At 56.0% G+C, this 57,671-nt stretch carries 43 protein-coding genes and 1 tRNA gene (1 of these 44 running past the window's edge); 36 read left to right on the forward strand and 8 right to left on the reverse strand.

The window, feature by feature from the left end:
* The first annotated feature begins 78 nt into the window (after positions 1 to 78).
* Together COA55_RS06965 and COA55_RS06970 are read left to right on the forward strand one after the other, a co-directional pair.
* Entirely contained in the window at positions 79 to 1,320 is a 1,242-nt protein-coding gene (locus COA55_RS06965) for a hypothetical protein (RefSeq protein ID WP_290501145.1), read from the forward strand.
* Complete coding sequence (locus COA55_RS06970; protein WP_290501146.1) at positions 1,317 to 2,309, forward strand: tyrosine-type recombinase/integrase; 993 nt, start codon at positions 1,317 to 1,319, stop codon at positions 2,307 to 2,309. Before COA55_RS06965 ends, COA55_RS06970 begins: the two co-directional genes overlap by 4 nt.
* A 36-nt stretch (positions 2,310 to 2,345) precedes the next feature.
* Here the strand turns inward: COA55_RS06970 and COA55_RS06975 are convergent.
* From COA55_RS06975 to COA55_RS06990, 4 genes are all read right to left on the reverse strand, one after another.
* Positions 2,346 to 2,433 (reverse strand) — tRNA-Ser (locus tag COA55_RS06975).
* Positions 2,434 to 2,524: 91 nt separating this feature from the next.
* A complete protein-coding gene (locus tag COA55_RS06980) occupies positions 2,525 to 2,971 on the reverse strand; it encodes an MAPEG family protein (protein WP_290501147.1) in 447 nt (148 codons plus the stop codon).
* Positions 2,968 to 3,420, reverse strand: a complete 453-nt coding sequence (locus tag COA55_RS06985) for a YiiD C-terminal domain-containing protein (RefSeq protein ID WP_290501148.1) — start codon at positions 3,418 to 3,420, stop codon at positions 2,968 to 2,970. Before COA55_RS06985 ends, COA55_RS06980 begins: the two co-directional genes overlap by 4 nt.
* Positions 3,417 to 3,974, reverse strand: coding sequence for a nitroreductase (locus COA55_RS06990; RefSeq protein ID WP_063519972.1), 558 nt, complete (start codon positions 3,972 to 3,974; stop codon positions 3,417 to 3,419). Before COA55_RS06990 ends, COA55_RS06985 begins: the two co-directional genes overlap by 4 nt.
* Positions 3,975 to 4,156: 182 nt before the next feature.
* On the opposite strand from COA55_RS06990, the gene COA55_RS06995 reads away from it, so the two are divergent.
* Positions 4,157 to 5,692 carry an adenylate/guanylate cyclase domain-containing protein gene (locus COA55_RS06995; RefSeq protein ID WP_290501149.1) on the forward strand — a complete coding sequence of 512 codons (1,536 nt, stop codon included), beginning with the start codon at positions 4,157 to 4,159 and terminating at the stop codon, positions 5,690 to 5,692.
* 140 nt (positions 5,693 to 5,832) lie between these two features.
* Here the strand turns inward: COA55_RS06995 and COA55_RS07000 are convergent, their stop codons facing one another.
* Positions 5,833 to 7,479 carry a hypothetical protein gene (locus COA55_RS07000; protein ID WP_290501150.1) on the reverse strand — a complete coding sequence of 549 codons (1,647 nt, stop codon included), beginning with the start codon at positions 7,477 to 7,479 and terminating at the stop codon, positions 5,833 to 5,835.
* A gap of 373 nt (positions 7,480 to 7,852) precedes the next feature.
* Positions 7,853 to 9,448, reverse strand: a complete 1,596-nt coding sequence (locus tag COA55_RS07005; RefSeq protein ID WP_290501151.1) for a choline dehydrogenase — start codon at positions 9,446 to 9,448, stop codon at positions 7,853 to 7,855.
* A 127-nt stretch (positions 9,449 to 9,575) separates the two neighbouring features.
* On the opposite strand from COA55_RS07005, the gene COA55_RS07010 reads away from it, so the two are divergent.
* From COA55_RS07010 to pelG, 10 genes are all read left to right on the forward strand, one after another.
* Positions 9,576 to 10,154, forward strand: coding sequence for a DUF3047 domain-containing protein (locus COA55_RS07010; RefSeq protein WP_290501204.1), 579 nt, complete (start codon positions 9,576 to 9,578; stop codon positions 10,152 to 10,154).
* 572 nt (positions 10,155 to 10,726) lie between these two features.
* Positions 10,727 to 11,287, forward strand: coding sequence for an HNH endonuclease (locus COA55_RS07015; RefSeq protein ID WP_063519808.1), 561 nt, complete (start codon positions 10,727 to 10,729; stop codon positions 11,285 to 11,287).
* A 259-nt stretch (positions 11,288 to 11,546) separates the two neighbouring features.
* Complete coding sequence (locus COA55_RS07020; protein WP_290501152.1) at positions 11,547 to 14,213, forward strand: endo alpha-1,4 polygalactosaminidase; 2,667 nt, start codon at positions 11,547 to 11,549, stop codon at positions 14,211 to 14,213.
* Entirely contained in the window at positions 14,185 to 15,054 is an 870-nt protein-coding gene (locus tag COA55_RS07025) for a hypothetical protein (RefSeq protein ID WP_290501205.1), read from the forward strand. The genes COA55_RS07020 and COA55_RS07025 overlap by 29 nt, the downstream gene beginning before the upstream one ends.
* Positions 15,051 to 17,846: a tetratricopeptide repeat protein gene (locus COA55_RS07030; protein ID WP_290501153.1), complete on the forward strand. Its 2,796-nt coding sequence runs from the start codon at positions 15,051 to 15,053 to the stop codon at positions 17,844 to 17,846. Before COA55_RS07025 ends, COA55_RS07030 begins: the two co-directional genes overlap by 4 nt.
* A gap of 11 nt (positions 17,847 to 17,857) precedes the next feature.
* Positions 17,858 to 18,382, forward strand: a complete 525-nt coding sequence (locus tag COA55_RS07035) for a hypothetical protein (protein WP_063521421.1) — start codon at positions 17,858 to 17,860, stop codon at positions 18,380 to 18,382.
* Positions 18,382 to 19,716: a PelD GGDEF domain-containing protein gene (locus tag COA55_RS07040; RefSeq protein WP_063521422.1), complete on the forward strand. Its 1,335-nt coding sequence runs from the start codon at positions 18,382 to 18,384 to the stop codon at positions 19,714 to 19,716. The genes COA55_RS07035 and COA55_RS07040 overlap by 1 nt, the downstream gene beginning before the upstream one ends.
* Complete coding sequence (locus COA55_RS07045; protein WP_063521423.1) at positions 19,709 to 20,719, forward strand: hypothetical protein; 1,011 nt, start codon at positions 19,709 to 19,711, stop codon at positions 20,717 to 20,719. Before COA55_RS07040 ends, COA55_RS07045 begins: the two co-directional genes overlap by 8 nt.
* Positions 20,697 to 22,265 carry a GT4 family glycosyltransferase PelF gene (pelF, locus tag COA55_RS07050; RefSeq protein WP_290501154.1) on the forward strand — a complete coding sequence of 523 codons (1,569 nt, stop codon included), beginning with the start codon at positions 20,697 to 20,699 and terminating at the stop codon, positions 22,263 to 22,265. Before COA55_RS07045 ends, pelF begins: the two co-directional genes overlap by 23 nt.
* The gene (pelG, locus tag COA55_RS07055) at positions 22,265 to 23,635 is read left to right on the forward strand and encodes an exopolysaccharide Pel transporter PelG (RefSeq protein WP_290501155.1); all 1,371 of its coding nucleotides are present in this window, start codon (positions 22,265 to 22,267) and stop codon (positions 23,633 to 23,635) included. Before pelF ends, pelG begins: the two co-directional genes overlap by 1 nt.
* A 402-nt stretch (positions 23,636 to 24,037) precedes the next feature.
* Here pelG and COA55_RS07060 read toward each other — a convergent pair whose 3' ends face one another.
* Positions 24,038 to 25,120 (reverse strand): DUF3080 family protein, encoded by a 1,083-nt coding sequence (locus tag COA55_RS07060; protein WP_290501156.1) that lies wholly within the window; start codon positions 25,118 to 25,120, stop codon positions 24,038 to 24,040.
* Between the two features lie 189 nt (positions 25,121 to 25,309).
* On the opposite strand from COA55_RS07060, the gene COA55_RS07065 reads away from it, so the two are divergent.
* The 6 genes from COA55_RS07065 (at position 25,310) to COA55_RS07090 (ending at position 37,631) form a co-directional block, all read left to right on the forward strand.
* Positions 25,310 to 30,844 carry an MG2 domain-containing protein gene (locus COA55_RS07065; RefSeq protein WP_290501206.1) on the forward strand — a complete coding sequence of 1,845 codons (5,535 nt, stop codon included), beginning with the start codon at positions 25,310 to 25,312 and terminating at the stop codon, positions 30,842 to 30,844.
* Positions 30,845 to 31,145: 301 nt separating this feature from the next.
* Positions 31,146 to 31,640 carry a transposase gene (locus COA55_RS07070; protein ID WP_290501157.1) on the forward strand — a complete coding sequence of 165 codons (495 nt, stop codon included), beginning with the start codon at positions 31,146 to 31,148 and terminating at the stop codon, positions 31,638 to 31,640.
* A gap of 192 nt (positions 31,641 to 31,832) precedes the next feature.
* On the forward strand, positions 31,833 to 34,154 hold the full coding sequence (gene pbpC / locus COA55_RS07075) for a penicillin-binding protein 1C (protein ID WP_290501158.1): 2,322 nt from the start codon (positions 31,833 to 31,835) through the stop codon (positions 34,152 to 34,154).
* A gap of 134 nt (positions 34,155 to 34,288) precedes the next feature.
* On the forward strand, positions 34,289 to 36,517 hold the full coding sequence (locus tag COA55_RS07080) for a molybdopterin-dependent oxidoreductase (protein ID WP_290501159.1): 2,229 nt from the start codon (positions 34,289 to 34,291) through the stop codon (positions 36,515 to 36,517).
* Positions 36,518 to 36,603: 86 nt separating this feature from the next.
* Positions 36,604 to 37,395, forward strand: a complete 792-nt coding sequence (locus tag COA55_RS07085) for a BamA/TamA family outer membrane protein (RefSeq protein ID WP_290501160.1) — start codon at positions 36,604 to 36,606, stop codon at positions 37,393 to 37,395.
* Positions 37,377 to 37,631 carry a hypothetical protein gene (locus COA55_RS07090; RefSeq protein WP_290501161.1) on the forward strand — a complete coding sequence of 85 codons (255 nt, stop codon included), beginning with the start codon at positions 37,377 to 37,379 and terminating at the stop codon, positions 37,629 to 37,631. Before COA55_RS07085 ends, COA55_RS07090 begins: the two co-directional genes overlap by 19 nt.
* A gap of 86 nt (positions 37,632 to 37,717) precedes the next feature.
* On the opposite strand, the gene COA55_RS07095 is transcribed toward COA55_RS07090, so the two are convergent.
* Entirely contained in the window at positions 37,718 to 38,236 is a 519-nt protein-coding gene (locus tag COA55_RS07095) for a lipocalin family protein (protein ID WP_290501162.1), read from the reverse strand.
* A 300-nt stretch (positions 38,237 to 38,536) separates the two neighbouring features.
* On the opposite strand from COA55_RS07095, the gene COA55_RS07100 reads away from it, so the two are divergent.
* The 17 genes from COA55_RS07100 to COA55_RS07180 form a co-directional block, all read left to right on the forward strand.
* Complete coding sequence (locus COA55_RS07100; RefSeq protein ID WP_290501163.1) at positions 38,537 to 39,172, forward strand: SDR family oxidoreductase; 636 nt, start codon at positions 38,537 to 38,539, stop codon at positions 39,170 to 39,172.
* 377 nt (positions 39,173 to 39,549) lie between these two features.
* Entirely contained in the window at positions 39,550 to 41,079 is a 1,530-nt protein-coding gene (locus tag COA55_RS07105) for a capsule assembly Wzi family protein (protein ID WP_290501164.1), read from the forward strand.
* 20 nt (positions 41,080 to 41,099) lie between these two features.
* A complete protein-coding gene (locus tag COA55_RS07110; RefSeq protein ID WP_290501165.1) occupies positions 41,100 to 42,233 on the forward strand; it encodes a polysaccharide export protein in 1,134 nt (377 codons plus the stop codon).
* Positions 42,233 to 42,661 carry a low molecular weight protein-tyrosine-phosphatase gene (locus tag COA55_RS07115; RefSeq protein WP_290501166.1) on the forward strand — a complete coding sequence of 143 codons (429 nt, stop codon included), beginning with the start codon at positions 42,233 to 42,235 and terminating at the stop codon, positions 42,659 to 42,661. The genes COA55_RS07110 and COA55_RS07115 overlap by 1 nt, the downstream gene beginning before the upstream one ends.
* A gap of 426 nt (positions 42,662 to 43,087) precedes the next feature.
* Positions 43,088 to 45,253: a polysaccharide biosynthesis tyrosine autokinase gene (locus COA55_RS07120; RefSeq protein WP_290501167.1), complete on the forward strand. Its 2,166-nt coding sequence runs from the start codon at positions 43,088 to 43,090 to the stop codon at positions 45,251 to 45,253.
* A gap of 53 nt (positions 45,254 to 45,306) precedes the next feature.
* Positions 45,307 to 46,620 carry a UDP-N-acetyl-D-glucosamine 6-dehydrogenase gene (wbpA, locus tag COA55_RS07125; protein WP_290501168.1) on the forward strand — a complete coding sequence of 438 codons (1,314 nt, stop codon included), beginning with the start codon at positions 45,307 to 45,309 and terminating at the stop codon, positions 46,618 to 46,620.
* Positions 46,621 to 46,645: 25 nt separating this feature from the next.
* Positions 46,646 to 47,593 carry a Gfo/Idh/MocA family oxidoreductase gene (locus tag COA55_RS07130; protein WP_290501169.1) on the forward strand — a complete coding sequence of 316 codons (948 nt, stop codon included), beginning with the start codon at positions 46,646 to 46,648 and terminating at the stop codon, positions 47,591 to 47,593.
* 14 nt (positions 47,594 to 47,607) lie between these two features.
* A complete protein-coding gene (locus tag COA55_RS07135; protein WP_290501170.1) occupies positions 47,608 to 48,189 on the forward strand; it encodes an acyltransferase in 582 nt (193 codons plus the stop codon).
* Positions 48,189 to 49,274 (forward strand): DegT/DnrJ/EryC1/StrS aminotransferase family protein, encoded by a 1,086-nt coding sequence (locus COA55_RS07140; protein ID WP_290501171.1) that lies wholly within the window; start codon positions 48,189 to 48,191, stop codon positions 49,272 to 49,274. Before COA55_RS07135 ends, COA55_RS07140 begins: the two co-directional genes overlap by 1 nt.
* A gap of 63 nt (positions 49,275 to 49,337) precedes the next feature.
* The gene (locus tag COA55_RS07145; protein ID WP_290501172.1) at positions 49,338 to 50,702 is read left to right on the forward strand and encodes an oligosaccharide flippase family protein; all 1,365 of its coding nucleotides are present in this window, start codon (positions 49,338 to 49,340) and stop codon (positions 50,700 to 50,702) included.
* Positions 50,703 to 50,751: 49 nt separating this feature from the next.
* Positions 50,752 to 52,074 carry a hypothetical protein gene (locus COA55_RS07150; protein ID WP_290501173.1) on the forward strand — a complete coding sequence of 441 codons (1,323 nt, stop codon included), beginning with the start codon at positions 50,752 to 50,754 and terminating at the stop codon, positions 52,072 to 52,074.
* A 27-nt stretch (positions 52,075 to 52,101) separates the two neighbouring features.
* Positions 52,102 to 53,220, forward strand: coding sequence for a glycosyltransferase (locus COA55_RS07155; protein WP_290501174.1), 1,119 nt, complete (start codon positions 52,102 to 52,104; stop codon positions 53,218 to 53,220).
* Entirely contained in the window at positions 53,210 to 54,328 is a 1,119-nt protein-coding gene (locus tag COA55_RS07160; protein ID WP_290501175.1) for a glycosyltransferase family 4 protein, read from the forward strand. Before COA55_RS07155 ends, COA55_RS07160 begins: the two co-directional genes overlap by 11 nt.
* A gap of 203 nt (positions 54,329 to 54,531) precedes the next feature.
* Positions 54,532 to 55,755 (forward strand): glycosyltransferase family 4 protein, encoded by a 1,224-nt coding sequence (locus tag COA55_RS07165; protein WP_290501176.1) that lies wholly within the window; start codon positions 54,532 to 54,534, stop codon positions 55,753 to 55,755.
* Between the two features lie 11 nt (positions 55,756 to 55,766).
* Positions 55,767 to 56,618 (forward strand): sulfotransferase, encoded by an 852-nt coding sequence (locus COA55_RS07170; RefSeq protein ID WP_290501177.1) that lies wholly within the window; start codon positions 55,767 to 55,769, stop codon positions 56,616 to 56,618.
* Positions 56,605 to 57,222 carry a sugar transferase gene (locus COA55_RS07175; RefSeq protein WP_290501178.1) on the forward strand — a complete coding sequence of 206 codons (618 nt, stop codon included), beginning with the start codon at positions 56,605 to 56,607 and terminating at the stop codon, positions 57,220 to 57,222. The genes COA55_RS07170 and COA55_RS07175 overlap by 14 nt, the downstream gene beginning before the upstream one ends.
* A 38-nt stretch (positions 57,223 to 57,260) precedes the next feature.
* A protein-coding gene (locus COA55_RS07180) for a DegT/DnrJ/EryC1/StrS aminotransferase family protein (RefSeq protein ID WP_290501179.1) crosses the window boundary here: on the forward strand, positions 57,261 to 57,671 show its beginning. 780 nt of this gene lie beyond the right edge of the window; the window shows 411 of its 1,191 coding nt (coding positions 1–411); it begins with the start codon at positions 57,261 to 57,263; its stop codon lies beyond the right edge, outside the window.

Below are 57,671 nucleotides of genomic sequence, written 5' to 3' on the forward strand. Positions count from 1 at the left end.
CCTAATGAAGCCTGTAGCACGTCTTATAAAAATATAACGAGAAACACGTTAAACCACATAACGACATAGGTACTGATAATGGCTAAAGCTCCTAATCACATGGTTTCCCTTGGGCCGGATATGCTCGAAGCGCCGGACGGTCGTATCTTCGTTGACGCAGGAACCTGCGAGGTAACAGACCTCACAGACTTTAAAATGGTGCATTTCGGTACTGACACCGTGCGCCAGCTTTACAGGGGCAGCATCAAGCCGGGCGTGCTTGATCTCTTTGAAAGCCGTGACATGGTCGAGTTTGCTGGTTATGACTGGATGCCGGGTAGAACCGGGCGCAGCTCCGGTTATCAGTTCCGCCTACAGAATGCAGACCTCGGCCTTATCCTGCTGATCAAGTCTTTTCACGTCGACCAAGATAACGAAGGGCCACACCTTAAAATTGAGGTCTCCCCCCACTGCATCAAGGCCCACACCCCTGCACAGTTACAGCAACTGCTGGATATTCTCGCCAGTGACGTGCTTTCTGATTCCGTAGCTTCTGGAACCGCTATTCACATCGCACTGGATTTTCAGGGTTGGGAACCCCCAGCGGATTTTGAAGCACGCCTGCACTGCCGCTCAAAGCGGGTCGCTTCTGTCCAGGGCATTCAGTCCCTTGATTGGGACTCTGAATCCGCTACCTACGGCCGTGGTCAATCTTGGCGTTTTGGTGCAGCCAATGGCCTGCAAATGGCCCTCTATAACAAGTCTCAGGAGGCCAAAGCCCATGACAAGCTGGATATGTGGCAGCACAATTGGGAGCAATCCGGCCAGTACGATCCAGAAAAGCCTGTCTGGCGTCTTGAGATGCGCTTCCACCATTCAGTGGTTCGCCAGTTTTCAGAAGGCACCGTTGACACTGAAACCGGTGAAGCCTTCGACTTCGATAGCTATTACGGCCTCGTAGACCATCGTGACGGCCTCTGGCGCTATGCCCTGCGCCAGTTCAAGTTCCTAGCCAGACCGGGCTGGTTCGATCCCGTATGGACCGTTCTAAGCCGTCAAAAGCTCTGTGACGATGAATACCAGGTCGACTACAAGCGGTATCACAAAACAGCGGCGGGATTCTCCGGTAAAAACGTTGAATTGCTCCTGGGCAACTTCATCAGCTGCGCCGCTAGAATGCGCCTGACCTTTGAACAAACGTGGCGTGCGCTCCATGCTCTCCCGGTTTATGACTTGATCCGTGACCACTATCTAAACAAAGGCAAAAGCAGCACTGAGATACAGGCCCACGTCCTAAAGCTCTTGAAGGAAAGGGTGGTCAGATACGGCAAAGCCGTATGATCAAACAGCTACCTGACGGGCGTTGGCTTGCGGATGTGGAACCGGTCAAAGGCTCTCGCTACCGTAAGCGTTTCGCAACCAAGGGCGAAGCCCGTCTATTTGAAGCACAAAAGCGTGCCGATCATTCAGATGGTGCAAAGCGCCCCAAGCGCGATAAACGGACCGTTACCGATCTAGCCGATCGCTGGCATCAACTCCACGGCCACACGTTAACCGATGGTGTCAGGCGTCTTGAGATAGTGAAGCTCCACGCCCAGGAACTGGGCAACCCGATCGCAAGCCAATTCACAGCCAAGTCATACCTGTTAACCCGTGGCCGACTCCTCAGCGACGGCATGGCAGGCAAGACACTCAATAACCGCCTTGGCTACCTGAAGGCCGTCTTCAATGCCCTGATTTCCTTCGATGACATTGCCTATAAAAACCCGCTCTCAAAGGTCAAGCCGCTGCGCCTTCAAGAGAATCCAGTCACTTTCCTTACAGCCGATCAGATAGAACGATTGCTTACGGCCGTACAGTCCACCAGCTCCCCTGAGGATCTGGATTGTGTTGTGAGGATCTGCCTTGCAACAGGTGCCCGATGGTCTGAGGCCCTAAGCCTGACAAAAGAGAGGGTGAAGGGTGGGGCGGTCGAGTTCGTCAATACGAAGAGCAAGCGAGTCAGGGCGGTGCCTGTTTCACCCGACCTCGAAAAGCGTGCCCAGGACCATTTGAAAACCAACGGCTACTTCTCCAACTGCATTCGCGGTTTTCACCATGCACTCACATCTGCTGAAATTGATTTACCAAAGGGACAGGCAACACACGTATTGCGCCACACCTTCGCGGCACACTTCGTCATGAATGGTGGGAACATACTCGTACTACAGAAGATTCTGGGTCACAGCACTATCAACATGACCATGCGCTATGCACACCTTGCGCCGGATCATCTGCGCGAAGCGGTGGCATTAAACCCGCTTTCGTCACTTTCTCGACACCAGAAATAAAAAAAGCCCGTAAAGGGCTGATTTTATTGAAGTATTTGGCGGTGAGGGAGGGATTCGAACCCTCGATACCTTGCGGTATACACACTTTCCAGGCGTGCTCCTTCGGCCACTCGGACACCTCACCAGATTGTCGTCAACAGCGCACTGGGCAACTCTTGAGGGCGCGTAGAGTACCGGAGGGGGCGGCGTGAGGCAAGCCTCATGCCGCCGGTTGTTCAGGGTTTGAACAGTGACAGCAATGTGCAGGCCTGGTCTACAGCCAGCCAGCTCACTAACGCCACTTGTACCAGAAAGAAACCGAAGCGAATCTGCACCAGCCAGTGGTTCACGCCGGCCAGATGGATAATGCTCTGGGCCACACGGGCGGCAACGATCCAGGGGAGCAGGCAGGCACTCAGTTCGGTGTTGCCGAGCCACAAAGCGGTGGCGCCGACGACAATCAGGATGCCGAGTAACTCCAGCGTGTTCAGATAGGCCCGATGCAGACGATTGAGGGGGCAGGCCGGGTTGTAGTGATATGGGGGAAAGCCGTCGGCTTTACTTTTGCCGCTCAACACGGCCAGGGAACGGGCGCTGATCAGCAGGATGAGCAAAAACAATGCCCAGCCCGCATAGGCCAGCAAATAGAAGTGAGTGGTAATGATGGTGCTGTCAGCTGTCATGGGGTCCGATCCTTCGCAAGATAAAGACCCTGATACTCGCAGACCTGCGCGCCGTTGGCACTGGTACCCTGCGCCAAAACCGTCAGCGTGGCTTTTCCCCGGCGCGTCAGGCGCTGCTGGAAGCGGCTGATGTCGTCGGTACTGGCGGTGGCGGTAATGTGGATATCGCTGTCCAGGGGCAGCTGATACTCAAGCCCGGTCTTGACGGCAACCACGTCCGCATCCACGCCTGCCTGGCGGGCCAGCAGGGTCGTCAGGCTCCAGCCGGCGAGTGTCAGCAGGGCCGACTGGCTGCCAGCAAAAAAGGTGCCTTTGTCGTTGTGGTTGACGGCCAATGGCGCGGTGAGTGTCAGCGCCTGGCCATCAAATGTTTCAAGCTGAAAGGCCAGATGCCGGGTCAGCGGAATGGCATTGCGGACCTGTTCTGCCAGAGCAGCCAGATCCATCATGGCAATTCGCGGAGGAAGTCAGCGGGGGCGTCGTTAGGCAGGGATTTCAGACTGCCCACGGGTTTACCCAGGTAAAGGTAGGCGACAACCTGATCCTTGGCCGCAAAGCCGAGCTTTTCCTTGGCCAGGGTAGAGTTTGCCATGGCCCCGGTGCGCCACATGGCACCGATGCCCTGTTCGTAAGCCGCGAGCATCATGTTCTGAACGGATGCGCCCACAGCGAGTACCTGCTCCCAGACCGGAATCTTGTGGCCCTCGGTCACTTCGGCCACGGCAATGATAATGGTGGGGGCACGCAGGGCCTTGCTGCGGGCAATCTCCTGAGCACGGTTGTCGGCGTCCGGTTGTGCTTCCAGCAGGTGGGCCACCATGATGTCGCCCAGACGTTCGCGCTGGCGGCCTTGCAGCACGATAAAGCGCCACGGGCGCAGCAGACCATGATCCGGGGCACGAATGGCTGCACGCAGCAACATGTCCAGTTGCTCATCGCTGGGGCCGGGAGCTTCCAGGCGCGGGGCGGATACACGGGTGGTCAGGGCGGTGAGGGTGTCCATTCAGGGCTCCTATTACAACGGCGCCATGGTAGCCCGAATCGCAGATGAGTCCCAGTTGCAGAGTGCGCCCGTTTTCCGGTGGCAGGGAATCGCCTACCTTTAGTCATCCCAGTCTTTTTTCTTAGAGACTAAACCGCTAAGCTTCGCAGAAATCGCGTGAAGCGGATCACATGACGACCTCCATGACGAAAAAGAAAGCTCGCCGCCCCCAGTTGGGTCCCATGGAGCGGGCGCGCCGTCAGGCAAACTACATACGGCTATTGGCCTTTCTGGTGGCCGCCATGATTCTGATGGCGGGCCTGAAGCTGAGCCTGTTCCCCGAGTTATACATGCTGGGGGTGGCGGGGCTGCTGATTTATCCCATGTCGGCCCAGGGGCTGCTGTTCCTGTTTGAAAAGCAGGACCGGCCCACCAAGCCAGTGCACAAATTACTGATGCAGGCTGACGCCATGGTGATTGGCCTGGTGTGTGCGTTGCTGCACTTTTCACTGGTGCCGGCCATGGTGCTGCTGATTATCGTGCACGCCAATTCTGTCAGCAGTGGCGGGCTGAAACCCTGGTTGCTGAATGTGTTGATGACCGGGGTTGGTGCTTTGCTGATGGGCTGGATGCTGGGCTTTCAGGTGCTGTCGCCGGAACAGACGCCGGTGTTGCTGTCGGTGATTTCCATGCTGGGGTTAGGGATCTATGTGGGTGCCTCCTCCGCGTTTGCCCACCTGCAGGCTCGTTACCTCAAGCAGGCACAGGAGTTGGTGCGGCGCCAGCAGAAGCAGGCGGTGGATATGTCCCGCAAGCTGGCCAAGTATTTGCCGCCCCAGGTATGGGGGTCGATTTTTTCCGGCAAACGTGACGCCAAGCTGGAAACCCGACGCAAGCGCCTGACCGTGTTCTTTTCCGACATCAAGGGATTCAGTGCCATCTCCGAAGAGCTGCCGCTGACCACGCTTACCAAAATGCTCAACACCTACCTGAGCGAGATGACGCGCATTGCCCTGCGTCACGGTGGCACCATCGATAAATTCATTGGTGATGCGGTGATGATCTTTTTTGGTGATCCGAAAAGCGAAGGCGCCCAGGAAGATGCCTACCGTTGTGTATTGATGGCCATTGAGATGCAGGAACAAATGAAGCTGCTGCGCCAGCGCTGGCAGCGCGAAGGCATCGACCACAAGCTGGAAATCCGTATTGGCATCAATACCGGTTACGCCACGGTGGGCAACTTTGGTACCGATTCGCGCATGGATTACACCATTCTGGGCACGGATGTGAACCTGGCCAGCCGTCTGGAATCCGCCTGCCGGCCAGGCGGCGTGCTGATCTCGGAGGCGACCCAGGCGCTGGTGAATAACCGGATTCAGTGCCGCAGCATGGGTGACATTCAGGTCAAGGGATTTAACCGGCCGATCCCCGTGTTCGAGGCGTTGGGTGCCAAACGGGATGCGGGGGCAAAGAACCGTTATGTGTCTGCGCAAACCGATGGCTTTGGCATCCACATCGATCTGGAGCGCATCCGTAATTTCGACAAGAACACCATCTTGCGCACCCTGGCCCGCTCCGCCACGGACCTGAAGCAGGACAAAACGGTGGCCGTGGACTACGAAGCGGAAGGCTTCAGTCTGCACGTGCAGAGCGACATCATGAGAAAACGCGACCGTGAAAAAGTCATTGAGATGATGGGGCGCGCTGCGAAAAAAGTGCAGGTCGAGGTGCGGGTCTGAGCGACAAGCTCAGACAGGGGAACCGGAAAAGCTCCCCCGGTTTTCCTTTTCAACTTTTCACTTTGAATTTTCAACTGATGTATCGCGGGCAGTCCCGCAGGTCGGCTTAGGCGTAGCCGTAAGCCGACATCAGAGGCTCCCTAATTCAACGGAAACGCCGTCCAGTTGTCGGCCCATGTCTGCGCGCTGCCCGGGCGCATGGCACCGAGATAATCCGCTGCTTCATCCCAGAACTCGCCCTGCGGAATCGCCGTGGCGCCATTGCGGGCAGGAGAGCGTGAGGTGGGGGCAAAGTCCGGATGGGAGGTGCTGGTCGCATCGCGGGTCAGCAGCGGGTCGGTGCCAAACTGGGCGCCCACGGAACGGCTCTGGAAATAACGACGCTCGTCGAAACCGTTATCGTCATCATTGTCCATGTTTTCTGCGTCGAAGAACGTCAGGCCACGGCTGCCCACTTTATGCACCATCATACTGTTGAAGGTGAGCTCGCCTTCCTGAATACGGCGCACGGTCTCGCCGCCTTTCAGGTCGATGGTTTCCCCGGAGAAACCGTCAATAATCATGTTGTTGAAATGCCCGCCGGTGCCCACCTTTAGGGTCATCGCCCGGTGGTATTTTTCATGGCTGCGCGGGCTGATCAAGGTCACGTTATACATGACCGGCGCGGAAATGGGTGTGGCATCCGGATTCGCCTTGAGATTATCGCCTTCAAACGCATTGTCGCCCACATTGGCATGTTGCTGTGCTACCAGAAACTGTACCCGGCCACGCCAGCCCATATCCCAGTCCAGCGAGTCGTCCGCAGCACCGGTAATAATGATGTGCTTGAGGTCCACTGTGCCACCGAACACTTCGATACCGTCGTCCAGTGCGCGATGGACCTGCACATTACGAATAATGGTGCTGCTGCCACAGCCGCCCAGGGTCAGGCCATTCAATTCGTTATTGGCGTAGACCTCGAAGCCGGCGAACTCCACGCGGGTGTATTCCATCACACCGCAGGAGCCGTCCGCATCGCTGCCGCCAAAGGCTCCCCGGGTATCGCCGTCGGGAATGCCTTCAATATGTGCGTTGGCCACGTTAACCGGTGCGCTGCCGAGCATGACCACACCGCCCCAGTCGCCGGCAGTACGGGTGCCTTCCGGCTGGGTGCTGGTAAAGACGATGGGTGCGTTTTCCTGGCCACGGGAGAACAGGGTGGCGTCCCGGGTAATTACCAGGGCGGAGCCGGGTTTGCCTTCAATGCGTGTGCCCGGTTCGATGGTCAGACTGCCGCCCGCTTCCACATAGACAATGCCATCGAGCACCCAGGTGGTGCCGGCATGCCAGGTGTTTTGTCCGAACAGGGAGCCCTTGATGGTTTGCTGCCCGGCGATCAACTGGCGCACCGGGTCATAGGCAAAATAGCCCGCCATGCACAGCACAACGACGGCCAGGGCAACCCAGGCATAGAGGCCTGAAGGTTTACCGCTGGAGGGGTGTCTGCTGCCCAGGGTTTCCGCGATATCCGGGTTGGTGAGTGGGGTCGGCAGGCTGGCGGTAGGGCGTTTGTGCAGCAATACGCCGTCCCGGTTGGCCTCCTGAAGCTTCAGCCCCAGCGCCCGGATTTTTCGGTTGTCACTTTGAATGGCGCGGGTAATGATTTCCGCTCGGTAGACCGGGTCGTTCAGCAGCGTGTTGAAATGAACAAATCGCAGACTGCTGTCATTTTCCTGATCAAAATTCTGTTTAAGCTGCCACAGCAATTCGACCAATTGTGCACGCGGTGATGAAACTGCATCGATCATACATCCCCCCAAACGGATATCACGCAATCACCAGAAGGGGGGCAGTGTGTAAAAAAAATATGACAGTAGGGTGAAACAAGCGAGGAGTTGCGCGCGACAACGTGATAGACAGTAAAGGCTGGAAACGTGCTCCAGATTTCGGGTTTTCCACGAAGCCGCTGTAGGCGTTCCTCTTGAGGGACGAACCCTAAGACCGGTCAGGCGTCCGGGTTCGACAGGTCAGAAAGAAAGTGCATCGGATGCCTCTGTTGCCTCGCTGCGCTCGGTTCGTTCCCTGGAAGGGAACGCCTGCCCATTCTTCGCGGGCGGGGCGGTTGCCGTGTGGCGTCCCGCCCCCCCCTGTCCTCAAACAGCGTTGCCGCTTGCCGCTGTGTTACGCGCCGAGAATCGCGTCAGCCGCTTTTTCGGCAATCATCACGGTCGGGGCATTGGTGTTACCACCAATCAGCGTCGGCATGATGGAAGCATCTACCACGCGCAGGCCTTCCAGGCCGTGTACGCGCAGGTCCGCGTCCACCACCGCCATGTCATCACTGCCCATTTTGCAGGTGCCCACGGGGTGATAGATGTTGTCGCACTTCTGGCGCAGGAACTCGCGGATCTCTTCATCACTCTGCGTGTCCTTGCCCGGGAACAGTTCTTCACCGCGCCAGTCATTCAGCGCCTGTTGCGCCAGGATTTTGCGAACGGCCTTCACACCGCGAACCATGCCTTCCATGTCGTCCGGGTGTTCCAGGAAGCGCGGGTCGATCAGGGCCGGTGAGCGCGGGTTGGCATCGCGCAGGGTAATATTGCCACGGCTTTTGGGTCGCAGGATGCAGACGTGGGCGGAATAGCCGTAGCCCATGCTGAACAAGGTGTTGAGGCCGTGATTGTCCAGCTTGGCCGCGGTCAGGTGCAGTTGCAGGTCCGGGATCGTCTCTTCCGGGCGGGATTTAATAAACCCGCCAGCTTCCGCCACGTTGGAGGTAAGCTGCCCATTGCGGCGGTAGAAGAAATTGAAGATGCCTTTCAGGCCAGTGGTGATCAGCGCGCCGGGCGCCAGGCTCAGAGTGTCCTTGCGCAGGCTCTTGTGTACCACCAGAGCATCGGGGTGATCCTGCAGGTTTTCGCCGACACCGGGCAGCTCATGGACCAGCGGGATGTTGTGCTCGGCCAGCTCGGCAGCCGGGCCTACCCCGGACAGTTTCAGTACCTGGGGAGAGTTGATCGCACCGCCGGACAGGATGACTTCGTTGTCGGCTTTCAGAGTGCGGATCTGGCCGTTGTGTTCCACTTCCACACCGATGGCGCGCTTGCCCTCGAACAGGATGCGATTTACCAGCGCATTGGTCATGATGGTCAGGTTGGGGCGGTCCATCACCGGGTGCAGGTAGGCCTTGGACACCCCGCAGCGTTCACCGTCCTTCTGGTTGACCTTGTACATGCCCACGCCTTCCTGGACATCATTGTTGAAGTCGTCGGTGGCGGGGTGGCCGGCTTCCACGCCGGCCTTGATGAAAGCATTGCTCACCGGGTGGGTGAAGCGCAGGTCTGCAATGTTCAGCTTGCCACCGGTGCCATGGAAGGGGCCTTCACCGCCTTCATAATGCTCCGAGCGTTTGAAAACAGGGAGCACGTCGTCAAAGCCCCAGCCTTTGTTACCCAGGGCGGCCCAGTGGTCGTAGTCCGATTGGTGGCCCCGGGTGTAGCACATGGCATTAACGGCGGAGGAGCCACCCAGGGTTTTCCCGCGGGGAATATAGATTTGGCGATTGTTCAGCGCCTTTTGCGGTACGGTGTAGTAACGCCAGTTCCGCGCGTTGGAGCGCATCATCAAAATGATGCCTGCTGGTATCCGAATGAACAGACTGTTATCGGCGGGGCCAGCTTCGAGCAGGCATACGCGATTATTCGGATTCTCGGAAAGGCGGTTGGCAAGTACGCAGCCGGCAGAACCGGCGCCGACAATGATGTAATCAAACTGCATGGTGTCTGCCTTCGGCTAATGGCACAGTAAACAGCGTATTTTAGGAATTCGGCCCATGAAAACGAGGTTTGTTTGTGACCGGAGAGTCCAATGTATACCACGCTGGGTGGCGCTGTCCTTGGCCCTAATGCCTGCTTTGGCGGTTTCGGATGTGCCGCAGGGCTGGCGGGAAGTGGAGTTCGCGGGGCATACGGAGTACCGGCAAGTGAACGGTTGCTGGCAAGCTCTTGCGAAAGGAACGGCCTCGGGCCTGGTGAGGGAGCAGGAGGTGGATCTCAACCAGACCCCCTGGCTGACCTGGCAGTGGCAGGGCGAAGTCATCCCTCCCTGGCCTGACACCTTGGAGCAAAGCAAGGCGGGGGATGATTTTCAGGCTCGCGTGTACGTGGTGAAAAAAGGCTGGTTGCCCTGGCAGACGCGGGCGATCAACTATGTCTGGTCCCGTGATGCCGAGCCCGGCGCTCACTGGCCCAACCCGTTTGCCAGCCAGGCAGAGATGGTCGTGGTGCAGGGGCCGGGTGGTGCCGGCTCCTGGCACCGGTTCTCGCGCAATGTGCAGGCCGATTTCAGGCGTTTTCATGGCATGGAGGTGAACGCAGTGGATGCGGTGGCGATCATGACGGATGGCGATAATACCGGCACGCGGGTAATGAGCTGTTACCGTTTGCCAGTGTTTCGTGCTGCTGCGCAGGATGAACCAGAGTGAAGAAACGGATAAGCGACGGATAAGCGAGGATAAAGAAAGTTGCGGCCATTACCGCGAGCTGTTTATTATTTATTCAATCCGGTGTCTGTGATTAGCCTGTCGTGGCAGGTTAATCAGAGATAACCGGGTAAAGGCGCTGCCATCGTGTTCATACACAGCCACAGGCAATCCACTTTCCTCCGCCGGTCCATGCCGGACGGTGCTCCTGCCTCTCCCCGCTCCTTGTCGCAGACCCTTGTGTCGCAGAATCGTCATTACTTTACGTTTATATTTGCGGAGCCTCTGGATAACTCCTTGCATACTCAGTCTTTCAGGGTGGCTCGCAATCTAGGCGCGATTTTGAAGGTGTATGTCCATCCATCGAAAAAGCGCAACAACGAGTGCGAGCCACCCTGAAAGACCCGCAGGGCGTGGCCTGAAGGGCACATCTGTTGCGCTTTATCGCTAGGAAAGGGAGCCCACCCTGTCCGTTGCGAAAAAACACAACAGCTGCACCCTTCAGGCCACGCTGAGCACGCAAGGAGTTATCCAGAGGCTCCGTGCCATGCCTGATCACATTGCCGAGGTTGCCCATGAGTGAACGCATTCTGCGCCTGGATAAAGCCGGCACGCCGGTTGAGTGGCTCGACTGGCAAATGGCCGCCACCCTTTATGCGCGTGGCTTGGTGACCTGGACGCTGGGAGATGTGATCTACCGGCTGCACGGCGGCACCAGTCGCCTTACCGGCACCCGTTCCTGCCTGTCTCTGCATTCGATCATCGCCTGCGATGGCGTTACCCATAACCACAAGCGCCCGGCACCACCTTTGACCAACCGGGCGTTGTTTCGTCGCGATCAGCATTTGTGTCTCTATTGCGGTAAACCGTTTCCCGAAAACGTGCTCACCCGTGACCATATCGTGCCCACTTCGCGCGGGGGAAAAGACCGTTGGCTGAATGTGGTATCGGCGTGTCGGCGCTGTAACCAGCGCAAGGGTAGCCATCGGCTTGACGAAATCGAGATGGAATTACTGGCGTTGCCCTATGTGCCTAATATGGCGGAGTATCTGGCGCTGATTAACAGCCACCGTATCCGTGGCGATCAAATGGAGTTCCTGCGCAGCCAGTTTGGTAAAGAAAGCCGGTTGTTGTAAAACGGAATGTAAAAAAATGCAGGCGCTGCTGCGTTTTTATTTACAACTCGCCGCTTCGCTCACCATATTTCACATTGCCTTGATGCGAATTCAGATACACTGAAATATCGCTCGCACCTTATTGTTCAGGGGAAAATCTATTCGTTACGTTATTTTCTCGTTCTGCTGCTTAATTGCTGTAGCCGCTGCCGCGGCACAGGGCGAGAGTGACTCCAAAACGGCGGCTTTTTATTACGGCCCGGATATTCCATGGTCGTCATTGGCGTCGTTTGATTTTCCTGTGGTGGAGCCGGATCAGGCCGACAGTTTGCCGCAGGCCTATCGGGACGAAACCTTCTATGCCTATGTGAGCCTGGGCGAGGTATTGTCCCAGCGGCATTATTTTACTGGCCTGGACAAGGCCTGGTTGCTGGGTAAAAACCCGGACTGGGGCTCGTTTATTCTTGATCAATCTTCCCCGGCGCTGCGCAGTTATTTTATCGATGCCGTGATCGAACCGCTCTGGGCCAAGGGCTACCGTGGCTTTTTCCTCGACACCCTGGACAGCTATCAGCTGGTTGCCAAAGACGAGGCCGCGCGTGAGCGTCAACGACAGGGGCTGGCGGCGTTAATTAATGCCATCGCCGAGCGCCATCCCCAGGCGGGGTTTATTTTTAATCGTGGTTTCGAACTGATGCCGCTGGTGCAGGCCCGGGTGGATGCGGTGGCGGCCGAGTCCCTCTACCAGCGGTGGTTGCCGGACAAGGACCAGTTTACCGCTGTCCCGGAGGAAGACAGGGCCTGGCTGCTGGGTCAGTTTGAACAGGTCCGTGAGCGTTATGGCGTCAGCACTATCGCCATTGATTATGCGCCTCCTGCGTCCCGTGATCAGGCGCGCAAGATCGCCAGCGACATTGCTCAACACAACGTCATTCCCTGGGTCACCAACCCGGCGCTGGACATGATGGGCGTGGGGGAGCTGGAAATTCTGCCCCGCCAGGTGCTGCTGGTGTACGGCGGCAGCGAGGAGCGCACCTGGGAATTGACCGATGCGGTGCGCTACGGGCTGATGCCCCTGCAGTTTCAGGGCCTGGTGCCGGATATTCGTGCGGTGGATGCGCCCATGCCGGCGGGCACGCTGGCCGGCCGTTATGCGGGCATTGTTATCTGGCTGGAAGATTCGGAAGTCGCCAGCGATGGCTTTGAAGACTGGCTGGCACAACAGAAAGAGGCCGGCGTGCCCATCCTGATGCTGGGTTATCCCGCCATTGACCCGCAGGGCCCCCATGCCCGGGACTTCGGTTTTGAGTCGCGCAACACGCCGGCAAGCCCGCCACAGATTGTCTCTCAGCACCCGGACATGGGGTTTGAAGTTACGTTACCGAAACTGCTGGAGTTGTCTGCGCCGGTGGATAACGACAACGCCACCCCCTGGTTAAAATTACGTAGTGAAAATCAGACCTTTACTCCGGTGGCGGTAACGCCCTGGGGTGGCTACGCCTTTCAGCCTTTCCTGATTCGTGCCGCACTACCAGGGGTGAAGACCGGCGCCGGGGATCGCTGGGTGCTTAATCCGCTCACCTTCACTCGTGACGCCCTGCAATTGCCGGCCATGCCGATCCCGGACGTGACCACGGAAAACGGGCGGCGATTGTTGTTTGCGCACATGGACGGCGATGGCTTCCCCAGCCTGGCGGAAGTGGAAGGGTACCGGGGGAAAGCGGATGCCCTGGTGCTGCTGGATGAAATTCTCGAGAAGTTTGATATCCCCACCACCATTTCCGTGATTGAAGGGGAAGTGTCCAGTGAGGGGCTGTACCCCAAAATGGCCCCCGAACTGCAGCGTATTGCCCGCGCCATGTTTGCCCTGCCCCATGTGGAAGCGGCAACGCACACTTACTCGCATCCCTTTTTCTGGTACGACGCCCAGGCAAACCCCGGGGAACTGTACGGGCCGGAAGGTCAGTTGCGGTTACCGATACAGGATTACCGCATGGACCCGGTCCGTGAAGTGGTGGGCTCGGCAAACTATATCGAACGCGAGCTGTTGCCGCCGGGCAAGAAGACCCGCATGGTGCTGTGGAGTGGTGACACCATTCCCACACCGGAAGCGCTGAAAGCGGCCCGTGAAGGCGGCCTGTTGAACATGAACGGCAGCGATACGACCATCACCAACAGCCAGCCCACCTGGACGCTGGTGAAGGGCATTGGTATCCCGAAAGGGGATGAATACCAGGTCTACGCGCCCAACCAGAATGAAAATATTTATACCAATGAGTGGACCGGGCCTTTCTATGGCTTTGAGCGGGTTATCGAAACCTTCAAGCTGACCGAAACGCCCTATCGTTTTAAACCGGTGGATATTTACTACCACACCTATATCGCCAGCAAGAATGCATCACTGGAGTCCCTGCGACGGGTATATCAATGGGCCAGTGAGCAGCCGTATTTTCCGCTGTTTGCATCGGACTACAGTCGCAAGGTGCTGGATTTCAACGATATGGTGATTGGCCGCCGTGGTGACGAATGGTGGATTCAGGGCAACGGTCAGCTACGTACGTTACGGCTGCCGGACGGGCTGGCGTTTCCCGCGTTGGCACACAGCAGCGGTGTGGCCGGCTACCGTGAAGACAAGCCCGGGCGCTATGTGCATTTGAGCGGTGCCAACGCCCATTGGCGAGGTCAATCATCCAGCGACGAGGACAGCAGGGTGCCGTATTTACAGCAGGCGAATGGCCGGCTGACGGCCTTTTCCCGCGACGGACGAAACTTGCGTTTTTCCCTGGAAGCGATGGCGCCACTGGATTTTACCCTGGGCAATGCCAGGGGCTGCACCTTGTCTCATCAGGGAACAACACTCAAACCTGCCGGCAGGGAAGGCCGGTTATATCACTACAGGAGTGCGGCGCGTGGGCTCAATGAGCTACGGCTACAATGTCCGCACTGAACGGCTGCGGGTTGTTGGGCTACCGGAATTATTCGCCTTTCTGATTCTTATCGGCGTGGTGTGCTGGATGCTGTTCCCGCGGGACTTGTCCTCATCCCTGCGTACTGCGCGTCTGGACGCGGTGACATTCAGCTATATGCAAGCCTGGCTGAAAGCCAAACCGGATGACCATGAGCTACGTTTGTTGATGGCACGGGAGTTGATTCTGCAAGGTAACTTTGTGGCGGCGGATGACCAGCTGCAAATCGTGGCTGCTGATACCAATGGCCGCTATGACACCCAGATCGCCTGGCTGGAATTGCGCCGGGATTTTACCCGTTTGATGGCCATAGACGCCGACAATCGCCGTGGCACCATGCTTGAACATGAAACCCTGACCCGTTTGCGCGCGATTGACTGGGCCGCCCTGAACAGTGAAAAACGCATCCGCTTCGCTGACATGGCCCTGGCCATGGGTAGCGTGGACCTGGCGGTGCAAGCCTATCGCCGGTTGGCGGATAGTGCGGCCAACCCCAGCCAGTGGCACGTCAAGGCGGCAAAAGTGCTGCTCGCCCACGGGCGCTATTCCGACTCTGCGGATGCCTACATTGCGGCCATGGACGCACGCGGAAATTACACGGTGCGCAAGCGCTATTTCCTGGCTGCACTCAACGCGCTGCAAGCGGGCAGCCTGCATGACAAGGCGCTGCGTTTAGCTCAGGCCCGTGAGCGCGCTTTCTATCACGACAAGGCCGTGTTGTATCGCTTGATGACCCTGGCCCAGGCGGGCGGCAACATGCCGGTGGCCGAGCACTACGCGGTGTTGTTGCTAAGCTTGCCGTCCGTGGAGGGTAGCCGATGACCCGCCGCCCGTGGATACGACAATGGCTCCATGCGGCGATCTTCCCCCTCGCACTGTTGTCTGCCGTGCCGCTTGCCCATGCGGACACGCCGGCGCCCTATGTGGAGCGTTATTACGACCGCAGTTACCAGGTGTTCGTGGGGTCGGGGAACCTGGTTCGGGCCAGGCAGGTGGCTGAAAACGCCCTTTACTGGCGCCCGGATGATGAACGCTGGTGGCGCCGATTGGCGGAGATATCCCGTTGGCAGGGGGATCCGGAAACCTCGCTGAAAGCCTGGCGACAGGTGGCCTTGCGCAGTAATGATCCGGAGGCCTGGAAGCAGGTGTTGGTGTTGGCACCGCTGACTTACAGCAACCGCCTCGCGCTGCGGGCCAACAAGGCGCTGTTGAGCGCCTCTCCCTACGATGCCGACATCATTGCCACCATCAGCCAGCAGTATGAGCTGCTGGGCCAACCGGATGAGGGCCTGCGCTTCTTCGCAGACTGGCGCCGGCGTTATCCCAGCAAGGCCGCATTGCGCGAAATGCAGCGGCTCGCCCTGAACCAGGGTGAGGATGTGCGGGCTGCGCGCTACTCCCGCGAATACATGGACCGCTTTGGCCCGGAGGAAGCCATGGCGGCCCAGGCGGCAGACCTGTTCTGGCTGGATGGCCAGCGCGAAAAAGCCTTGCAGGACCTGGACCGTGATGCCAGTGAATTGGCCTATTCGCCGGCACTGTCCCGGCGTATTGCGGTGATGGCCGCAGAGTTGGGCGAGTGGGATCTGGCGCTGGATCGTTACCAGCAATTGGTGGATCACGACGACGACCAGATTACCGATTTGTACCAATACATCACGCTGGCCCGTTATTACCGCCCGGATCGGGTGGCATCACTGATGGGTCGGGCCTGGCAGAAGAACCGCAATCCGCAATTTGCCCTGGGGGCGCTCTACCAGCTGAACGATCGCCGCGATGATGAGGCCATTGATGCTTTCCTGGCAGGGTTGAGTGAAGAGCAGTGGCAAACGCTGATGCAGACTCCGGAATTTCTGCGCTTCTACGCCAACCTGCAATTGCGTCGCGGTGACACGCAAGCCGCGCAGCACTGGCTGCAGAAAGCGTTAGCTTTGAACGCCAATGACCGGGAAACCCGGATCAGCTGGATGTGGCTACTGGTTGCCACCGGCCAGGACCGGGAGCTGCGACAAGCTCTGGTCACCTGGGAAGATGTGATCCGCAGTGACCGGCGCTACTGGGAAGTGCTGTCGGCGTCACACATGGCATTGGGCAATGCGGAACAGGCCCTGCGCTATGAAACCGAATTGCTGAAAACCGCACCCCAGAACTGGGAGCGCCAGTGGTATTACGCCCAGGCGTTGATTGCCGCCGGTCGAAACGGGCAGGCCTGGCCGGTGCTGCGGCACCTCAAGGAACAATTGCCCTTGACGGTCGAGCCGCAAAAGCAGGCCATTTACAGGGACATGCAATTGACGCTGAGTCTGTTGTTTGACGATGGCGATACCTCACTGAAGCTGGCCCGGGCACAAACGCAAGGCATGGACAGTGATCCAGTGGCCCGGGCCGAGTGGTTGGCGCAATGGGCGATCGGGCAGTCAGAGCCCTTGCTGGCCCAGAGTTGGTATTTGCGTAAACAGCAGGCGCAAGGGGCGCTCAAAGCCGGCTCGGCACTGGCTTTTGCCCTGGTGCAGGATGATCTGGACGCGGTGGCGCAGATCCGTGAGCAGTATCAGGGCCAGCTTACCCTGTCCGAGCAGCTGGAAGCCCAGGTGCGGCTGGATGAGCCGCGCCGTGCTGCCAGTACCTTCATGGCCATTCAGGCCGGGTCGCCGGAACTGGCCGGCAGCAATAACCTGCAGGAAAGCCTGCTATTGCCCACGGCCCGCTCGTCACAGTTTCATATTGAACAGCGCCGTTTGGGGGCGCTGGATATTCAGGATCTGCAGTTTGTGCAGTACCAGCCGCTCAGTGATTTCACCCAGCTGTCTGTGAAAGCCCGCCAGCGCAATTTCAGCAGCAATGATGACGAACTGCTGCAAATCAGTGATGACGAGCAGCGGCTGTCGATGGCGCTGGCTTACCAGCGCGAACGGTTCCGCAGCCGCCTGGAGCTGGGCCAGCGCAACCTGTTGGGCAACAGCGAAACCATGGCGGATCTGGAGCTGGGCGCGAACTGGACGCGGTACTGGTCCGGTAGCCTGAATTACCAATGGCGAATGCCGGCGGATGAGTCGTCCCTGCTGATTCTCGGTGCGTCGCGTACCGGTAGCCAGTGGTTGCTGAACTGGACGCCATCCTCTACCTGGCAAAGCAGCGTGGATTGGGCCAACTATGACTATCAGGATCTCAATGACAGTGATCTGGGCAGCGGCAGCATCATTAATGCCCAGAGTACCTGGCGCCCCTGGTTGTCGCGCTTCTCTCCCGGGGTGCGGGTGAGGCATACCCAGGCGGACTTTACCGCCGGCAACGACAGCATGGCCGAAGTACGTGCCTTGCTGCCGCCCGGCGCCCAGACGTTACCGCTGCCGCAGGACTATCACGAATCGGAAGTGGTGTTCCTGCTGGGCCAGCCGGATGTGCATATTCGTCCGCACCGTTTGCAGGGCTGGGCAGAAATTGGTTACAGCCATAACAGCCTCTCGGGAGCGGGTTTTACCGGCCGCTTCGGTGTGGAGGGGCCGCTGATCGGTCGGGATGAATGGAAGCTGTATGCAGAACAACAGCTCAATAGCGGGGGTAGTGGTGAAGACAGCTACCGCTTCGGGCTGCAATATAGAGTTTATTATTAGGAGTGAATCCAATGAGACTGAGCATTGTGCTACTGGGAACTTTGCTGTTAGCCACCGTGCTGGCCGGGTGTACCCATGTTCGTAGCAGCCAGGATGTGGAACTGTCCGGCGAGGGCACCTGGCTGGTGTTGCCGATGGTCAACCGCACTGCCACTCCCCAGGCGGGGTTGCGGGCGGCAGCCATTGTCGAATCCGTGCTGTATCGCCATGGCGTGAATAACGTAACCCGCTACCCGGAAAGCGATAATGAAGGGGTGCTGTTTGAAGGCACCTCGGCGGCCAACCGCAAGAACATGAATCAGTGGGTCGCCTCGCAATCGGCCCAATATGTGGTGAGCGGGGTAGTACACGAATGGCGCTATAAAACCGGTGTTGATGGTGAGCCCGCGGTGGGGGTAATGATCGAAATCCGTGAATTGCCGGAAGGGCGTATCGTCTATAGCGGCACGGGCTCACGGGCCGGCTGGGCACGCCAGTCGCTCAGCGAAACCGGGCAGAAAGTCATCGATAAATTGCTCGCCCCGGTGGTGCAGTAATGCTTGAGCGCATCAGTAACGGCAAGCTGGCGGGGCTATTCATGCCCCAGCCAAGAGTGCTGTGGTCGCTGTGCGAAGCAGTGATTCTGATGGCGCTGGCCGTTGTCATGGGGTTGTGGCTGCGCGAGGAGGATCCGCTGACACTCATCGGGACCTTCCGTTGGGTATTGCTGGTGCCGATACTACTGGCGTTGCGTTACGGTAGCTTGCTCGGGGTGTTCGGCATGCTGTGTCTGGTGGCCAGCTGGTTTTTGCTCACGTCTTTGGGTTTCTATTCAGGCATGGACTTTCCGGAAACCACCATGCTTGGTGGTTTCGTGATTATTCTTATTTGCGGTGAGTTTGCGGATATGTGGCGCGTCAAACTGATGCGCGCAGACAGCGCCGCCAGCTATGCACTGGAGCGTTTGCAGAATTTGACGCAGCGGTATGTGCTGTTGCGTCTTTCCCATGACCGGTTGGAAGAAAACCTGCTGATCAAGCCCTATACCGTGCGTGATGCGTTGGTGCGATTGCGCGATCTGACCCTGGATGAAAGTGACAGGGTTCGGCTTCCTGCAGCGGACGATCTGATTCACATGCTGGCGGAATATTGCCAGCTGCAGCGTGCCGCGCTTTATCGGGTGGTGGACGGCCATATCGACGATGAGCCCGCGGCCCAACTGGGTGAGATGCGCCCGCTGGAGCGCAACAATGCTTTGCTCCAGCATGCACTGGAAAACCAGCTGCTTGCCCATGTGCAGCAGCATGACCACGACAGTAACTACCATGGTCAGTATCTGGTTGCGGCCCCGATTATCAACAGTGGTGGCGCCTTGATCGGGGTGATGGTGATTGAGCGTTTGCCGTTCCTGTCCATCAATTATGAAAACCTGCAGCTGTTGTCTGTGCTGCTTAACTTCTATGCGGATGTGGTGCATGCCGGCGATGAAGTCGATGACATGTTGGACCGCTGGCCCACCATGCCATTCCGGATTGCCAGTGAGTTGGCTGCGCTGGTACGTCTGCGTGAGGGCGGCCGGGTGGATACCTCCCTCACCTTGTTTGTCGCGGATGACAGCGAACAGGCAGGGCTGATTCTTGATGCGCTGGCCCGCGGCCTGCGCAGCCTGGATCTTGCCTGGTGGCTGAATGACAACGTCTTGATGATCATGATGCCGATGACCGGGGAATCCAGTCTGGAAGGCTTTGTGCTGCGTACCGAGAAATGGCTGGCCGATGAGTATGCGTTCATGAGCCTGCGCCAGGCCGGGGTGCAGTTCTATTACCGCCACCTGGATCAGCGTGAGGCAATGGAGCAGGTGGCTGAGCTACTGGAGGCGGCGGGTGTCTAGTCTCAAGCTGCTTATCTATGCGATCAGTGCGGAGATCGCCTCCCTGCTGTTGCTGTTGAGCAGACAGGCTGACCTGTCGCTGTTCGTGCTGTACCTGTTCTCTCACGGGTTGGCGTCGGCGCTGTTGTCGTTTGTTGCCTGGGGATTGCTGCCGGCACGTTTCAGGACGCCAAAAATTCTGTCCTGGGTGCTGATTTTTTCTTTTGCGTTTTTTATCCCGGCGGTGGGGCTGATCACCATCCTGGGTGGGGTGGCATTGGGTATCTGGCTACCGGCGCTGTTTCGGGACAAACCCTTCGGATTGGTGGAGCAGCCTTATTTTTCTCCGGTACAGGTCAACAGCGCAGCGGGCTTTCGGCAAATCGATCTAAAAAACCTGCTGACTACATCCCGGGCGCCGAATGCCTTGCGGGTGCAGGGGATGCTGGTGCTCAAGGATATGCCGGCCAGGGTAACCGGCAATTTGTTGCGCCATACCCTGGGCGATTCCTTTGAAGACTTGCGGCTACTGGCTTACGGGATTCTCGATCAGAAAGAAAAGGAGATTACCCGGGATATCGAGCGGGCCCTGAATCTGCTGGAGCGGGCCACGGAGTCGCGCCGCTACCGTTTGGCCCGTCGTCTTTGTGAACTGTATTGGGAGCTGAACTATCAGGACCTGGTGCGCGGGGATATCCGTACCCTGACGCTGGAACGGGCCGCATTCTACGCCGACATGGGCTTGATGGAAGCGCCAGAGGATGCCGGTTTGTGGTTGCTGCGCGGGCGCATTCAGTTAGGCCAGGGAGAAATTGGTGAAGCGCATCAGTCCATGACCTTTGCCCGTCGTCTGGGGTTGTCTGCAGCGAAAGTGAATCCCTGGCTTGCGGAGATCGCCCTGCAGCGCCGGCAAATACCGCTGGTACGGTTGCTGATGCGTGAAATTACCGATGACAGCCAGTTCACCCAACTCAATAAATCCGTTGAATTCTGGAGGGGCTATGAGCCTGCCACGGGCGGATAGCGCCGATATCTGTTTATTACTGGAAGGCACTTTTCCCTATGTGAGTGGCGGCGTGTCCAGTTGGGTAAACCAGATTATTCGTGGTTTTCCCGAATATACCTTTGCCTGCTGTTTTGTGGGCAGCCGCCCGGAAGACTACGGCGAGATGAAATATGAATTGCCGGATAACGTGGTGCACCTGGAAGTGCATTACCTGCACAATTTTCAGCGGGGGCCACAAAAGCGTTCCTTAAAGGGCAATCGCAAGGCCTATGCCGACCTGCGGCGTTTCCATGAAATGGTGAAAGAGGGCGTTCACTCCAGAGAACGCAGCGAACTGTTCAGCCGCATCGTCACGCACCTGGGGGAAGGGGAGGATTATTCCGAAGAATCGTTCCTGCACAGCCGGGCCAGTTGGGATTACATTGCTGAAGCGTATCGCGAGTTCAGCCGGGATCCGTCCTTTGTGGATTATTTCTGGACTGTTCGCATCATGCATTCGCCCATCTGGGTGCTCAACGATATTGCCAACAACCTGCTACCGGCAAAGATGTACCACACCATTTCCACCGGTTATGCGGGCTTTCTGGGTGCCATGCTCAAGCGCCGCACCGGCAAGCCGTTGTTGCTGTCCGAGCATGGTATTTATACCAAGGAGCGCAAAATCGACTTGTTCCAGAGCGAATGGATCAGCGATAACCGCGGCCTGGTGGAAAAGAACAACGCGGAGATGGCCTATTTCCGCGAAAAATGGGTGAATTTTTTCACCGAGCTGGGGCGCGAGTGCTACCAGGCATCGGACCGGATCGTGGCGCTTTATGAGCGCAACCGGGAGCGGCAAATGGAAGACGGCGCGCCGCCAGAGCGCACCCTGAATATCCCCAATGGCATTGATCTACCGCGCATGCAGAAAGTGCGGGCGGCTCGGGGTGAATCGGTTCCCCCGGTGGCCTGTCTGATTGGCAGGGTTGTGCCCATCAAGGATGTGAAAACGTTTCTGCGTGCCATGCGGACCCTGGTCAATGTATTGCCAGAGGCGGAAGGCTGGATTGCCGGCCCGGAAGACGAAGACAAGGAATACGCCAGGGAGTGCCACGGCCTGGTGGCCAGTCTGGGGCTGGAAAAAAATGTGAAGTTTCTGGGGTTCCAGAAAATTGATGAGCTGCTACCCAAAGTGGGGGTGATCGTGCTCAGTTCCATCAGTGAGGCGTTACCGCTGGTGTTGCTGGAAGGCTTTGCCGCCGGGGTGCCGGCCGTTTCCACGGATGTGGGGTCTTGCCGTCAGCTGATTGAAGGCCTGGGCGAAGCCGATCGGGCCTATGGAAAAGCCGGCGAAGTGGTGGGCATTGCCGACCCGGAAGCGTTGGGCAATGCGGTTGCCTCGCTATTGAAAGATAGGGATGCCTGGCACCAGGCGCAGCAGGCAGGCATTCGCCGGGTGGAGAACCTGTACACCCAGGACATGATGTTTGGCGCCTACCGTGACCTGTACCAGTCGCTGGTGAGGGACACGGACGCAGCCAGCCCGCAAGAAAGCACCGACCGCTACCGGGAGGGACGCCACTAATGGCCGGCATCGGTTTTGAACTGCGTCGACTACTGCGCAAGGACACCCTGCTTGGTCTGATCCGGGCCTATGCCTATGCCGGTGTAATCAGTTCCGGCCCCTGGGTGTTATCGATTATCGGTATTCTGATTATCGGTATCTTCAGCCTGGGCATGGTGGTGCCGGATGCCTCGGTAACACAGTTCCAGATTACCGTGACCTATTTGATTGCCATCAGCCTGATTCTCACCGGCATTGTGCAGCTGGCCTTTACCCGCTTCTGTGCGGACCGTTCGTTTGAAAACCGTGAAGACCTGATTCTGCCCAATTTTGGTGGCGTTACGGTGCTGGTGACGGTTATCTCCGGTCTGCTGGCGTTGCCGGCGGCCATGTTCCTGTTTCCCGGGCAGAGTGTGCTGTTCCGGGTGCTGCTGATCGCCTGTTTTGTGGTGTTGAGCAATATCTGGATTGCCACCGTTTTTCTCTCCGGCATGAAGCAGTACAAGGCCATTTTGTTGCTCTACGCCCTGGGCTACACCATTACGGTGCTGGGTGCCCTGATGTTGCGGTTTCTGGACCTGGATGGCCTGCTGCTGGGGTTTCTGCTGGGGCAGGTGACCCTGCTGGCAGGGATGCTGGTACTGATTGTGCGAGGCTACCCGGCCGAGAGCATCGTCTCGTTCGACATGTTCGGTAAAAAATACCTGTACCCCAGCCTGATGCTGGTGGGCTTTTTCTATAATGCCGGGGTGTGGGCGGACAAGGCCATGTTCTGGTTTTACGACGGCACCGGTAGCGATGTGATCGGGCCGCTGCGGGCCTCGTTGATCTACGATATTCCCGTGTTCCTGTCCTACCTGTCACTGATCCCGGGCATGGCCGTATTTCTGGTGCGCATGGAGACCGATTTTGTAGAGTACTACTCCAACTTCTACGATGCGGTCCGTGAGGGCGGATCACTGTCCTATATCGAAGATATGCGCAACCAGATGGTGTTCGTCATTCGCCAGGGCATCTTCCAGATTCTCAAGATTCAGGCGATCTCGGCGCTGGTGATCATGGTGGCCGGCGCGCAGATCTTTAACGCTTTGGGCATTTCGGAGCTGTATCTGCCGTTGCTCAAGGTGCAACTGATCGCCACCGCCCTGCAGGTGGTCTTCCTCGCCATCATCAACGTGTTCTGTTATCTGGATCAGCGCCGCATGCTGGTGCTGCTGACCGGACTGTTCTTTGTGCTTAACGTGATTTTTACCGGCATCAGCCTGTACCTGGGGCCACAGTTCTTCGGCTTCGGTTTCCTGTTGGCGTTGGCGGTGTGTGTGCTGCTTGGCCTGTGGCTGGTGAGCCGCAAAATGGCGGAACTGGAATACTCCACCTTTATGCTTAATTGACCGGGACAGGATGTGCCCTTGGTCAAATTTCATGTTTGTAGGTCGAGTTAGGCGTAGCCGTAACCCGACACCTGGCCTTGTTGGTAGGGGTAAACGGTCAATGTCGGATTACGCCTTTCAGGCTCTCTGTGCCCTTGGGTGAATTCGACCTACCGGGCTGACCGGTTTTGGGGTTCGTACCTCAAGAGGTACGCCCACAGCGGTTTAATAGAAAGCGTGTTGCATGCTGCGTGCTGCGGCCGCCGAGCGGCAAAAAAAAACGGCGCCAAAAGGCGCCGTGAATAGTTTGGCTCGGGAGAGCTATCACGGAGTAAAACTCCGGAGCCGGTGAATGGGACTCACCGACACCCGGAAGTATGTGGACAACTGTTCTCGCAAGCATTCGCTTTGTAGACTTTTTGTTTAGCCTTCTAGGTCAATATTTGCACTATCGTCCAGTTTTTGCGCGCCACCGGGCATCAGGTCGCATTGCCGCAGGCGCTCCTGCCAGAGCGAGACATGGTGCTTGAGCGCCCGGTTTAACCGGGTTTGCAGGCCTTTATCAGAGAAATAATGCGCCAGCCATTGAGCAAAGGCGGGGGGCGTGGGGCTGAGCAGTTGATCTATCTTCGCCAGGGCGTTGGCCAGTTGCTGGCGTTGGCGTTGTGCCTCCGCCAGGGCCTGTTGTACCCGGCTGCCCCAGATATTGTCCAGCACATTGCGCAGTTTTCGGGCCCGCGGCGTGGGCCGTCCTTTGGGGCAAAGCGCCACCGGATCAATATTTTCGAGCAAGGCATTGCCGCGCTCCAGCTCTCGCAGAGCCAGTGCCAGCCGCCGCAGCAATTGCCCGCCCACCTGGCTGTGGGCGATTTGCTGTAACCGGGCTTCCAGGCCGAACAGTTGCTCCGGGCTTGGCATGGCCTCGTTCTCAACCGGCGACTGGGCCAGTTGCGTCAAGCTCAGCAGAGCGGCCTGGCTGTCTCCGGCCAGTGCGGATGGAGACTGGCTGAAAAACTGGCGGAATTCCTCACTGGCGACCAGTGCGTTCCAGTACAGGGCCGGTAGTGCCGCCTGCTTCTCCGCTACCACCTGTTCCAGCAGAGCCGTCAGCTCGGCATCATCCAGCTTGCCGTTTGCCAGACACAGGCGAGCACGTCGGATAAAGGTGACTTCATGTTTTAAACGCAGGGAGTCGGCCTGCAACTTGCCCAATATGCTATTGCGCTCGCTGATCAACGTCATCAGGTTGCAGTGGCGCAGCTCCAGGTACTCAAGCAGATTGACCCGCTGCTCCGGAATCGGTTGCTGGAGTTCCCGGTTACCCGGATAGACCAGCACCGGTAGCGGGGCCCGTTCCGGGACCGCTTGCCCTGACAATCGAGCCAGCCGTGACAGATAATCCTCCCAGCGGGCGTCATCGCTGTTGCCGGGTATCAGCCACCAGAGAGTGACAATCATCAGGGCAATAGTGATGATTATCAGGACTCCGTTTTTTGTTTTTATCACCGGATTCTTCCTTGAAACGGGGTTTATGGCTTGCGTCGCTCTTGCCGCCAGATTCAGCATGGAATGGTGACTGTTGCCGCACGACTGTCCCATGTCTGTGGTATGTTTCCCACGTTAATCATTTTGCCGTGGAAGAGTCTCATGCCAAGTCGGGGTTTGTCGTTTTTTCGTCTCTTGATGTTGTGGACTGTGCTGTTGATCGCAGCCTGTGATGATGCGGGTGATGCCAGCCGCAACGAGGAGGGCAACAGCGTTGCCGCTGAGCAAAACGACGCTGACCAGCAGGTATCTCCTCTGGATGATCGTTGGCAGACTCACCTGGCGGCCCTGCCGGCAGGCACCATCAGCGCCCGTGCGCCTTTGGTGGTGCGCTTTAATCATCCAGTAGCCACCCCTGATCAACTGGACAAGCCTCAATCCGGGGTGGTGCGGCTGTTACCGGAAAGGGCGGTGACGGCGGTGTTTACCGCCGAAGACCGGCTGGAAATTCGCCCCTCCGAACCTCTGCCCGGCGGAGAATCGCTGACGCTGGTGTTGTACGCCCAGGGGCTTGCCAACGTGGACGATGCCTTGAGCCCTGCCGAATTTTCCCTGCAGGTGCTGCGCCAGCAGATGAGCCTGACGGTGGCGTCTCTGTTGCCCACGGACGATGGCAGCGAGATGGTATTGCGCGGCAGCCTGGAGACCCGCGATCTGTCGGACCAGGCTCACGTAGAGGCGGTACTGGATGCCCGCCAGAACGACAAGACCCTGACGATTAACTGGCAGCATGACAGTGCCGGCCTGCGCCATGATTTTTCGGTGAGCGGGATTGTGCGCGAACAGCAGGCCAGTGATGTATCACTGCGCTGGGATGCGGCGCCCCTTGGCGTGAACAACCAGGGCAACCGTCACTACACGGTGCCGGCACTGAAAAACTTCGCGGTAACCAATGTGCGGGCGGTCAGTTATCCCAAACCCCACGTCCAGGTGAATTTTTCCGAGGCCCTGAAAGCGACCCAGAACCTGAAAGGGCTGGTCACGTTGAATGGCAAGGCGCCCCGCGTGGAAGTGGATGGCAGCACCCTGCGCATTTATCCGCAGGATGAGCTGGAAGACGATGTGAAGCTGGTGATTGACGGCAGCCTGCGCTCCGCCAGCCAGGGTCGTCTGACGGACAAGCTGGAAAAAACCGTTACCCTGATGACCAGCAAGCCAGGGGTGCGTTTTGTCGGCGACGGCACCATCCTGCCCGATGGCAAACAACTCAGCGTACCGTTTGAAGCGGTGGGCGTGCACTCGGTGAAAGTGCAGGCGTTCCGGGTATTCGATGACAACATCGGCCGGTATCTGCAAGGCAGCGAACTGAATGAAGCCGACATGGATTCACGCAGCGGCCGCTACCTGTGGCAGAAAACCCTGACCCTGCCGGGTAATAGTGATGGCTGGCAACGCTACCAGCTGGACCTTACCGAGCTGATGGCCAAGCATCCCAATGGTCTGGTGCATCTCTCCCTGATCATCGACGGCGACGATATCAGCTACAGTTGCCCCGATGGTGCCCTGAAGAAAAAAACCACCTTGCCGGACAGCTACGAAGGCCCAGGGCAGGATCAGGATCGTTCTGATGTTTATCAGAATTATTATGCCGACGCGGGCTACCTGAGCTGGTACGAAAAAGACAATCCCTGCTCCGACAGTTACTACCAGTACAACGACCTGGCCAGCAGTACCCGCGCTTTCCTGGCCTCCAACCTGGGTCTGATCGCCAAACGCGGCCAAAACGATACCCTGCTGGTGGTGGCCACCGAGCTGGACAGCAACACCCCCGCCGAAGACGTGGTGCTCAAGGCCTATAACTACCAGCTGCAGCAGGTCGGCATGGGGCTTACCGATGCCGAGGGCATGGCCAGCCTCTCACTGGACGGATCCGCGTATTACCTGGAAGCGGTCAAGGACCGGGACAACGGCTACCTGAAACTGGCCCGCAACCGGGCCCTGCCCACCAACCAGTTCAACACCGGTGGCCAGCAAGTACGCGATGGACTGAAAGGCTTCTTCTACGGCGAGCGGGACGTGTGGCGCCCCGGTGATGACATTCACCTGACCTTTATTCTGGAAGACCAGGACAACACCATCCCCGACGGCCACCCACTGATGCTGGACTGGTTTGATCCCCGTGGTAACAAGGTGAAGAGCTATACCCTGGACAAGCCGGTGGGCGATTTTTATGCCTTCACACTACACACAGAAGAGGACGCGCCCACCGGCAACTGGCGTGCGGTGGCCCGGCTGGGTCAGCGTTATTTTGATACCCCGATCCGGGTGGAAGCGATCAAGCCCAACCGGCTGAAAATCGAGCTGGATCTGCCGGAAACGCTCTACACCAACCAAGCCACCGACATCGGGCTATTTACCCAGTGGCTCAACGGTGCCACCGCCGCCAATTTGAAAGCCGATATGAAAGTGCGGGTGAGTGCGCGCACCACCCGTTTCGACGGCTACGACGCTTATCACTTCGACGATCCCACCCGCAAGCTCAGCAGTGAGCCGTTCACCGCCTTTGATGGCAACGTGGACGGGCAGGGCAACGCCACCGTGCCGCTCACGGTGAATGTGGAACAGACCCCGGGCATGCTGCGCGCCACCCTGACCACCCGCGTGTTTGAAAACAGCGGGGATTACAGTACCCAGATTCGCAGCGTGCCGGTGTACCCGTTCAAGCATTGGGTGGGCATGCGCATTCCCGAAGGCAGCGGCTGGGGCGGGGCGCTGTCCCGTGAAGGCCGGCATGCCATCGACCTGATCAGCCTGGACAGCGACGGCAAGCCCGACGCCAGCCGGCCGCTGGATATCAGTGTCTACCAGATTGATTGGCGCTGGTGGTGGGACCGGGCCGGAGATGACCTGAGCAACTACATTAGTGACCCCAACACCAAACGCGTAGCCGATGCACAGATCACCACCGACGCAGAAGGCCGCGCCCAGTGGAATCTGAACGGCGAAGACTACGATTGGGGTCGCCATCTGATTCGCATTTGTGACCGGCAAAGCGACCACTGCACCGCACAAACCGTGTACCTGGGCTGGAGCTGGGAGCAGGCCAGTGGCAGCCAGGATGCGGCCACACGGCTGTCCCTGTCCGCAGACCAGGACCGTTACGCCGTTGGCGACACGGCCCATATTCAATTACCCGCTGTCGCCAAGGGCCGCCTGCTGGTGAGCCTGGAAACCGGCTCACGGGTACTGGATCATTACTGGCTGCCCGCCAACGGTGAAGCGCAAACCCTGGATATCCCCATCACCGCCAATATGGCGCCTAATGTGTACGTGCATGTGGCGTTGCTACAGCCGCACAGTGGCCGCAACAACGACCGGCCCATTCGGCTCTATGGCCTGGTGCCGCTGTTGGTGGATGACCCGAATACTCGTCTTGCCCCGCAAGTGAGCGCCCCGGACAAGGTGAAACCGGAAGACACCTTTACCGTGAAGGTCAGTGAACAGCAGGGCAAATCGATGACCTACACCCTGGCGCTGGTGGATGAAGGCCTACTTGGCCTGACCAACTACCAGACCCCGGATCCCCACGACAGCTTCTATCGCCGCGAAGCCCTGGGGGTGCTGACCTGGGATCTGTTCGACATGGTAGTGGGCGCCTACGGGGCAGAACTGGATCAACTGCTGGCACTGGGCGGCTCCGACGGGGCCGACGATGGCCGGGAAAAGCAGCGTCGCCGTTTCCCGCCGGTGGTGAAGTTCCTGGGGCCGTTCACCCTGGAGGCCAATGAAACCGCCAATCACGAGATTACCTTGCCGCCGTACATGGGCCAGGTGCGGGCCATGGTGGTGGCCGGTGACAACGGCGCCTATGGCAAGGCCGAAAAGGACATTACCGTCACCCAGCCGCTGACGGTGCTGAGCACCTTGCCACGGGTGCTGGGGCCGGGGGAAAGCGTGTCGCTGCCGGTGACCGTGTTTGTCACCGACGACAGCCTGAAAAAAGTCACCCTGACCGTGGACGCCGATGAAGACCTGTTCGAGGTGGAGCAGGGCAACGCCACGCTGACCTTCACCGGCCCGTCCGATCAGATTGCCATGCTGAAAATCACTGCCAAACAGCAGGTGGGTACCGGTGACATCACCGTCACCGCCAAAGGCGGCAAACATCGCGCCTCGGAAACCGTGCACCTGCCGGTGCGCGCGGCTAACCCGCCCACCACCCGCGATACCCGTAAAGTGCTGGCGCCCGGTGAAATCTGGGCGCTGGAATCGCAGCCCCATGGCATGGCCGGCACCAATATCAGCACCATGGTGGTCAGTGCCTTGCCCGCCATGGGCCTGGAGCGCCGGTTGGACTACCTGCTGCGCTACCCGCATGGCTGCATCGAGCAGACCACCTCATCGGTGTTGCCGCAGCTGTACCTGAATCAACTACTGCAACTGGATGAGCAGCAAAAGCAGGAGGTGCAGGACAACGTCACCGCTGGCATCGAGCGCCTCAAGCGCTTCCAGCTGGCCGATGGCGGTTTCAGCTACTGGCCCGGCCTGGCCAATGCCAGCGACTGGGGCACCAGCTATGCGGGCCACTTCCTGCTGGAAGCCAAACGGCTTGGCTACGCGGTGCCGGCCACCATGCTGGATAACTGGACGGCCTATCAGGTCCGCCGCAGCCAGAGCCTGGGCGATCGCCCCTGGCAGTGGAGCGCGGAAGCCTACCGCCAGTACACCCTGGCCCTGGCCGGCAAACCGCAGGTCGGTGCCATGAACCGGCTGCGCGAGCGGCTGCAAATGGCCAAGCCGGATTACTCACGCAGTGCCAGTTATCACAGTGGCCGCTGGTTGCTGGCGGCCGCCTACCTGCAAATGGGCCTGGCCGATGTGGCGGCGGAGCTTACCGCCAACGCTGCCGCTGATCTGGAATACGATGGCGCCAGTTACACCTATGGTTCCTTGCTGCGCGATCAGGCTATCCGCCTCACCGTGGCCGATGCCCGTGGTGATACCGCCGCGGCCTGGACCCTGGCGCAGGACATTGCCAGCCAGCTGTCTGCCGATCACTGGTACAGCACCCAGACCACCGGCTGGTCACTGATGGCCATGGCCCGCTATGCGGGCAGCCAGAGCGATGAGCAGGGCTATCAGTTTGCGATCCGTGAAGGCAAGCAGTCTTGGCAGGAAATAGCCGTCACCTCACCGGTGTATCGCCAGGCACTGACCGATAGCGAATCTGCGCAAGCCTTCAGTGTTCGTAACGATAGCGAGCGCAAACTGTTTGTCACCCTGAGCCACACCGGCACGCCGTTGCCGGGTAACGAGCAGGCCAGCAGTGACGGGCTCAGTCTGACCACACGCTTCCTGGCCGATGGCAAACCGGTAAACCCGGCCAGCTTGCCCCAAGGGCAGGATTTTGTGGCCGAAGTCACCGTGACCAACACCGGTAACCGCACCCTGGAGAACCTGGCCCTGACCCAGATCCTGCCGTCCGGCTGGCAGATTACCAGCAGCCGGCTGGATGGCAGCGCCGACGACCAGGAGCGCGTCACGTACCAGGATCTGCGCGACGATCGTGTCATGCATTACTTCGACCTGAAGCCGGGCAACAAGCACAGCCTCACCGTGCGCGTGGCGCTCAATGCCTCCTTCGCCGGGCGCTTCTACCTGCCCGCCTGGAACGTGGAAGCCATGTACGACGGCACTCGCCAGGCCCGCAGCAAAGGGCAATGGATCGAGGTGAAACGCGATTAGACCCAAATGCTCAATGTCGGCTTACGCCTTTAGGCTAAGCCGACCTACGGGCAGTGACCAGGTGATATTTTGATGCCCTGTCGTAGGTCGTGTTAGGCGTAGCCGTAACCCGACATCCAGCCTCGTTGCTCGCAGCACATGCCAATGTCGGATTACGGCTTGCAGGCTCTCTGTGCCCTTGGGTGAATCCGCCGTACACGGCGATGGCATTGCTTACGCTGGGTTGCGCGCATCCCTTCTCGTTTACCTCCTTCATCGCGCCAATACTCGTCAATTCATGTACTGAAAAGACGGGGCTCACATGCATTACCGGCGCCATTACCTCCCCGGCGGCTGTTATTTCTTCACCGTGGTTACCCATCAACGCAAACCGGTTCTGACCGAGCAACCCACGATCAATGTGTTGCGCCATGCCTTCCAATGGGTGCAAAAACGCCACCCCTTGCGCATCAATGCCATCGTTATCCTGCCGGACCATCTTCACTGCATCTGGACCCTGCCGGAAACGGACCATGACTTTTCAACCCGCTGGCGTTTAATCAAGGGAATGGTCACAAAACATGGCCAAATCAACACGCCGATCTGGCAAAAACGTTTCTGGGAACATACCCTTCGAGACGAGCATGATTTGCAAGCCCATACCGATTACATCTACTACAACCCGGTAAAGCATGGTTACGTCCTTCAACCCGCCGATTGGCCCTACAGCAGTTTCCGCCGGGATGTGGCCCGTGGGTTGTATCCCGCTGATTGGGGAGGCAACCCGTTGTTGCCGGACAATCTCGGTAACGAGTAAGGTCGGATGTCGGACCGTAGGTCGAATTAGGCCGAAGGCCGTAATCCGACAGCCCAAGGTAGTGCCACGTCTAACCCTTGTGTCGGATTACGCCTTTAGGCTAATTCGACCTACATGCCGGCGCCTGACCGTAGGTCGTGTTAGGCGCAGCCGTAACCCGACAATGGGACTGGTTCCGGGCTCTCTCCTCCAATGAGTCTGCGGCACATCCTCCTGACCCTTCTAATCACCGCCGTGCCGGTGATGGCTGCACTGCAGTTCTGGCCGCTACCGGAGCGGCTCACGAACACCCCTTATGCCACCCTGATGCTGGATCGTAATGACCGCCTGCTCGGGGCCCGTATCGCGGCAGATGAACAATGGCGCTTTGTGCCGGTGGAAACTCTGCCGGACAAATATCGCCGTGCCTTGCTGAGCTACGAAGACAAACGCTTCTTCGCCCACCCGGGTGTGGACCCATTGGCCATTGCCCGTGCGGCCTGGCTTAATGCCCGCGCCGGGCGGGTGGTCAGTGGCGGCTCCACACTCACCATGCAGCTGGCCCGGTTGTTACGGGATGATCCGCCCAGAACCCTATCGGAAAAGGCCCGCGAAGCGGTGCTGGCCCTGCAGCTGGAGTGGCATTTCAGCAAGGATGAGGTACTGATCGAGTACGCCAGCCGGGCTCCTTTTGGCGGCAACATCGTTGGATTGCGGGCCGCCGCCTGGCGCTATTTTGGCCGTGAACCGGCGGCGCTCAGCTGGGCGGAAGCGGCGCTGCTGGCGGTGCTGCCCAATGCCCCCTCGCTGATTCACCCCGGGCGGAACCGGGAGCGGTTGCTGGCCAAACGCAACACTTTGCTGAACGCTCTGCACAGCCAGGGCGACCTGTCGACGACGGACCTGAAGCTGGCCTTGCTGGAGCCCTTGCCCGATGCCCCCAGACCGCTCCCCGGCAGTGCCGACCACTTGCTTACTTCCCTCAGTGCCAGCAGCCCGCAGCACCTGTTTCACACCACCCTGGATGCGGACCTGCAACATCGCGTGCGCGAACTGGCGCGCCAGCATGGGCAGCGGTTAGCGGGGGAGGGGGTGCATAACGTGGCGGTGGTGGTGATCGATCACATTGATTTGGCCACTCGCGCCTATGTGGGCAACATCACCCACGGCGATGCCCATGAGTATGGCGCCGCCGTGGATATCGCCAGCGCCCCGCGTTCCACCGGCAGTGTTCTCAAGCCCTTGTTGTACGGACTCATGCTTGATGACGGCTTGCTGCTGCCCGATACCCTGGTGCCGGATCTGCCCACCAACTACGGAGGCTTCAGCCCGGAAAATTTCGACCATGCCTACCGGGGGGCGGTCCCTGCTCACCAGGCGCTCAGCCAGTCGCTGAACATTCCCGCCGTGCGCATGTTGCGTGAATACGGGCTGGGCCGCTTTCACAGCCAGTTGCAACGCATGGGCATGGGCACCCTGTTTCGCAGCGCGGAAGACTACGGCTTGACGCTGGTGCTGGGCGGGGCGGAAGGCACGCTTAGCGAACTCACCGGCATTTACGCGCGCCTGTTTGCCAGCGCCCTGCAGGCCCCGCCCTACCCGGTGGCGGTGCTGCAATCCGCCATGGCCGACCGCCAGCCCGGCGTGCCGGTGCTCAGCCCCGGTGCCGCCTGGTTAACACTGGATGCCCTGCGGGACGTGGCCCGGCCCGGCACTGCACGGCAATGGCGGCTGTTCAGCTCCAGCCAGCCCATTGCCTGGAAAACCGGTACCAGCTATGGCCTGCGCGATGCCTGGGCCATCGGCAGTAACGGGCGCTATACCGTGGGGGTCTGGGCGGGCAACGGCAATGGCGAACCGGCACCCACGCTGGGCGGCGCCGCCACCGCTGCACCGCTGATGCTGGATGTATTTAGCCTGCTCGGGCCGGCCCGCTGGCCGGAACCGCCGTTGGCCGACCTGAAAACCGTGCGTGTATGCAGCGACGATGGTTATCTGGCCGGCGGACGTTGCCCCACGGTGGAGCGGCTGGCCCCACTGCACAGCCATTTTGAAACCGTGACGCCGTACCATGTGCGCGTGCATCTGGATAGCAACGGCCAGCGGGTGCATAGCCAGTGTGAGCCGGTCAGCGCCATGCGCCACCAGGACTGGTTTGTGCTGCCGCCAGGGCAGGCCTGGTTCTACCAGCGCCGCCACCCGCACTACCGGCCCTTGCCCGCCTGGCGGGATGATTGTCTGGCCGGCGCCAGGGCCATGAACAGCGAGCCGCCCATGGCGTTGATCTATCCCCATGCGGGCACGGCCATTTATATTCCGGTGGAACTGAATGGCCGCTTGGGGCGGGCGGTATTTCGTGCCGTCCATCAACGGGCTGACGCCACGCTGTACTGGCATCTGGATGCTGCTTATCTGGGCGAGACCCGGCATTTCCACGAATGGGCGCTCACCGCCGAGCCCGGCTGGCATACCCTGACACTGGTGGATGATCAGGGCTTTCGGTTAAAGCAGCGCTTCAAGGTGCTGGGTAAGTGAGATGCTTCACGCAGGCATGCTACACGCAATCACGCCGGCCAATCCTTTGCGCGCCGTAAAACCGCACATCCACCGCGCCTTTTTGCCGTGAATCTGATAAACAAGGACTCTCAACGCAACGAACGGGGCCAAGGATGAAGCACCTGCACTATCACACCTGCAATCTTTGCGAAGCCATGTGCGGTATCGAGATAGAGCACTGCGGCGATGACATACAAGCCATTCGCGGGGACAAGGCCGACCCGTTCAGCCGTGGTCATATTTGCCCCAAGGCGGTGGCCCTGCAGGATCTGCACAACGACCCGGACCGCCTGCGCCACCCGGTTAAACGTACCGCCGATGGCTGGGTGCCGATCAGTTGGGATGAGGCTCTGGACGAAACCGCCCAGCGACTCCACGCGATACAACAGGAGCACGGCAAGAATGCGGTGTCCCTGTACCTGGGGAATCCCACAGCCCACAATCACGGTGCCCTGTTTACCCTGTTGCCGTTTACCCAGGCGCTCAACACCCGCCAGCGTTACAGTGCCACCTCGGCAGACCAGCTGCCCCATCAACTTGCGACGTATCAGCTGTTCGGCCACCAAGCGCTGTTTCCCATCCCGGATATCGAGCGCACCGATTACTTCATGATTATTGGCGGCAATCCGCTGGCCTCCAACGGCTCCATCATGACGGTTCCCGACGTCAAGAACCGCATCAAGGCGTTGCAAAAGCGCGGCGGCAAACTGGTGGTGGTGGATCCGCGTCGCACCGAAACCGCCCGGGTGGCGGACGAGCATCATTTCGTGCGACCAGGCACCGATGTGTACCTGTTGTTGGCGCTGGTTCAGGTGATGTATACGGAATTGCTGGTGGCGCCGGGCCGCCTCGAGTCCCTGCTTGATGGCAAGAAAACCCTGGAAAAGCTGGTGGCGCCGTGGACCCCGGAAAAAGTGGCAACGGCAGTGGGGCTTTCTGCTGATCATATCCGCAAACTCGCCCGCGACATCGCCAATGCGCCCAGCGCGGCGGTCTATTCCCGGGTGGGCGTTACCACCAGTGCCCATGGCGCGCTCAGCGCCTGGCTGGTTTACGTGATCAATATCCTCACCGGCAACCTGGATCGGGAAGGGGGCGTGATGTTCACCAACCCGGCCTTTGATATTGTCGCCATGAGTGGCCTTAGCGGTGATACCGGCAGCTTCGACCGTTACCGCAGCCGGGTAAACGGTTACCCGGAATTTGGCGGTGAATTCCCGGTGACCGCCATGGCCGATGAAATGCTCACGCCGGGGTTGGGGCAAGTGAAGGCCTTTATCTCCCATGCGGGCAATCCGGTGTTGTCCTGCCCGGATGGCAGCAAGCTGGACCGGGCCCTGGCCGGGCTGGATTTCATGGTCAGTATTGATCTCTATATCAACGAGACCACCCGCCATGCCGACATTATTCTGCCGCCCACCGGGCAGCTGGAACATGGCCAGTTTGACCCCATTTTTCAGGCGGTGTCAGTGCGTAACGTGGTGAAATACACGCCACCTCTGGTGCCCCGCCCGGAGGGTATGTTGCACGATTGGGAAATCCTGCTCGGGCTTACTACGCGGTTGAATCGGCTTAAGGCACGCAGTCGACGCAGCCGCTTGAAGGTGGCGGCCACTGACCGCTTTGTCCGCAAATTGGGTGACACCGGCATCATTGATCTGGGCCTGCGTCTGGGGCCCTATGGCAGTGGCGGCAAGGTCATGGCCGATCTGAAAAAAAACGGCCTGCATACACTACCCAAAGTGGCCTGGCGCCTGCTGCGGGGAAAGAGCCGTGGGCTGACCTTCAAGAGCCTGCAAGCGGCTCCGCACGGCATTGATCTGGGGCCGCTGACGCCCATGTTGCCCCAGCGTCTGTTTACGCCCGATCAGCGCATCAATCTGGTGCCCGCGCTCTACCACCGGGCCTTGCAAGGTTTGCCGGTGCCTTCTGCTCCGGAAAAGGATCAGCTGCTGATGATTGGCCGGCGCCATATCCGCAGCAATAATTCCTGGATGCATAACAGCCAGCGCCTGATCAAAGGCAAGGGCCGCTTCACGGTGATTGTGCACCCGCAGGATGCCCAGCGGCTGGGTGTGGAAGAGGGGGCGGATGTGACCATCAGCGGCAGCGCCGGCAGCATCACGCTCCCGGCCAATATCAGTGACGACATCATGCCCGGGGTGATCAGTGTGCCCCATGGTTGGGGCCATGACCGTGACGGCGTGCAGCTGGAAATTGCCCGCTCTACCCAGGGCAGCAGTGTGAACGATGTGATTGGCACGGAAAGGGTGGAAGCGGTAACGGCCATGGCACAGCTCAATGGCATTCCCGTCACGCTGGCCCCTGCAACCTGCCCGTGAGAGTCGCTCCGTGGCGAGCGGCGGCATGTGTTGTCGGGTGTCTGTCTCTGCCTTGCGCGGCGGCAGTTACCGAAACCGATACCTTCATGGCGAATGTGGAGAAGGGCACTCACGGGCCCAACCTGGAAAAAGGCAACTGGGTAGTGGCGCCCATCCCCGTGTCGAACCCCACCATGGGTACAGGTCTGCAACTGGCGACCCTGTACCTGCACCCGTCCCGCGATGGCAATGGTGGCCCCAACCCCACCAGCGGCCTGGGCGCCATGTATACCGATACTGACAGCTGGGTGGTGGGGGCCTTTCATCAGGATTATTTGCTGGATGATCGTTTGCGGGTAACGGCGGCGGCCGGTACCGGTTCCCTGAAATTGAAATATTATGGTTTGGGGGGCGAGGGTTTCCTTGCCAATAATCCACTGGATTACACCATCGACATGGCCATGGGCTTTGCCCGTGCCCAGTGGCGCCTGCCGCAATCCGATCACTGGTTCCTGGGCCCGGCGCTGATCTACTCGGATGGGGATGTGGAGATGGAGTTCGATCAACGGGTCGCCGGGTTACCGGGCGTGAACAAGGATATCGCCGTTGGCGGTGCGGGCATGGTGTTGACCTACGATTCGCGGGACAACAATTATTTCCCCACCCAGGGCATCAATTTCAGTGCCTCCTATTTTGATTTTGGCGAAGCCATGGGCAGCGATTTTGATTACGGCAAAACCCGGCTGGACCTGAGCTATTACAAACAACTGTTCCCAGATCTGGTGCTCGCCACCAACGGCGCCTGGGAAAGCACCTCGGGCGGGCGCCGTTTTTCAATCAGGCGTCGGCAGGGGTGCGCGGGTATAACCGGGGCGAGTACATGGACGATGATGCACTGAAAGCCAGCATTGAAGGCCGCTATTCCGTTTTGCCGCGTTGGGTGTGGGTGGGGTTCTACGATTATGGCTGGGTCAACGGCAGTGATGAGCCTATCTTCAACGGCAAAACCGCCCACAGCATCGGTACCGGCTTGCGCTGGCAAACCACCCCGAGCAAGCCTCTGCACATTGGTGTGGATGTGGCCTTCACGGAAGACGATACCGTCTTCTTTATTCAGTTGGGCGAAAGTTTTTAACGCTTGAGCGGGCTTTCCGTTGCTTCGCCTGAATGTCAGGTTACGCCTTTCAGGCTAACCTGACCTACGACTTGAGCAAGGGCAGGTCACCACTCCTGGGGCACCTTTTGTAGTTTGTCCAGCGAGTAACCGCGCTCTCGGGCGATGCCCAGCAGGTGTTCGTAGGTCTTGGCATGCAGCTCCGGGCTGCGCGCCATGATCCACAGGTAGTCCCGTTTCTGCCGCCCCACGATGGTGGTCTGATAATTCGGGTCCACATACAGCACCCGGAAATCCGCTTTGAACGGCCAGAGAAACCGCATTCCCCAGATTGCCGGGTTCTCGTCGCTGACAAAGCCGGTGGGCGTCATGGTTTTCAGGTCCCCGTCGGGGGCATCCTTGCGGAAGGTGAAGGTGGTCGCAATTTCATTGGGGCCGGCCCGGCGGTAGGTTTCGGTGGCGTTATGGGCGCCTTTTTCGGGAAAGGTGGGGATATTGGCGATCACATACCACTGGCCCATAAAGCGATCCAGGTCGAACGGATCTGCCACTTCAATCGGTGCAGTCGGTGTGGTTTGGCAGGCGTTGAGCATAATCAGGCTCACTATCAACAACATTGGGCGCATAGGTCTCTCCATAACCCGGAGCATCGCATCAACCGGTGCAACACCAGGTGAAGCTGGGCGCCAGTCGTTTCCTTGCCACCCACACACCTCGCATTTCGCTCTTTTGTAGGTCGACTTTACCCGAGGGCACAGAGAGGCCGAAGGCCGTAAGCCGACATTCAATGTCGCCGCCGTCCCATGGGGCGAGTGTCGGATTACGTCTTTAAGACTAATCCGACCTACAGAGGCAGGTCCGTCCCCTTGAAAGTCCGGTGTGCCATCACAACACCTGTTAATACCCATCCGGAAAAGGAGAACCGCGTGAACGTTCTTATTGCAGGCGCAAACGGCAAAATTGGTCGTCGGCTGATTCCCCATCTGGCAGCGGACAATATTCATGTGACCGCCATGGTGCGCGATGCGGCCCAGGCTCAGTCCCTGAAAGAGCTGGGCGCTAACGGTGTGGTGGTGGCCGACCTGGAGGGCGACTGCCGTGAGGCGTTGAAAGGGCAGCACACGGTTATTTTCACGGCGGGCTCCGGTCCTCACACCGGCCCGGACAAAACCATCGACGTGGATCAGAATGGCGCCATCGCGCTGGTGGATCAGGCGAAAGAGCAGGGGGTAGCCCGATTTATCATGGTTAGCTCCATGCGGGCCGATGATCCGGACAGTGGCCCGGAAAAAATGCGTCATTACTTTGAAGCCAAAGGCAACGCAGACAATCACCTGCGCAGCAGTGGTCTGGACCATGTCATTGTCCGCCCAGGGCGTCTCACCGAGGAACCGCCGCTAGGGAAGATAAAACTGGAGCGCAAAATAAAGGATTTTGGGGAAATCTCCCGCGAAGATGTGGCCAAGGTGCTGGCGGAAGTCACCCGTATGGAGGTCCGCAACCAGGAGTTTGATGTTATCTCCGGTGAGAGCCCCATTCGGGATGCCCTGCAAGCTATTTGATCCCCGGGTTCAATGTCGGCTTAGGCTTAGGCTTAGGCTTAGCGCGTAGGTCGTGTTAGGCGAAGCCGTAACCCGACATCTGGCCTCGCCATGGAGGTAAACGGCAAATGTCGGCTTACGCCTTTAGGCTAAGCCGACCTACAAAACTACAAAACCAATACTTCCTCTTGAATTGTTAGACAAAAATACTCTGTCGCTATCATCCTAACCCCAAGTATTCAAAGGCCTGCGTCACCAATACGTATGAATTACGTAGGGTAAGTGCTGCAAACCATTCGCATTGCAGTAAACAAACTGTAAAATGCCGCAGCTTGTCATATGGATGACAAAAAAAAGTACGCATAATCCGCCCCTCGATATCAAAACAGCTGGATAGGATGTCCTTAGTGCAGTTTTCTTCACAGTTAACCCGTTGGAGTCTCGGGGGGCTGGCCTTTCTGTGTGCCACCAGCGCCCAGGCCGCTTCACCTTGGGTGCCCGCCGGGGATCTGTCCGCACGCCATCATATCGAGGCGCTGCAGTCCCAGGGGTGCCTTGATGGCGTGACTCTCAGCTGGCCTATCAGCTGGGCTGCCCTGATGAAAAGCTACCGCCTCGCCCGCCATAGCCTCCCGGAAGCCGACGCCAAACGCTGTGAAAACCAGCATGCCGCCTTCCTCGAAAAAGCTCTCCAGCAGGCCCAGCAAAGTACCCGTGGTGTTTCTATTGAACTGGGCGGTGCCAACCAGGAACCGCTCTACACCAGCTTCGACACCCAGGTAGAAGACGAATTTACCAGCCAGGTGGCACTTTACGGCATGGGCGAGCGCTGGGCCGGGCAATTGGCCATTGGCTATGTGGACGGCGAGCGCGACAGCCAATATGTGCGCCTGGACGACACCTACCTGGCCGGCATCATCGGCAACTGGCAGCTAGGTGTCGGTGCTGTCGATCGCTGGTGGGGCCCGGGCTGGCAAAGCTCCCTGGCCCTGTCCAATAATGCCCGCCCGGTGCCCGGGCTGTGGCTTTCCCGGCAAATGCCGCTGGCACCGGAAAGCCCCTGGCTCAGCTGGATCGGTCCCTGGGATTTGCAACTGATCGCTGGGCAGCTGGAACACGATCGTGCGATCCCCGATGCCCGCCTGCTGGGTGCCCGCTTTGTCTTCAAGCCCTTGGATTCCCTGCAAATCGGCCTGTCGCGCCTGGCGCAATGGGGCGGGGAAGGGCGTCCGCAGGGGATTGACTCGCTATGGAATGCAGTGATTGGTAAAGACAACGGCGAGTCAGATGGGTTTGATGAGGGAGAAGGGCCGAGTAATCAGATCGGAGGTGTAGATTTCCGTCTGTCCCTGAACCCCGGCGATGTGCCTCTTGGCATCTATGGCCAATTCATGGGTGAAGACGAAGCGGGTGGCTTGCCCTCCAAGCTGTCTTCCCTGGCCGGTATCGATATGGTGACGGGCTGGGGCAAGGGCTCCCAGCGCTTCTTTGTGGAAGCCACAGATACCGTGGCCGGCAGCTGGTTTAGTGATCGCCGGTACGATGTCATGTATGAACACAGTACCTACCAAAGCGGCTTCCGCGATCATGGCCGCAACCTGGCCAGCACCTGGGAAGGCGATGCACAGGCCGTTACCCTCGGCATTCAGCAGTTTTTCCGTAACGATGTGGCGGTGGCGCTTAGCCTCTCGCAAGCCACTTTGAATGAAGATGGCGGGACGCGCGCGGTGGTCACGGAAGATGGCGACGCTATCCTTCAGGCCGTTGACGAACAGGACATTACCCTGGCCGAACTTCGCGTCGGCCACCCCCTGCTGGGCGGCCGCCTGAATTGGCTACTTTCTGCTACGGATGAACCCGTAGTGACCTATGAAGAGCGGGAGCGGTTCACCGCCGGCCTTCAGTGGATCCGACACGTGAATTGGTAACAGAGTTTATGCAGGTATCTATGAATCCTTTCGGGAAATTTCTGGCTGTCGGCCTTCTGGCTTCACTGGCAGGCTGCACCGTTGTGCCGGGCTCCCACATTTCCACGTCGCCGGGCTGGTTCCTCGACGAAGACGAGAGTGCGGAAGAAGCCGAACCTCTGCCGGATGTGGTGCAGGTGCACACCATCACCACCAACGTCCTGCAGACCAAACCGGCAGAAAAAGCCAAGCCGGCCCCGGTCCTGCTCGAAGAACCGGAAGATTACGATTACGTGGTCGGGCTCGGTGATGTCTTGCAAATCACTGTTTGGGACCACCCGGAACTGACAATCCCGGCAGGCTCCATGCGTAGCCCGTCGGAATCCGGTAACTGGGTACACAACGACGGCACCATCTTTTACCCCTACGTTGGCAAGATCAAAGTCGTCGGCCTGCGTGTCACCGAAATCCGAGATCTGATCGCTCAGCGGATTGCGGAATACATCGAAGACCCGCAAGTGGATGTGACCATTGCGGCCTTCCGCAGCCAGCGTGTGTATGTGTCCGGTGCGGTTAAACAACCCGGCGCCTACCCGGTGACCAACGTGCCCCTGCGCCTGCTGGATGCGGTGAATTCGTCCGGCGGCTTGACCGAAATGGCCGACTGGAACGACGTCACCCTGACCCGTAACGGGCAGGAATATACCCTGTCGCTGAAGGCGGTTTACCAGGAAGGCAACCCGGCCTACAACGTGCTGCTGCGCCCCGGTGATGTGATCCATGTGGCCCGCAACGATGACAATAAAGTCTTTGTGCTGGGCGAAGTGGGTGAGAACCAGCCCGTGCCAATGACCCGTAACGGCCTGACGCTGGCAGAAGCCCTGTCGGCCTCCGGCGGTTACACCCAGGATACGGCGGATGCTCGTGGCATCTTCGTGCTGCGCCGTGCGCCCCAAGGAAGTGATCACCTGATTGACCTCTACCAGCTCAATGCCAAGGATGCCACCGCCTTGATCTTGGCTGATGGTTTCGATCTGCAAAGCCGCGACATTGTTTATGTCACCGCCGCGCCGCTGGCTCGCTGGAACCGCGTAATCAAAAATATTCTGCCGACCTTCCAGACCATCTACTACGGGGCACTGGCGGCAGACCGGGTAAGGGATCTGGACGAGTAATGTTTAATCGCATTCTGGTGGTCTGCGACGGCAACATCTGTCGCAGCCCCACCGTCGCCGCCATGCTGCGGGAGCTGAAGCCGGAAAAAGCCGTGTCTTCTGCGGGTCTGGTCGGGCTGGTGGGCCAGGACATGGAAGCGACCGCCCGCGCCGTGGCGGAAGAAAACGGCCTGGACTGCGGCAAGCATGTGGCTCGCAAGCTGGACAGTGAACTGTGCCGCGATAGCGATTTGATTCTCGTCATGGAAAGCCGCCAGAAAGAACGCCTGGGCAGAGCCTTCCCGGAAGCCAGCGGCAAGACATTCCTGCTAACTCACTGGAATGGCGGCCACGACATCCCCGACCCCTACAAACGCGGCCGGGATGCTTTCGAAAGAATCTACCCGCCCATGCGAGAAGCCACAAAAGCCTGGGCAGAAAAACTGTAGAGAGTTATGTAGGAGCACCTCTTGAGGTGCGAATCGTGCCCCCTTCTAGGGGGCACTGTAGGAGTTCCCTTCCAGGGGACGAACCAAGCGCCAGCGCGAAGATCACCCAAGGGTGATAAGAAACCGCCGGTACACGGGCACAGCTCAGCAAGAAACAGCACGGCTGTAGGAGTTCCCTTCCAGGGGACGAACCAAGCGACAGCACGAAGATCACCCAAAGGGGTGATAAGAAACAAGTGGCCCTTCCAGCGTGAAACGAAGGGTCGGTAGCCGGCGTTTACTCGCCAAGGCCCGGGTTCGCCCCCTGGAAGGGAACTCCTACAAGGGGCCCCGAAAAAACGCCCAACAGCAAAACAGACAGTAGAGCAATAAAACATGGCAGAAAACGCAACAAACACAGCACGGCAGCCTCAATCGTCTTCCAGCATGGCCGACGAGATAGATCTGCAACGTCTGTGGGGGCTACTGGTCGACCACCGCTGGCTGATTATTGGCACCACGTTTATCGCCCTGTGCCTGGGGGTGGCTTATGCTTTGCTGGCCACCCCCATTTATAAAGCCGATGCGTTACTGCAAGTGGAAGACAAACAGGGCGGCGTGCCCGGGTTTTCCGAACTGAACGAACTGTTTACGGAAGAATCCTCTGCTGATGCCGAGATCCAGATAATCCGTTCGCGGATGGTGCTGGGCGAAATCATTGACCAACTGCAATTGGATATACGCATAGCCCCGGATCGTGCGCCCTTCATTGGTGGTTTTGGTGCGCCTGACCCTGCGCCGGAGTTTGTCCCCAAACCCCTGTTTGCGGGCTACCGGGATAGCGAGACCTTCGTGACCATCAAATCTTTCCAGGTGCCGGAAAACCTGGAAGGCAAAGTGTTTACGCTGATCGAAGAAAACGGCCAGCCCGCGCTGTATCTCGAAGAGCAAAAAGTCGGCAGCGCCCCCCTCGGCACCCCAATCACCAGCGAAGACAAACGCATTGTGCTGGAGCTGGGCGAGTGGGAATACGGCGAAGAGCCGCTAACGCTGGTGCATCAAACCCGCGCCGATGCGGTCAATAAACTTCGTGGCCGTCTTTCCGTCAGCGAGCAAGGTAAAGCCACCGGCATCATTGGAATGTCCATCACCGGGCCTCACAAAGGCCGTATCCGTTCCATTCTGGATTCAATCAGCGAAACCTATCTACTGCAGAATATTAAACGTATGTCTGCAGAAGCGGAAAATAGCCTGGACTTCCTCGACGAGCAGCTTCCCGAAATCAAGGAAAAGCTCACCGGCGCGGAAGAAAAGCTGAATGCCTACCGCCTGAAAAGTGAATCGGTTGACCTGTCCCTGGAAACCCAGTCTGTATTGGAGCGGCTGGTTGCCATCGAAGCAAAAATCAATGAGCTGAAAATCAAGGAAAGTGAAGTTTCCGCCCGCTTTACCAGGGAGCACCCGGCTTATCGCACGCTGATTCAGCAGCGGGGCTCCCTGATTCAGGAAAAAGACGAGCTGAATAAACAAATCAAAGAACTGCCGGAAACCCAGCAGGAAGTGCTGCGGTTGATGCGCGACGTAGAAGTTAACCAGGAAATCTATGTGGGCCTGCTCAACAAGGTGCAGGAGCTACGCATCATGAAAGCCGGCACCGTCGGTAGCGTACGCATTATCGACAAGGCCCTGGTGCAACCTGAACCGGTCAAACCCAAGAAAGCGCTGATTGCCATTCTGGCTGCCATGCTGGGGGCCATGGGCTCTGTTGGTCTCGTTCTCCTCAAGGCGGCTTTTAACCGTGGAATCGAAAGCCCGGAGCAACTGGAAGAGCAGGGTATCTCCGTGTATGCCTCTATCCCGTTGTCTGAACACCAGCAAAAAGTGGACAGGGTGGAGGCCCTGAAGCGACGCCGCAAGCGCAAGAAAGACAAAGACCCTATCCCGTTGCTGAGCCTGTCCGACCCGAACGACCTGGCGGTTGAAGCCCTGCGGAGCCTGCGCACCAGCCTGCACTTCGCGATGATGGAGGCCAGCAACAAAGTGCTTATGGTCTCTGGCCCCAGTCCGGGGGTGGGCAAGTCTTTTGTCTCCGCTAACCTGGCAGCAGTGCTTGCTCAAACCGGGCAGAAAGTGGTGGTGGTCGATGGGGACATGCGCAAGGGCCACATGCACCGCTTTTTCGAAAACCGTAACGACGCAGGCTTGTCGGACTATCTGTCTGGTCAGGTTGAACAAAGCCTGATTGTACAGTCGACGCAAATGGAAAATTTGTCATTTATTTCCCGCGGGCAGGTGCCACCGAATCCGTCCGAGCTGTTGATGCATGACCGTTTTAAAGCGCTGATGGAGTCCCTGAGTGCTCAATACGACATCGTGCTGGTAGATACCCCGCCAATCCTCGCGGTAACCGATGCCGCCATCGTAGGTCAGCTGGCCGGCAGCAGCCTGATTGTGACCCGCTTTGGCGTTAACAGCGTTAAGGAAGTAGACATCACCCTGACACGTTTTGCGCAGAATAATGTGGAGATTAAAGGGGCGATTCTCAATTGCATGGAGAGACGGGCCTCCAACGAATACGGGTATTACAACTACGCATATGGAAATGATGCCTGAACAGGCATGTATTTCGCGGACTAACCAGACAGATTGAACAGGAGAAGGAAAAAATGCCGAGCCACAAGGATGCTCTAGTTGGGAAATTTGAGTCCAGAGATGCCGTTATCGGCATCGTGGGCCTGGGATATGTGGGGCTGCCCTTGATGCTTCGCTACAATGGTATTGGTTTCCGCGTCATCGGTATTGATATCGATAGCAGTAAAGTGGATACCCTGAATCAAGGGAAAAGCTACATTGAGCATATTTCCGGCGAGAGTGTTTCAAATGCCGTGGAAACAGGCTTCGAGGCGACGACCGATTTCTCCCGAGCGAAAGAGTGTGATGCCCTGATTCTCTGTGTGCCGACACCGCTGAATAAATACCGTGAACCGGATATGAGTTTTGTCATCAATACGGTTGATGCTTTGAAACCCTACTTTCGTTCCGGGCATTTGCTGTCTCTGGAGAGCACCACCTACCCAGGCACCACTGAAGAAGAGCTGTTGCCTCGTGCAGAAGAAGGGGGCTTGAAGGCCGGCGAGGATATTTTTCTGGTCTACTCGCCTGAACGAGAAGATCCGGGTAACCCTAATTTCGAAACCCGCACTATCCCCAAAGTCGTGGGAGGGCACACTGAGAATTGCCGTGCCGTTGGTGAGGCCCTCTATAAGCCAGCTATCGACCAGGTGGTGCTGGTGAGCAGTACCAAAGTGGCAGAAATGACCAAGCTGCTGGAGAACATTCACCGTGCCGTCAATATCGGCCTGGTGAATGAAATGAAAGTCGTGGCAGACCGTATGGGCATCGATATTTTCGAAGTGGTCGATGCAGCTGCCACCAAGCCCTTCGGTTTTACCCCTTACTACCCTGGGCCAGGCCTGGGTGGGCATTGTATCCCCATCGACCCGTTCTATCTAACCTGGAAGGCCCGTGAATACGGCCTTCACACCCGCTTTATCGAATTGTCCGGCGAGGTGAACCAGGCAATGCCCGATTACGTCGTATCCAAGACCATGGATGGGCTGAATGATCAGGGTAAAGCCTTGAAAGGCAGCAAAATTCTGGTGCTAGGGATCGCCTACAAGAAAAATGTAGACGACATGCGAGAGTCCCCCTCTGTGGAAATCATGGAGCTGCTGGAAGCCAAGGGCGCCGTGGTGGCCTACAGCGATCCCCATGTGCCGCATTTCCCGAAAATGCGTGAGCATCATTTCGAGTTGTCCAGCGAACCGCTGACGGCAGAGAACCTGGCCAGTTTTGATGCGGTAGTACTGGCAACGGACCATGACCGTTTTGATTATGAGCTGATTCTTGAGCATGCCCCCATCCTGGTGGATACCCGGGGAAAATATCGCGCAACGCTCAAGAATGTTATCAAGGCCTAATAGAGAAAAGATGGAAGGTATAACAATGAAGAATTTCGCACTGATTGGCGCGGCTGGCTATATCGCCCCTCGGCATATGAAGGCCATTAAGGAAACCGGGAACCATTTGGCTGTGGGGTATGACATCAACGACTCTGTCGGCATTATTGATTCCATTTCTCCCCAGAGCGAATTTTTTACCGAATTCGAGCGTTTTCAGGAACATGCTTGGCAACTGAAACGTAATCCGGAAACCGCACTGGATTATGTGGCCATTTGTTCCCCGAATTACCTGCATCATCCGCATATTGCAGCAGGCCTGCGCTTAGGCTGCGATGTGATTTGTGAAAAACCTTTGGTGCCCACCACCGAGCTGCTGGATGAACTGGCCCAAGTGGAAAAGGAAACGGGTAAAAAGGTCTATAACATCCTTCAGCTTCGGCACCATCAGGCGATCCTCGGCCTCAAGGATAAAGTGGCCCAGGAGAAAAAGGATGGTAAGTATGAGGTCGAACTTACTTACATCACCTCCCGGGGCAAGTGGTATATGGAAAGCTGGAAAGGTGATCCGCGCAAATCCTTTGGCGTGGCTACCAATATCGGCGTGCACTTCTTCGATATGCTGCACTTCGTATTCGGCAAGCTGCAGAAAAACGTGCTGCACTATGCAACCGAAAACAAGGCGGCAGGTTATCTGGAATACGAGAAGGCTCGTGTGCCGTGGTTCTTGTCCATCGATGCCAATGACCTGCCAGACAGCGTCAAAGGCAAGCAGCCCACTTACCGCTCCATCAGTGTGGACGGCGAAGAAATTGAGTTCTCCCAAGGCTTCACGGATCTGCACACCACCAGTTATGAAGAGGTTCTCAAAGGTAATGGCTACGGTATCGAAGATGCCCGCCATTGTGTTGAAACGGTGGAATACATTCGTACTGCCACTGCGGTAAAGGCAGAGGCCGGTGAAGGCCATCCCTTCCTGTCTCGTTTGCTCTAAAGGAGTCTGGTCCAATGGATTATCAGGTACACCCCAGCGCTATTGTCGATGACGGTGCCAAGATCGGTGCAGGCTCCCGGGTATGGCATTTTGTTCATGTGTGCGGCGGCGCCCGCGTCGGTAAGAACGTGTCCATGGGCCAGAACGTCTTTATCGGCAATAAGGTCACTATTGGCGATAACTGCAAAGTCCAGAACAACGTATCGGTCTACGATAATGTGCACTTGGAAGAAGGGGTCTTCTGTGGCCCGAGTATGGTGTTCACCAACGTTTATAACCCTCGCTCCCTGATAGAACGCAAGGATGAGTACCGCGATACCCTGGTAAAGAAAGGTGCCACCCTTGGCGCGAACTGCACCATCGTTTGCGGGGTAACCATCGGCGCTTATTCCTTTGTGGGGGCTGGCGCCGTGGTTAATAAGGATGTGCCCGACTATGCTTTGGTTGTCGGCGTGCCCGGCAAGCAAATCGGCTGGATGAGCCAATTCGGTGAGCAATTAGACTTGCCCGTCACCGGCGACGGAGAAACCCGTTGCCAACATACTGGAGCGATTTATCGACTCACCAATGGCCTTCTGGAAAAGGTAACAGCCTGATGCAGTTTATTGATCTCGCCGCACAGCAAGCGCGTATTAAGGACAAAGTTGATGCAGGCATCCAGCGTGTTCTGGCCCACGGTCAGTACATACTAGGCCCCGAAGTGGCAGAGCTGGAAGAAAAGCTGGCGGCATTTTCTGGCGCAAAACATTGTATTACTTGTGCTAATGGTACTGATGCACTGCAAATTGCTCAGATGGCTTTTGGCATTGGCCCTGGGGATGAAGTTATTACTCCCGGCTTCACCTATATCGCTACCGCAGAAACTGTAGCGGTGCTGGGCGCCAAACCGGTGTACGTGGATATTGATCCGAAGACGTACAATCTGGATCCGGAAAAACTTGAAGCGGCTATTACGCCGCGAACCAAAGCCATCATTCCGGTTTCCCTTTACGGGCAGTGTGCGGATTACGATGCCATTAATGCGATTGCCAATAAGCATGGCATTCCGGTGATTGAGGATGCTGCCCAAAGCTTTGGCGCTACTTACAAAGGCAAGCGCTCCTGCAATCTTAGCACCGTGGCAACTACCAGTTTTTTTCCGAGCAAGCCTCTGGGCTGCTATGGGGATGGTGGTGCTATCTTCACCAACAATGATGAGCTGGCCGTGACCCTGCGGCAAATTGCCCGTCACGGGCAAGATCGGCGTTATCACCACCTTCGCGTGGGCGTGAACAGCCGTCTGGATACCCTGCAAGCGGCTATTTTGCTGCCAAAACTGGAGATTTTTTCAGACGAGCTATCTCTTCGGCAGCAGGTTGCTAAAAATTATACCGAGAAGCTGAAAGCGGCAGGTATTGAAGTGCCTCACGTAGAAAGTCATAACACCAGTGCTTGGGCTCAGTACACCGTACGGGTGAATAACAGGGATATTGTACAGGCGTCATTAAAAGAGCTGGGTATTCCAACTGCCGTACATTATCCCATTCCTCTTAACTTGCAGCCGGCTGTTGAAGATAAGACTTTAACGCTGCGAGAGGGCGATAAAGCGGCAACAGAAGTTATGAGTTTACCAATGCACCCTTATATGAGTGAAGAGCAAGTCCAAAAGGTGACTCAAGAAATTGAAAAAGTGCTTTGTTAAAAAATGCTTTCTGAGCATCTTTATTTGCTTTGAAATGTTAAGAGGGGGCTCCGCGGTTAATTAATGATTGCGGTTCTGCCAAGAAGAGAGTTACAAGGAATAAAGTCGAACGAAAACCATATGAGTAAAACGATAAAGACGATGATCACCCGTAGTCGCATCACTCGAAATGTCCTGATGTTAATGAGTGGCACGGCAATGGCACAAATAATAGTTGTTGTTGCTATGCCGTTCGTCACGAGATTGTTTACTCCGGAAATGTTTGGGGCGCTTTCTTTGTATCAGTCCCTATCTCAGTTTTTTATTCCAGTCGTTGCTTGGCGGTATGAAGGGGCCCTATTAATATCTGAAGCAGAGGAAGAGTCGAGAGCCTTATTTTTTTTGGGGTTGATTATTGTGTTCTTCATGGCTTTCTTTGCTTCTATAGTTACTTATGGTTTTTTTGTTTTTGATTTTATGGGTTATGCTGAACTCCCTAGCTGGTCCCCATTATTCATGGCGATATCACTTGTTGGGACCGGTTATTTTGCGCTGTATAGGTCGTGGCTTCTTAGACAAGGTGCGGTTAAAGGGATTGGGTTGGCTGCTATTAGCCGTTCAGGCTCAAGTGCTGTGAGTAAAGTGTTGGCCGGTTTTTTTAGTTTGGGATCTTACGGCCTTCTTTTATCTGAAGTTGTGGGTGCGTGGGCAGCAGTGCTTAGTTTAAGAAAAAAATCGAAACGTTTATTCAAGGGAGAGGTGGGGCGCTGGAACTTGAGTAGCGCGAAAAGAATGGCGAAAAAGTATAAAAAATTCGCTGCATATGAAATGCCGTCAATGTTGTTAAACCAGGTTTCTGCAGTTGCGCCTGTACCTATTATCGCGTCGCTATACGGAATTAAAGCAGCAGGGATGTTTGGTGTGGCTAGGATGGTTTTTTCTATACCTAGCAGGCAAATTGGCAATGCAGCAGCAGATGTCTTTCAGATGGAGCTAGGACGATTGGTTAGAGTGAACAAGGTGGAGCAAGTGGAAAAGCTTTTTTATTCCTTCTCTGGAAAGCTAACAATTGTTGCTCTTGTTCTTTGTTTAGCTTTTGTTTTTCTTGCTCCTCTTTGTGTGCCGTATGTTTTTGGGGTTGAGTGGAGTGCCGCAGGGTTTATGTTAGCCGAGATGGCTCCATGGATTTGTGCCTCATTAGTTGTTAGCGCAATGAGTAGGGCGCTTTCTGTTATGGAAAAACAAGAGTGGAAAATTGTCTACGACATCTCGCTGTTAGGAATAATGGCTTTGGTTTATGGTTATAGTAAAAATCAAGAATTTTCATCGGTTGATTTTGTGGGTGTTTTATCTGTGGGGATGGCTTTGGCTTACGTCATATACTTTTTTGTAATTGCTGTGGTTGTGCATATAGATGTTAAGGCGAGGTGTGCTGAAAGTCATGGATGAAGTGCTGCTTTTTTTAATTTTCATTAGTCTTTGATGTGATGACTTTAATATGATGGTGAGCACGCTTTTTGTCTTGTTGTATTTTATGTCTCCCTTTTTTTTGTTCTGGCTGTACAGATTGTCGGGTTTTAACGTTCGCGAAGTGAATATAATAAATTTGGTTGTTTTTTCTTTTTTTGTTTTTGCTTATGTGGGTGTTTTGCCCTTGTATTTTTATTGGGATGAATACCGCTATGTGGTTGGGGTTGTGGATAGAGATATTATAATAAGTATTTTCTTTGCTTCCCTTTGGTCCTTTTTCGCAATAATTTTGATTTTTTCTCTTTGGGTTAGAGTGCTTTTTGTTCCTGCTCGAAGATGTGCGGGTGTGGATATGCGGCCATTTAATCATATGGAGTCGTTGGTCTGTGCCTTGGCTTATTTGATTTGTGGTATGGCCTTTTTGTTATATATGCGATCTGTTGATCAGGTGGCGCTTTTTGTGGCTCTCTTTGAGACACAGGAGGGCGTTGCTCGTGCCAGAAGTTCGATGACAAATGCGTTTGATGGGCGCTATCATTGGTACAGGTTATTGATAAGTGATTTTTCGGTTTTCTTATCTTATTGTTTTTATGCTAACTATTTGAAAGTGAAGAGTAGAATGTCACTCGGTGTTTTTTCTGTGACGTTCCTTCTTTGCTGTTTGTTCTTGCTTTCTTCAGCGCAGAAGGCGCCTGTCGTCTGGTATTTTTTGGGGCTCTATCTTGTTTATAGTGTTGTCGTTAATAAAGGAATTGTCAGTTTTAAGGGGGGGGTTTTTCTAGGGGTGTCAGGGCTGGGGGTCCTTGTCGTTCTATTTGTTGTTTTTATGGGGGTTGAGGATTTTTCTTTAGCAGTGGCCTCAGTATTTTCGCGACTTTTTACAGCAGGGATATCGGCTTCATATTTTTATATTAAGTTTTTTCCCGATGTGGAGGGCTTTCTTTGGGGGAGAAGTTTGCCCAACCCTGGTGGGATATTTCCATTTGATCCATACCCGCTAACAAAAAAGATTATGGATTGGAGGTTTGCAGGGAATATGGAGAGAGGCGTTGTAGGAAGCTCCCCTACAGTTTTTTGGGGTGAGGCATATGCTAATTTTTCATGGTTTGGGGTTTTCTTTATTCCTTTTTTAATTGGATCTGTGATTTATTTGTATCATTATTTTGTATCCTTTTTGGAGGATACGCCATTTAAGGTGGCCTTAACTGTTTGGCTTGCGCTTTTCTTTAAGGATGTTTCGGTGACGGGGTTTAGTGCATTTTTAATTAATGTGACTTTGTTTTCTTTTGTTTTTCTCGTTCTTTTCTTGGTGGTGTTGTCGAATAAGCTTTCATTTAAAATTATTCGATGAATTTTATTTTATGTAAGTTGTGGTGCAATGAAAAAAATAGCAAGTGTTGTTTTGAATGACTTCACTAATGATTCTCGTGTCTGGAAGATGTCACGTTCATTTGTTAAGCAGGGTTTTTCGCCAATAGTGGTGGCAATGTATTCTGACGGTTTGATGCTAAGGGAATCAGTTGATGGTGTGAGTGTTGAAAGAATCAAGTTGGCTTCCCGCCCTTGGCCTAAGTGGAAGCTGGTTCAGATATTTAAGTATATTGAGTTTCTTGTTCGTGCTTTCTGGCGTTTTCGTGGCGTCGACATTGTTCATTGCAATGATCTAAATGCACTTCCAGTTGGTGTTTTGATCAAATTTTTTGGGGGTGGGAAGGTCGTCTATGACTGTCATGAGTATGAAACAGAAACGAATGGGCTGAAAGGTTTGGAAAAAAAAGCCAAAAAATGGCTTGAGCGTATGCTTATCCCGTTTGCAGATAAAGTGTGCACGGTAAGTGACTCTATAGCTAATGAGTATGCCCGGATTTATAAAATCACCAAGCCAGCATTGGTTATGAATTGCCCTTCTTTTGTTGAAATAAAAAAACGAAATATTTTTCGAGAAACGTTGGGCATCCGCAGTGATCAGAAGATTTTTCTTTATCAGGGGAGTTTAAGTAAAGGAAGGGGCGTTGAGGTGCTGCTAGACGCATTTGCTGATTTTGAGTCGGATGAAGCTGTTTTGGTATGCATGGGATATGGTCCGTTGGAAGCTTTGGTTAGGGCGAAGTCGGAGGCGTCCAATACGGTTTTTATTCACCCCGCCGTTTCGCCTGATGTGTTGCTGGACTACACCTGCTCCGCAGACTATGGAGTCTCTTTTATAGAGGATGTGTGTTTGAGTCATCGCTACTGCCTCCCTAATAAAATGTTCGAATATATAATGGCGGGAATTCCAGTGTTGACTTCTGACCTTTTCGAAATGAAAAAAATTGTTGAGTCTGAGGGGGTTGGAATAGTGGCTGCTTCCAATACGGTTCAAGGGTTTCAGGGTGCTGTAAAAAAAATCCAATTTCAAAACTATTCTGATATGCAGAAGCGTGTGTTTTCCGCTCGTGGGAAATACTGCTGGGAAGAGCAAGAAGTTATATTAAAAGAGATTTACAATGCAATATAAAATGCGTGTTGCCCATCTTACCTCTGCTCATCCGCGCTTGGATGCACGTATTTTTCTCAAGGAATGCGTGTCTTTAGCCAAGCATGGGTATGCTACTTATTTAGTGGTGGCAGACGGTAAAGGCGATGAACAAAAGAATAATGTTTCTGTTTGTGATGTCGGTTCGAGTAATGGTCGTTTGGATCGTATAAGGAATGCGCCCGCTCGAGTGCTAGTGAAGGCATTGGCTCTTGATGCTGATATTTATCATATCCACGATCCTGAACTGCTTCCAATTGCTCTTAAGCTTAAGAAATATGGGAAAGTTGTTTTTTTTGATGCGCATGAGGATGTCCCGAAACAGTTGCTCGGAAAGCCATACCTTAACAGGCCAATTAGACTTTTTTTATCTCGAATTTTTGAAATATACGAGCGTTATGCTTGTGGTAAAATGGATGCAGTAGTTGCCGCGACTCCTTATATCAAAGATAAGTTCATGTCCATGGGCTTGCGATCCGTTGATATTAATAACTTTCCCCTGCTTGGAGAGCTCTCTTGTGATTTTGTGGGCTGGTCAAACAAAAAAGCACAAATAGCATATGTTGGTAGCTTGGGAGAGGTGCGTGGGATTCGCGAAATGGTTCAGGCAATCGGTTTGTCTCAATCTTCAGTTAAGCTGGCTATTGGAGGTGCTTTCTCACAGAAAAGTTTTGAGCTGCAAGTAAGAAATGAGCCTGGTTGGAGTAAGGTGGATTTTAAAGGCTGGTTGGATAGAGGTGGCGTAAAAGAAATATTAAATGAATCGTTGGCTGGTTTGGTGACGCTTCAGCCGATAATAAATTACCTAGATTCGCTTCCAGTAAAAATGTTTGAGTATATGGCGGCTGGTTTGCCTGTGATCGCTTCTGACTTTCCGCTTTGGAGGTCCATTCTCGAAGATAGTCAGTGTGGCCTTTGTGTCGATCCACTAAATCCGCAGGCTATTGCAGATGCTGTTGATTATTTGGTCCATCATCCTGATGAGGCTATGAAAATGGGGGTTAATGGACAAAAAGCTGTTGTTGAAAAATACAACTGGTCAATTGAAGAGAAGAAGCTAATTGAGCTTTACCGCTCATTCTCCAAGTAGACTGCAATCCGTTATTTGGTGGCGTTAGCGGATGAATCTGGGTTGATGAATTTTGAGCTCTAATTTTATTAGGCTGTAGATATTACGTGACGGTACTGCTGGTAACCTAAGTGCTTATTGATGATGTTAACGAAGCCTTGATGTCTGGTGGAAAAACTTCTGCTGTATGTCAGGCTCTTATTGATTTAGTTAGAGAGTTTTGAATGACGAAGGTCGTTTGGATTATTAATCAATATGCCTCTACCCCTGAAACCGGAATGGGAGGCCGTCACTATTATCTTTCTAGATCTTTGGCCAAGCAGGGATACACGGTTTTTTTGATTGCATCGAGTTTTGGACACAAGATGAGGAGGCCGCCATGTGTGACGGATAGATTCACTGTTAGTGAACAGGGCGGCTTTAATATGGTTTGGATAAAGATGCCAAGATACTCTGGCTCTGGAAGCCCTGTCCGTATTTTGAACTGGTTTCTTTTTTCTTTTATGTTGCGCTTTTTGCCTGGGTTTTTAAAGAGCAAGCCTGATGTTGTCTATTATTCGTCACCATCGCTGATTGGTTATTTGGGTGCCGAGCGGTTGGCAAGAACGACCGGTGCACGGTTGTTCTTTGAAATTAGAGATATATGGCCTTTGACTCTGCAGAAGCTCGGTGGATATACGAATAATAACCCTTTGATCCGTTTTATGTATTGGGTGGAAAAACGTGCCTATAAGAGTGCTGATGTTCTGCTCTCAAATCTCAAGGGAGCTGGCAGATATATTAAACAAGTGGCGGGTAGTTGTGATCAGTTTTTTTGGGTTCCTAACGGTATCTTGTTGGATGAGGTTTCAAACCCCGATCCACTGCCTGATGGTGATATAGGTAAAATAAGAACTAACCACTTTGTTGTCGGCTATGCAGGGGCGGTTGGAAAAGTTAATGCTATCAATGTTCTTGTTGATGCGGCGGAACTGCTTAAAGAGTCGCACCCTGAAATTTCTTTTGTTGTGGTTGGAGAAGGTGAACAGAAGAAACGACTTGTTTCTCAAGTTGTTGAAGGTGGAGGGACAAATGTTACTTTTATAGGAGCAGTCCCAAAATCTCAGGTGCAAAGCGTGTTGTCTCAGTTTGATGCCCTGTATCTCGGATGGCTGAATGAGGATCTTTACGATTTTGGCATTGGAGCTAATAAAATACCTGAATATCTCTATGCGCAGAAGCCTGTGATTCATTCCTATTCTGGAGGATGTGATCCCATTGCGGAGTCTGGTGCCGGTGTGACTATTCCGGCTGAGGATTCTGAAAAATTGGCTCAAGCCATTGTTGATATTTATGAAATGTCATGTGAAGAGCGCTCGTATATGGGGGGCTTGGGGAAAAGTTATGCTGTTGAAAATTACGACTTCGAAAGGCTATCCCGTAAAGTCGCTTCGTTGATTGATTCTTGAAAGGGAAAGGTATGGAGAGCGTTATTATTATTGGGGCGCCACGTTCTGGCACCAATATGCTTAGAGATGTTTTGACCTCTTTTGAAGGTGTGGCTAGTTGGCCTTGTGATGAAATTAATTACATTTGGCGACATGGTAACGTTCGTTACCCTTCTGATGAAATTCCGGCTGACAATGCCTTTCCAGCCGTAAGCCATTATATTCGTGGTCGATTTAAATTTATCGGCCGGCAGACTGGTGCCGATGTACTAATCGAAAAAACTTGCGCCAATTCACTGCGTGTCCCTTTTGTCGATGCTGTTATCCCTGAAGCAAAATATCTTTTTATTTATAGGGATGGCATTGATGCTACTGGTTCTGCCAAGTTGCGATGGACGGCCAAACTGGATATCCCTTATATTCTAGAAAAAGTCCGTTTTGTGCCTAAGATGGACTTGCCTTATTACGGATTACGCTATTTGTGGTCTCGTTTTTATCGTTTCTTCTCCAAGGAAAAGCGCCTCGCGTTTTGGGGGCCGGCTTTGGATGATATGCAAGAGATTCTTCAAAAACATGATCTGGATGAAGTTTGTGCACTCCAGTGGCAAAAGTGCGTAGAGCAATCAGAGAATGCCTTCTCCACTATGCCGGAGGGTAAAGTGCTCCGTATTCGTTACGAGGATTTTGTCCGGGCTCCGAAGGAAGAACTAAAGCGGATTCTCGACTTTATGGGAAGAGAGGTATCCGACGATTCGATATCCAGTGCTGTGGCAGGGGTTTCCGCCAAAAGCCTTGGGAAAGGGCGGCAATCCCTGGGAGAGGAGAAAGTGAAGCAACTCGAAGAGCTGGTAGGGGGCACCCTGAGGCGTTATGACTATCTCTAAACTTGCGTTGTCACCGGTGCAGTCGTTTCTGAAGCGCTCGTTTGATTTTCTGGTTGCGTTTGCCGGTCTGATAGCGGTCTGGTGGCTAATTCTTATTGCCTACATTGCTGCCACGCTGGATACCCGCAGCAGCGGTTTTTTTATCCAGACCAGGGTGGGCAAAGATGGAAGGGTCTTCAGGGTGGTGAAGATCAAAACCATGCGGCCTGATGATAAGACGACGACTACGGTAACACAGTCTGGCGATCCCAGAATTACCCCTCTGGGTGCTTTCTTTAGGAAGACAAAAATTGATGAATTACCCCAGCTTTGGAATGTTCTGCTGGGGCAGATGAGCTTTGTTGGACCGCGACCGGATGTTCCAGGATATGCAGATAGGTTGGAAGGTGAAGACCGGGCGGTCCTTTCCCTTCGCCCTGGTATTACTGGGCCTGCGACCCTGAAATATCGGGATGAGGAGGAAATCCTGGCTGCACAGGATGATCCTGAACGTTATAACCGTGAGGTCATTTATCCCGATAAAGTACAAATTAATCTCCAGTATATTCGGGACTGGTCTTTCTCCGGTGATCTGCGTTACATCCTTGCAACGGTTCTGGGCTGATCGCTCAGCGCTCTAATGGCTTTATAAGAGTACGATTTATGCTAAACGGCCCGTTTTCTCCTTGGCCTTCCTTCACCCCGGAAGAGGCCGATGCAGTTTCCCGTGTGTTACTTTCCAACAAGGTGAATTACTGGACCGGCCAGGAAGGGCGTGAGTTCGAGCGCGAATTCGCGGCCTTTGCCGGTACTGAGTATGCCATTGCTGTCGCCAACGGTACCTTGGCGCTGGATCTGGCTCTGCATGGGTTGGGTATTGGTGCTGGTGATGAAGTGGTAGTGACGCCGCGTACTTTCCTGGCGTCGGCAACGGCGGTGATTAACGCGGGGGCGACTCCGGTGTTTGCCGATGTGGACCCGGACACCCAGAACATCACCCCAGAGACGGTTGCCGCTGTGCTAACCCCGAAAACCCGGGCGGTAGTGTGCGTGCATCTGGCCGGTTGGCCTTGT

It is taken from the genome of Alcanivorax sp. (assembly GCF_002733835.1).
Taxonomy (GTDB): domain Bacteria; phylum Pseudomonadota; class Gammaproteobacteria; order Pseudomonadales; family Alcanivoracaceae; genus Alcanivorax.

Coding starts and splice junctions, on each gene's coding strand:
- COA55_RS06965 (WP_290501145.1), top strand. CDS start 79: ATGGCTAAAGCTCCTAATCACATGGTTTCCCTTGGGCCGGATATGCTC.
- COA55_RS06970 (WP_290501146.1), top strand. CDS start 1,317: ATGATCAAACAGCTACCTGACGGGCGTTGGCTTGCGGATGTGGAACCG.
- COA55_RS06980 (WP_290501147.1), bottom strand. CDS start 2,971: ATGACAGCTGACAGCACCATCATTACCACTCACTTCTATTTGCTGGCC.
- COA55_RS06985 (WP_290501148.1), bottom strand. CDS start 3,420: ATGATGGATCTGGCTGCTCTGGCAGAACAGGTCCGCAATGCCATTCCG.
- COA55_RS06990 (WP_063519972.1), bottom strand. CDS start 3,974: ATGGACACCCTCACCGCCCTGACCACCCGTGTATCCGCCCCGCGCCTG.
- COA55_RS06995 (WP_290501149.1), top strand. CDS start 4,157: ATGACGAAAAAGAAAGCTCGCCGCCCCCAGTTGGGTCCCATGGAGCGG.
- COA55_RS07000 (WP_290501150.1), bottom strand. CDS start 7,479: ATGATCGATGCAGTTTCATCACCGCGTGCACAATTGGTCGAATTGCTG.
- COA55_RS07005 (WP_290501151.1), bottom strand. CDS start 9,448: ATGCAGTTTGATTACATCATTGTCGGCGCCGGTTCTGCCGGCTGCGTA.
- COA55_RS07010 (WP_290501204.1), top strand. CDS start 9,576: ATGCCTGCTTTGGCGGTTTCGGATGTGCCGCAGGGCTGGCGGGAAGTG.
- COA55_RS07015 (WP_063519808.1), top strand. CDS start 10,727: ATGAGTGAACGCATTCTGCGCCTGGATAAAGCCGGCACGCCGGTTGAG.
- COA55_RS07025 (WP_290501205.1), top strand. CDS start 14,185: ATGAGCTACGGCTACAATGTCCGCACTGAACGGCTGCGGGTTGTTGGG.
- COA55_RS07030 (WP_290501153.1), top strand. CDS start 15,051: ATGACCCGCCGCCCGTGGATACGACAATGGCTCCATGCGGCGATCTTC.
- COA55_RS07035 (WP_063521421.1), top strand. CDS start 17,858: ATGAGACTGAGCATTGTGCTACTGGGAACTTTGCTGTTAGCCACCGTG.
- COA55_RS07040 (WP_063521422.1), top strand. CDS start 18,382: ATGCTTGAGCGCATCAGTAACGGCAAGCTGGCGGGGCTATTCATGCCC.
- pelF (WP_290501154.1), top strand. CDS start 20,697: ATGAGCCTGCCACGGGCGGATAGCGCCGATATCTGTTTATTACTGGAA.
- pelG (WP_290501155.1), top strand. CDS start 22,265: ATGGCCGGCATCGGTTTTGAACTGCGTCGACTACTGCGCAAGGACACC.
- COA55_RS07070 (WP_290501157.1), top strand. CDS start 31,146: ATGCATTACCGGCGCCATTACCTCCCCGGCGGCTGTTATTTCTTCACC.
- pbpC (WP_290501158.1), top strand. CDS start 31,833: ATGAGTCTGCGGCACATCCTCCTGACCCTTCTAATCACCGCCGTGCCG.
- COA55_RS07080 (WP_290501159.1), top strand. CDS start 34,289: ATGAAGCACCTGCACTATCACACCTGCAATCTTTGCGAAGCCATGTGC.
- COA55_RS07085 (WP_290501160.1), top strand. CDS start 36,604: ATGGCGAATGTGGAGAAGGGCACTCACGGGCCCAACCTGGAAAAAGGC.
- COA55_RS07090 (WP_290501161.1), top strand. CDS start 37,377: ATGGACGATGATGCACTGAAAGCCAGCATTGAAGGCCGCTATTCCGTT.
- COA55_RS07095 (WP_290501162.1), bottom strand. CDS start 38,236: ATGCGCCCAATGTTGTTGATAGTGAGCCTGATTATGCTCAACGCCTGC.
- COA55_RS07105 (WP_290501164.1), top strand. CDS start 39,550: ATGTCCTTAGTGCAGTTTTCTTCACAGTTAACCCGTTGGAGTCTCGGG.
- COA55_RS07110 (WP_290501165.1), top strand. CDS start 41,100: ATGAATCCTTTCGGGAAATTTCTGGCTGTCGGCCTTCTGGCTTCACTG.
- COA55_RS07115 (WP_290501166.1), top strand. CDS start 42,233: ATGTTTAATCGCATTCTGGTGGTCTGCGACGGCAACATCTGTCGCAGC.
- COA55_RS07120 (WP_290501167.1), top strand. CDS start 43,088: ATGGCCGACGAGATAGATCTGCAACGTCTGTGGGGGCTACTGGTCGAC.
- wbpA (WP_290501168.1), top strand. CDS start 45,307: ATGCCGAGCCACAAGGATGCTCTAGTTGGGAAATTTGAGTCCAGAGAT.
- COA55_RS07130 (WP_290501169.1), top strand. CDS start 46,646: ATGAAGAATTTCGCACTGATTGGCGCGGCTGGCTATATCGCCCCTCGG.
- COA55_RS07135 (WP_290501170.1), top strand. CDS start 47,608: ATGGATTATCAGGTACACCCCAGCGCTATTGTCGATGACGGTGCCAAG.
- COA55_RS07140 (WP_290501171.1), top strand. CDS start 48,189: ATGCAGTTTATTGATCTCGCCGCACAGCAAGCGCGTATTAAGGACAAA.
- COA55_RS07145 (WP_290501172.1), top strand. CDS start 49,338: ATGATTGCGGTTCTGCCAAGAAGAGAGTTACAAGGAATAAAGTCGAAC.
- COA55_RS07150 (WP_290501173.1), top strand. CDS start 50,752: ATGATGGTGAGCACGCTTTTTGTCTTGTTGTATTTTATGTCTCCCTTT.
- COA55_RS07155 (WP_290501174.1), top strand. CDS start 52,102: ATGAAAAAAATAGCAAGTGTTGTTTTGAATGACTTCACTAATGATTCT.
- COA55_RS07160 (WP_290501175.1), top strand. CDS start 53,210: ATGCAATATAAAATGCGTGTTGCCCATCTTACCTCTGCTCATCCGCGC.
- COA55_RS07165 (WP_290501176.1), top strand. CDS start 54,532: ATGACGAAGGTCGTTTGGATTATTAATCAATATGCCTCTACCCCTGAA.
- COA55_RS07170 (WP_290501177.1), top strand. CDS start 55,767: ATGGAGAGCGTTATTATTATTGGGGCGCCACGTTCTGGCACCAATATG.
- COA55_RS07175 (WP_290501178.1), top strand. CDS start 56,605: ATGACTATCTCTAAACTTGCGTTGTCACCGGTGCAGTCGTTTCTGAAG.